The 56,256-nt window shown below is 61.9% G+C and carries 57 protein-coding genes and 1 pseudogene (1 of these 58 only partly in view); 28 read left to right on the top strand and 30 right to left on the bottom strand.

The window, feature by feature from the left end:
* The 3 genes from FJ958_RS26600 to FJ958_RS26590 all read right to left on the bottom strand — a co-directional run.
* Positions 1-435: the 5' portion of an amidase gene (locus FJ958_RS26600; protein WP_140747460.1), read on the bottom strand. It extends 993 nt beyond the left edge of the window; only the first 435 of its 1,428 coding nucleotides appear in the window; it begins with the start codon at positions 433-435; the stop codon falls past the left edge of the window.
* 96 nt (positions 436-531) lie between these two features.
* Positions 532-1,566 carry an extracellular solute-binding protein gene (locus FJ958_RS26595; RefSeq protein WP_140747457.1) on the bottom strand — a complete coding sequence of 345 codons (1,035 nt, stop codon included), beginning with the start codon at positions 1,564-1,566 and terminating at the stop codon, positions 532-534.
* A gap of 290 nt (positions 1,567-1,856) precedes the next feature.
* On the bottom strand, positions 1,857-2,783 hold the full coding sequence (locus FJ958_RS26590) for a hypothetical protein (RefSeq protein WP_140747454.1): 927 nt from the start codon (positions 2,781-2,783) through the stop codon (positions 1,857-1,859).
* 200 nt (positions 2,784-2,983) lie between these two features.
* Here FJ958_RS26590 and FJ958_RS26585 point away from each other — a divergent pair, with 200 nt between their 5' ends.
* The 5 genes from FJ958_RS26585 (at position 2,984) to FJ958_RS26565 (ending at position 8,474) form a co-directional block, all read left to right on the top strand.
* Positions 2,984-3,910 carry a DUF707 domain-containing protein gene (locus FJ958_RS26585; RefSeq protein ID WP_140747451.1) on the top strand — a complete coding sequence of 309 codons (927 nt, stop codon included), beginning with the start codon at positions 2,984-2,986 and terminating at the stop codon, positions 3,908-3,910.
* A gap of 17 nt (positions 3,911-3,927) precedes the next feature.
* Positions 3,928-5,112: a UDP-galactopyranose mutase gene (glf, locus tag FJ958_RS26580; RefSeq protein WP_140747448.1), complete on the top strand. Its 1,185-nt coding sequence runs from the start codon at positions 3,928-3,930 to the stop codon at positions 5,110-5,112.
* Between the two features lie 256 nt (positions 5,113-5,368).
* Positions 5,369-5,923, top strand: a complete 555-nt coding sequence (locus FJ958_RS31700; RefSeq protein WP_181176527.1) for a hypothetical protein — start codon at positions 5,369-5,371, stop codon at positions 5,921-5,923.
* The gene (locus FJ958_RS26570) at positions 5,920-6,693 is read left to right on the top strand and encodes an NAD kinase (RefSeq protein WP_140747441.1); all 774 of its coding nucleotides are present in this window, start codon (positions 5,920-5,922) and stop codon (positions 6,691-6,693) included. Before FJ958_RS31700 ends, FJ958_RS26570 begins: the two co-directional genes overlap by 4 nt.
* Before the next feature lie 191 nt (positions 6,694-6,884).
* A complete protein-coding gene (locus FJ958_RS26565) occupies positions 6,885-8,474 on the top strand; it encodes a DEAD/DEAH box helicase (RefSeq protein ID WP_181176526.1) in 1,590 nt (529 codons plus the stop codon).
* A 175-nt stretch (positions 8,475-8,649) separates the two neighbouring features.
* Here the strand turns inward: FJ958_RS26565 and FJ958_RS26560 are convergent, their stop codons facing one another.
* The 7 genes from FJ958_RS26560 to FJ958_RS26530 all read right to left on the bottom strand — a co-directional run bounded on the left by FJ958_RS26560 (position 8,650) and on the right by FJ958_RS26530 (position 16,841).
* Complete coding sequence (locus FJ958_RS26560) at positions 8,650-9,258, bottom strand: hypothetical protein (RefSeq protein ID WP_140699098.1); 609 nt, start codon at positions 9,256-9,258, stop codon at positions 8,650-8,652.
* Positions 9,259-9,485: 227 nt separating this feature from the next.
* Entirely contained in the window at positions 9,486-10,136 is a 651-nt protein-coding gene (locus FJ958_RS26555) for an OmpA family protein (protein ID WP_140609742.1), read from the bottom strand.
* Positions 10,137-10,279: 143 nt separating this feature from the next.
* Positions 10,280-10,648, bottom strand: coding sequence for a GFA family protein (locus FJ958_RS26550; RefSeq protein ID WP_140747438.1), 369 nt, complete (start codon positions 10,646-10,648; stop codon positions 10,280-10,282).
* Positions 10,649-10,853: 205 nt separating this feature from the next.
* A complete protein-coding gene (locus FJ958_RS26545) occupies positions 10,854-11,231 on the bottom strand; it encodes a hypothetical protein (protein ID WP_140747435.1) in 378 nt (125 codons plus the stop codon).
* Positions 11,232-11,545: 314 nt separating this feature from the next.
* Positions 11,546-12,677, bottom strand: a protein-coding gene (gene prfB / locus FJ958_RS26540; protein WP_140747432.1) for a peptide chain release factor 2 whose coding sequence is annotated in 2 segments (ribosomal slippage) — positions 11,546-12,610 and positions 12,612-12,677 — 1,131 coding nt in all. Because the reading frame shifts where the segments join, the coding sequence is not laid out codon by codon here.
* A 224-nt stretch (positions 12,678-12,901) separates the two neighbouring features.
* Positions 12,902-15,358, bottom strand: a complete 2,457-nt coding sequence (locus tag FJ958_RS26535) for a penicillin-binding protein 1A (protein WP_140747429.1) — start codon at positions 15,356-15,358, stop codon at positions 12,902-12,904.
* A gap of 214 nt (positions 15,359-15,572) precedes the next feature.
* On the bottom strand, positions 15,573-16,841 hold the full coding sequence (locus FJ958_RS26530; RefSeq protein WP_140747426.1) for an N-acetylmuramoyl-L-alanine amidase: 1,269 nt from the start codon (positions 16,839-16,841) through the stop codon (positions 15,573-15,575).
* A gap of 652 nt (positions 16,842-17,493) precedes the next feature.
* On the opposite strand from FJ958_RS26530, the gene FJ958_RS26525 reads away from it, so the two are divergent.
* Complete coding sequence (locus tag FJ958_RS26525) at positions 17,494-20,481, top strand: ribonuclease E/G (protein WP_140747423.1); 2,988 nt, start codon at positions 17,494-17,496, stop codon at positions 20,479-20,481.
* A gap of 104 nt (positions 20,482-20,585) precedes the next feature.
* Here the strand turns inward: FJ958_RS26525 and FJ958_RS26520 are convergent, their stop codons facing one another.
* Positions 20,586-21,515: a glutaminase gene (locus FJ958_RS26520; RefSeq protein WP_140747420.1), complete on the bottom strand. Its 930-nt coding sequence runs from the start codon at positions 21,513-21,515 to the stop codon at positions 20,586-20,588.
* 4 nt (positions 21,516-21,519) lie between these two features.
* A complete protein-coding gene (locus FJ958_RS26515; protein WP_140747417.1) occupies positions 21,520-22,668 on the bottom strand; it encodes an aminotransferase class I/II-fold pyridoxal phosphate-dependent enzyme in 1,149 nt (382 codons plus the stop codon).
* A 145-nt stretch (positions 22,669-22,813) separates the two neighbouring features.
* On the opposite strand from FJ958_RS26515, the gene FJ958_RS26510 reads away from it, so the two are divergent.
* The 6 genes from FJ958_RS26510 (at position 22,814) to aat (ending at position 28,136) form a co-directional block, all read left to right on the top strand.
* Complete coding sequence (locus tag FJ958_RS26510) at positions 22,814-24,205, top strand: M48 family metallopeptidase (RefSeq protein ID WP_140747414.1); 1,392 nt, start codon at positions 22,814-22,816, stop codon at positions 24,203-24,205.
* A gap of 72 nt (positions 24,206-24,277) precedes the next feature.
* Positions 24,278-25,081 (top strand): DsbA family protein, encoded by an 804-nt coding sequence (locus tag FJ958_RS26505; protein ID WP_140747411.1) that lies wholly within the window; start codon positions 24,278-24,280, stop codon positions 25,079-25,081.
* Positions 25,082-25,226: 145 nt separating this feature from the next.
* Positions 25,227-25,661 carry a type II 3-dehydroquinate dehydratase gene (aroQ, locus tag FJ958_RS26500; RefSeq protein ID WP_140747408.1) on the top strand — a complete coding sequence of 145 codons (435 nt, stop codon included), beginning with the start codon at positions 25,227-25,229 and terminating at the stop codon, positions 25,659-25,661.
* Positions 25,662-25,687: 26 nt separating this feature from the next.
* Positions 25,688-26,152 (top strand): acetyl-CoA carboxylase biotin carboxyl carrier protein, encoded by a 465-nt coding sequence (gene accB, locus FJ958_RS26495; RefSeq protein WP_140747405.1) that lies wholly within the window; start codon positions 25,688-25,690, stop codon positions 26,150-26,152.
* Between the two features lie 10 nt (positions 26,153-26,162).
* Positions 26,163-27,506, top strand: coding sequence for an acetyl-CoA carboxylase biotin carboxylase subunit (accC, locus tag FJ958_RS26490; protein ID WP_140607473.1), 1,344 nt, complete (start codon positions 26,163-26,165; stop codon positions 27,504-27,506).
* 12 nt (positions 27,507-27,518) lie between these two features.
* Positions 27,519-28,136: a leucyl/phenylalanyl-tRNA--protein transferase gene (aat, locus tag FJ958_RS26485; RefSeq protein WP_140747402.1), complete on the top strand. Its 618-nt coding sequence runs from the start codon at positions 27,519-27,521 to the stop codon at positions 28,134-28,136.
* A 10-nt stretch (positions 28,137-28,146) separates the two neighbouring features.
* Here the strand turns inward: aat and FJ958_RS26480 are convergent, their stop codons facing one another.
* The 3 genes from FJ958_RS26480 to FJ958_RS26470 form a co-directional block, all read right to left on the bottom strand.
* On the bottom strand, positions 28,147-28,533 hold the full coding sequence (locus tag FJ958_RS26480) for a hypothetical protein (RefSeq protein WP_140747399.1): 387 nt from the start codon (positions 28,531-28,533) through the stop codon (positions 28,147-28,149).
* Positions 28,534-28,607: 74 nt separating this feature from the next.
* Positions 28,608-29,216: a DUF2155 domain-containing protein gene (locus FJ958_RS26475; RefSeq protein WP_140747396.1), complete on the bottom strand. Its 609-nt coding sequence runs from the start codon at positions 29,214-29,216 to the stop codon at positions 28,608-28,610.
* Positions 29,217-29,358: 142 nt separating this feature from the next.
* On the bottom strand, positions 29,359-29,757 hold the full coding sequence (locus FJ958_RS26470) for an NADH:ubiquinone oxidoreductase subunit NDUFA12 (RefSeq protein WP_140747393.1): 399 nt from the start codon (positions 29,755-29,757) through the stop codon (positions 29,359-29,361).
* A 226-nt stretch (positions 29,758-29,983) separates the two neighbouring features.
* On the opposite strand from FJ958_RS26470, the gene panB reads away from it, so the two are divergent.
* A complete protein-coding gene (panB, locus tag FJ958_RS26465; protein ID WP_140747390.1) occupies positions 29,984-30,826 on the top strand; it encodes a 3-methyl-2-oxobutanoate hydroxymethyltransferase in 843 nt (280 codons plus the stop codon).
* Positions 30,823-31,680: a pantoate--beta-alanine ligase gene (panC, locus tag FJ958_RS26460; protein ID WP_140747387.1), complete on the top strand. Its 858-nt coding sequence runs from the start codon at positions 30,823-30,825 to the stop codon at positions 31,678-31,680. Before panB ends, panC begins: the two co-directional genes overlap by 4 nt.
* Positions 31,681-31,828: 148 nt before the next feature.
* On the opposite strand, the gene FJ958_RS26455 is transcribed toward panC, so the two are convergent.
* The 3 genes from FJ958_RS26455 to gatB form a co-directional block, all read right to left on the bottom strand.
* A complete protein-coding gene (locus FJ958_RS26455) occupies positions 31,829-32,527 on the bottom strand; it encodes an AIM24 family protein (RefSeq protein WP_140747384.1) in 699 nt (232 codons plus the stop codon).
* A gap of 153 nt (positions 32,528-32,680) precedes the next feature.
* Positions 32,681-33,172 carry a GNAT family N-acetyltransferase gene (locus FJ958_RS26450; protein WP_140747381.1) on the bottom strand — a complete coding sequence of 164 codons (492 nt, stop codon included), beginning with the start codon at positions 33,170-33,172 and terminating at the stop codon, positions 32,681-32,683.
* Between the two features lie 5 nt (positions 33,173-33,177).
* Positions 33,178-34,677 (bottom strand): Asp-tRNA(Asn)/Glu-tRNA(Gln) amidotransferase subunit GatB, encoded by a 1,500-nt coding sequence (gene gatB, locus FJ958_RS26445; RefSeq protein ID WP_140747378.1) that lies wholly within the window; start codon positions 34,675-34,677, stop codon positions 33,178-33,180.
* Positions 34,678-34,805: 128 nt separating this feature from the next.
* Here gatB and FJ958_RS32230 point away from each other — a divergent pair.
* Positions 34,806-34,983 (top strand): annotated as a pseudogene (locus FJ958_RS32230) (YjhX family toxin).
* 100 nt (positions 34,984-35,083) lie between these two features.
* On the opposite strand, the gene FJ958_RS26435 reads toward FJ958_RS32230, so the two are convergent.
* Together FJ958_RS26435 and FJ958_RS26430 are read right to left on the bottom strand one after the other, a co-directional pair.
* Entirely contained in the window at positions 35,084-35,515 is a 432-nt protein-coding gene (locus tag FJ958_RS26435) for a CBS domain-containing protein (protein WP_140607483.1), read from the bottom strand.
* 87 nt (positions 35,516-35,602) lie between these two features.
* Positions 35,603-36,358 carry a rhomboid family intramembrane serine protease gene (locus FJ958_RS26430; RefSeq protein WP_140747375.1) on the bottom strand — a complete coding sequence of 252 codons (756 nt, stop codon included), beginning with the start codon at positions 36,356-36,358 and terminating at the stop codon, positions 35,603-35,605.
* Between the two features lie 390 nt (positions 36,359-36,748).
* Between FJ958_RS26430 and FJ958_RS26425 the strand changes: the two genes are divergently transcribed.
* The 5 genes from FJ958_RS26425 (at position 36,749) to FJ958_RS26405 (ending at position 40,786) form a co-directional block, all read left to right on the top strand.
* Entirely contained in the window at positions 36,749-37,381 is a 633-nt protein-coding gene (locus FJ958_RS26425) for a PAS domain-containing protein (RefSeq protein ID WP_140747372.1), read from the top strand.
* A gap of 119 nt (positions 37,382-37,500) precedes the next feature.
* Positions 37,501-38,118 carry a PilZ domain-containing protein gene (locus tag FJ958_RS26420; protein ID WP_140747369.1) on the top strand — a complete coding sequence of 206 codons (618 nt, stop codon included), beginning with the start codon at positions 37,501-37,503 and terminating at the stop codon, positions 38,116-38,118.
* A 295-nt stretch (positions 38,119-38,413) separates the two neighbouring features.
* Positions 38,414-39,022, top strand: a complete 609-nt coding sequence (locus tag FJ958_RS26415) for a transglutaminase-like cysteine peptidase (protein WP_140747366.1) — start codon at positions 38,414-38,416, stop codon at positions 39,020-39,022.
* 357 nt (positions 39,023-39,379) lie between these two features.
* Positions 39,380-40,132, top strand: a complete 753-nt coding sequence (locus FJ958_RS26410; RefSeq protein ID WP_140747363.1) for an NYN domain-containing protein — start codon at positions 39,380-39,382, stop codon at positions 40,130-40,132.
* Between the two features lie 48 nt (positions 40,133-40,180).
* Complete coding sequence (locus tag FJ958_RS26405) at positions 40,181-40,786, top strand: ankyrin repeat domain-containing protein (RefSeq protein WP_246679769.1); 606 nt, start codon at positions 40,181-40,183, stop codon at positions 40,784-40,786.
* Positions 40,787-40,789: 3 nt separating this feature from the next.
* Here the strand turns inward: FJ958_RS26405 and FJ958_RS26400 are convergent, their stop codons facing one another.
* Together FJ958_RS26400 and FJ958_RS26395 are read right to left on the bottom strand one after the other, a co-directional pair.
* Positions 40,790-41,317, bottom strand: coding sequence for a gamma carbonic anhydrase family protein (locus FJ958_RS26400; RefSeq protein ID WP_140747360.1), 528 nt, complete (start codon positions 41,315-41,317; stop codon positions 40,790-40,792).
* A 19-nt stretch (positions 41,318-41,336) separates the two neighbouring features.
* Positions 41,337-41,678 carry a hypothetical protein gene (locus FJ958_RS26395; RefSeq protein ID WP_140747357.1) on the bottom strand — a complete coding sequence of 114 codons (342 nt, stop codon included), beginning with the start codon at positions 41,676-41,678 and terminating at the stop codon, positions 41,337-41,339.
* Between the two features lie 122 nt (positions 41,679-41,800).
* On the opposite strand from FJ958_RS26395, the gene FJ958_RS26390 reads away from it, so the two are divergent.
* Positions 41,801-42,532 (top strand): hypothetical protein, encoded by a 732-nt coding sequence (locus FJ958_RS26390; protein ID WP_140747354.1) that lies wholly within the window; start codon positions 41,801-41,803, stop codon positions 42,530-42,532.
* 52 nt (positions 42,533-42,584) lie between these two features.
* Here the strand turns inward: FJ958_RS26390 and FJ958_RS26385 are convergent, their stop codons facing one another.
* Both FJ958_RS26385 and cysE read right to left on the bottom strand, forming a co-directional pair.
* Positions 42,585-42,788 (bottom strand): DUF3126 family protein, encoded by a 204-nt coding sequence (locus FJ958_RS26385; protein ID WP_140607491.1) that lies wholly within the window; start codon positions 42,786-42,788, stop codon positions 42,585-42,587.
* A 157-nt stretch (positions 42,789-42,945) separates the two neighbouring features.
* Positions 42,946-43,794, bottom strand: coding sequence for a serine O-acetyltransferase (gene cysE / locus FJ958_RS26380; protein WP_140607492.1), 849 nt, complete (start codon positions 43,792-43,794; stop codon positions 42,946-42,948).
* Positions 43,795-43,930: 136 nt separating this feature from the next.
* Here cysE and FJ958_RS26375 point away from each other — a divergent pair, with 136 nt between their 5' ends.
* Both FJ958_RS26375 and speB read left to right on the top strand, forming a co-directional pair.
* Complete coding sequence (locus FJ958_RS26375; protein WP_140747351.1) at positions 43,931-44,536, top strand: hypothetical protein; 606 nt, start codon at positions 43,931-43,933, stop codon at positions 44,534-44,536.
* 137 nt (positions 44,537-44,673) lie between these two features.
* Entirely contained in the window at positions 44,674-45,639 is a 966-nt protein-coding gene (gene speB / locus FJ958_RS26370; protein WP_140747348.1) for an agmatinase, read from the top strand.
* Between the two features lie 22 nt (positions 45,640-45,661).
* On the opposite strand, the gene FJ958_RS26365 is transcribed toward speB, so the two are convergent.
* Genes FJ958_RS26365 through FJ958_RS26355 form a run of 3 tightly spaced genes read right to left on the bottom strand, consistent with a single transcriptional unit; the run spans position 45,662 to position 47,631 of the window.
* Positions 45,662-46,429, bottom strand: coding sequence for an alpha/beta hydrolase (locus FJ958_RS26365; RefSeq protein ID WP_181176525.1), 768 nt, complete (start codon positions 46,427-46,429; stop codon positions 45,662-45,664).
* A gap of 17 nt (positions 46,430-46,446) precedes the next feature.
* On the bottom strand, positions 46,447-47,010 hold the full coding sequence (locus FJ958_RS26360; protein WP_140747342.1) for a DUF192 domain-containing protein: 564 nt from the start codon (positions 47,008-47,010) through the stop codon (positions 46,447-46,449).
* Positions 47,011-47,034: 24 nt separating this feature from the next.
* On the bottom strand, positions 47,035-47,631 hold the full coding sequence (locus tag FJ958_RS26355; protein ID WP_140747339.1) for a cold-shock protein: 597 nt from the start codon (positions 47,629-47,631) through the stop codon (positions 47,035-47,037).
* Between the two features lie 217 nt (positions 47,632-47,848).
* On the opposite strand from FJ958_RS26355, the gene FJ958_RS26350 reads away from it, so the two are divergent.
* Together FJ958_RS26350 and FJ958_RS26345 are read left to right on the top strand one after the other, a co-directional pair.
* Entirely contained in the window at positions 47,849-48,289 is a 441-nt protein-coding gene (locus FJ958_RS26350) for a VOC family protein (RefSeq protein ID WP_140747336.1), read from the top strand.
* 139 nt (positions 48,290-48,428) lie between these two features.
* Positions 48,429-48,722, top strand: a complete 294-nt coding sequence (locus tag FJ958_RS26345) for a DUF2218 domain-containing protein (protein WP_140747334.1) — start codon at positions 48,429-48,431, stop codon at positions 48,720-48,722.
* Between the two features lie 12 nt (positions 48,723-48,734).
* Here FJ958_RS26345 and FJ958_RS26340 read toward each other — a convergent pair whose 3' ends face one another.
* Complete coding sequence (locus FJ958_RS26340) at positions 48,735-49,292, bottom strand: DUF1697 domain-containing protein (RefSeq protein ID WP_140747332.1); 558 nt, start codon at positions 49,290-49,292, stop codon at positions 48,735-48,737.
* Positions 49,289-50,545, bottom strand: a complete 1,257-nt coding sequence (ilvA, locus tag FJ958_RS26335) for a threonine ammonia-lyase IlvA (protein WP_140747329.1) — start codon at positions 50,543-50,545, stop codon at positions 49,289-49,291. The genes FJ958_RS26340 and ilvA overlap by 4 nt, the downstream gene beginning before the upstream one ends.
* A 345-nt stretch (positions 50,546-50,890) precedes the next feature.
* Here ilvA and FJ958_RS26330 point away from each other — a divergent pair, with 345 nt between their 5' ends.
* The gene (locus tag FJ958_RS26330; protein WP_181176524.1) at positions 50,891-52,015 is read left to right on the top strand and encodes an alpha/beta hydrolase; all 1,125 of its coding nucleotides are present in this window, start codon (positions 50,891-50,893) and stop codon (positions 52,013-52,015) included.
* A 137-nt stretch (positions 52,016-52,152) separates the two neighbouring features.
* Complete coding sequence (locus FJ958_RS26325; RefSeq protein ID WP_140747323.1) at positions 52,153-53,307, top strand: alpha/beta hydrolase; 1,155 nt, start codon at positions 52,153-52,155, stop codon at positions 53,305-53,307.
* 23 nt (positions 53,308-53,330) lie between these two features.
* Here the strand turns inward: FJ958_RS26325 and ade are convergent, their stop codons facing one another.
* Positions 53,331-55,148, bottom strand: a complete 1,818-nt coding sequence (gene ade / locus FJ958_RS26320) for an adenine deaminase (RefSeq protein ID WP_140747320.1) — start codon at positions 55,146-55,148, stop codon at positions 53,331-53,333.
* A 316-nt stretch (positions 55,149-55,464) separates the two neighbouring features.
* On the opposite strand from ade, the gene FJ958_RS26315 reads away from it, so the two are divergent.
* Complete coding sequence (locus FJ958_RS26315) at positions 55,465-56,127, top strand: outer membrane protein (RefSeq protein ID WP_140747317.1); 663 nt, start codon at positions 55,465-55,467, stop codon at positions 56,125-56,127.
* The last annotated feature ends 129 nt before the right edge of the window (positions 56,128-56,256 follow it).

Raw genomic sequence — 56,256 nt, 5'->3', positions numbered from 1 at the left:
TCGCGTGACACCCCATCGTTTCGACCAAGTATAACCGGCGCAGCTGAATTCCGGCGTCGCGGTACGCGCGTGGACAATGCCGCCGGCCTTGATGATGCGCTCATTCATGGTCGAGGTGTGGCCGCCAATGGCATCCTTCGACAGCAGCGAGCCGTGCGATGTCGGCTTGCCCTTGATGTAGCTCTCGTCCTTGATGCCGATCGGCAGGCCCTCGAGCGCACCGGTTCTGGCGCCTTTGGCGTATTTCGCCTCGGCCTTGGCGGCCAGTTCCATCGCCTCCTCGAAATGCGTGAACGTGAGGCAGTTGATCGCCGATTTGGTGGCTTCGGCGCGGCGAATGGTGGCCCGCATCAATTCGACGGGCGAGAGTTTCTTCGCCTTGAACAGCCGCAGCGCCTCATGGGCCGGCATGTAGCAAAGGTCGAGATCGGACATCGGACGTCTCCCGCGATCAAGAGACCGCACTTGGCATGAAGGTGGCCGGGCCGCGCGTTGCGGCCCGGTGGCTGTTCCCGGATTCGGTTGGCAGCGCTATTTCTGGAGGTCGGTCCAGATTTTCGTGTAGAGCGCCTGCACATTCGGCGGACAGGCCTGCATGAACTGGCCCTTGGCGGCAAATTCGGCCGGAATTGCCACTTCAGGCGCGGCCTTCATGTCGTCCGGCATGAAAGCGTCGGATCCCTTGATGCCATTGGCGTAGCGCGCGAAGGCCGAGATCATCGCGGCATTCTTCGGGTCCATGATGAAATTCTGGAAAAGCTTGGCGTTCTCGACATTCTTGGCGTCCTTGAGGACGGCGACATTGTCCATCCAGATCGGAAAGCCTTCCTTCGGATAGCCATAGACGATCTTGTCGTTCTGCACCCGCTCGCGCAGCGATATGCCATTCCAGTTGACGCCGGCGGCAATGTCGCCCCTGCCCAGGCCGTCGACGGCCGCGTAGTCGAGCGAAAGCCATTTCGCCTTCGCCGCGATCAGTCTGTCGTGCACCTTCTTCAGGACTTGCATGTCGTCGGTGCAGTATTTGCCGCCCTCATAGGCGATGGCGAGGAAAAGGATGTCGCCCATTTCGGGCACGACATTGATCTTACCGGCGAGTTCTGGTGGCGGGTCGAGGAAAATCGCAGATGTGTTCGGGTCGCCGGCATAGACTGACTTGTTCACCGAAATGCCGGTTGTCCCCCACTGCCATGGAACGGTGTATTTACGGCCCGGATCAAAGGGAACATCGACCCATCGCGGATCGACATTCTTGAAATTCTCCATCTTGTTGGGATCGGTCTCCAGCAACAGGCCTTCGCTGATCCAGATCGGCACGACGCTGGCCGAGGGCACGACGATGTCATAGCCGGACGCGCCCTGGCGGACCTTGGCCAAAGCGGTGTCGTTGGAGTCGTAGTCGGTGACGGTGACCTTGACCTTGTAGGTTTCCTCGAACTTCTTGATCAGGTCCGGGCTGGTGTAATTGCCCCAGTTGTAGATGTTGAGTTCGCCATCGGCGCGGGCAATGCCTGTTACGGCGAAAAGCGATAGCCCAACGGCCGCCGCTGTCAGTTTCCAGTTCATGCTAGTGCTCCCATTGTTGGGACCGGCCGCGTCGCCGCCTCAGGTCCATTTCCTGCCGATGAACAAGCCTGTTGACGCCTTTCGCCCCGATGATGGGCCAGACGGCTGTCGAGATATTCCCCTCTTCGCGACCATTCACCGGCAAATGCCGGCTGGCCAACTCGGTTATCCCTGAGGCTAAATTATAACTAACTATACAGTCAATATCTTTTCGGCGGCACTGCCGCGACCTGATCAAGCGCCCTGCACTTTCCAGGCAGCCAGCCGCTGACGGAATGGCGGCGCAGGCTTCAGCCGCGGTTGCTGGCGGGAAGCGAAATCCGATAGTCCGGTCCCCGATTCCTCGGTTTCCGCCAAGGCCGCAGGCGATCCTTCAATCTCGTTCTAACAACAGGCTTGTCGTAAGCCGGGGCCGGCAGTCCGGCGAGCGCGTAGTAATTGTCCAGGATGCCGGTCTGCAGCAGACGCTGCTCCTGCGTGAAGAAGCTGAAATGCGCCGCCACCAGATCGCCGAAAATCTTGCCCGGACGATCGAGCTTCGCCGGCAAGGTCGCTGACAGCCATTCTTCCTCGTCATTTCCCGGCGGGTAGAAGAGCTCGCCGAGTTCCAGCACCTCCGATCCGAAAAACCCGATCGCGTTGATCGAGAAGCGCCCTAGCCTGACTTCGCGGTCAGGCACGCGGAAGTCCCCCAGCCGGTTCGTCCTGACTGCCTCGATGAAGACCGGATGAAGCGCCTCGGGAAAGCTCGCATGGGCCCAGGAATACGGACACATCGCCTGACAGGTGAGTGGTCCCTCGATCAGCACCCTGGAAAAATTCTTGATCAAGGTGTTGCAGACCGCGTTGTTGATGATGAGCGGGGCATACCAGAGCGCCGAGCCCTTTTCCGACACGGCTCGCTCCTTGAATCTGGGAAGGAAGCCCTCCTCCAGAAAAACCACATCGTCGTCGAGGCGCAGGTAGAGTGCGTCGGCGTCGTCACAGAAGCGGAAGAACCTCCCGATGACATCGATGCTGCCGTCCGCGCTTGGAAGCGTCTTTATCTTGCAGCGCGGATCGCTGGCCGCCAGTCGCTGGAGATAGGCGCGGTCGGCCTCGTTGCGGCAATTGTCCCACAGATGCCATTCGTGAACCTCGGGGCTTTTCAGAACATGGTGGCTGAGCAGTCGGAGATATCTCTCGCGGCCGGCCGGGGTCACCACAATCAGCTTCATGAGAGGTCCGCCCCGCAGTGGTCGCGTGTTCTGCTCGACTCGGCAGTTCCATGGCGAGCGTAGAAGCGATCGCGCTACGAATCCAGATTCACGTTGTGTTGCAACGCGCGGCACGAGTTGTCGCCCGATCAATGCCAACGACCAATTCCCTTCCACCCATGCCCCTTCGCATTCATCCGGCTTTGGTGTAGGGGCTCGCCATGACCGCTTTGGACCAAGGCATGAATGCTGGAAGTAGCCCAGTAACCAGCGGCGCCAGCCGCAATCTTGTCATCGTCAGAGCTGGCGACAACTCTCTCCATCGCGGTTGGGGAGCGGACGATCCTGGATGCAAATTCGATTTGATCGTCAGTTACTACGGAGCCGACCCATCAGCCTTTCGGCAGGTCTATGAAAACCGGACAGACCACAAGGGTGGCAAATGGGACGGCATACACGCCCTGCTCAGCCGCCAGCCTGACCTGCTCGACCGCTACGAGTATATCTGGTTTCCGGACGATGATCTGGAAGCAGACCGTGCAACCATCGAAGCGATGTTCGCCAATATGCGCCGGCACGACCTCCACGTTGCCCAGCCGGCATTGACGCTGGACAGTTACTATACCCACCTGCCGTTTCTTCGCTGCAAGAGCTTCGAATTTCGCCTGGTCGACAAGATCGAGATCATGGCTCCCTGCATGAGAGCAGACGTCGCGGCCAAGATGCTGCCTCTTTTTCAACAGTCCATGAGCGGTTTCGGCCTGGACTCCTTGTGGACACGTCTTGCCGCGCAAAACCTTGGAGCATCGGCCATATTCGACGCCCTGCCTGTCCGCCATACGCGGCCAGTCGGAATTCATATGGTCAAAGCGATGGCCACGTCCGGCCGCACGGCAGAGTCGGAATACCGCCAACTGGCGTTGCAATATGGATTTGGTGAGTTCTTTCCCTTGTCCTACGGGGCCGTTGACCGCAAAGGCAGGCGGTGGAGATCGCGGCCGATTATCGGCCTGCGCATGGTCGCTGACTACGTCGTGGGTCGCGGCAACTTTCGTCAAACGCTTAAATGGAAAAGACGGCTCTGGCATGTTTTGCGCAGACAATGCTCCAAGCCCGTCGATCTGGCTCAGATCGTGCTCGAACCATGAGAGCGCCAGAACTGCCAATGAACAAGAACCTGCTTGGCGAAGTTGACATCCTCGTAGTCGGCGCGGGCTTTTACGGCGCGACGCTCGCCGAGCGCATCGCCACGCAACTCGGCCGGCGTGTGCTGGTGATCGACCGGCGCCGGCACATCGGCGGCAATGCCTACACCGAACAAGATCCCGTCACTGGCGTCGAGATCCATCGCTACGGACCGCATCTGTTTCATACATCCAACGAGGAAGTGTGGAATTATCTGCGGACCTTCACCGGTTTCACGTCCTATCGCCATCGTGCGTTCTCGACCTATCGCGACAAGGTCTATCCGCTACCGATCAACCTTGCCACGATCTGCCAGTTCTTCGGCAGGCGACTGAGCCCGGACGAGGCGCGCGGCATGATCGCCGAGCAGGCGGCCGAACTTGGCGATCGCCCACCGGCCAATCTCGAGGAGAAGGCGATCTCTCTGATCGGCCGTCCCCTCTACGAGGCCTTCATCAAGGGCTACACCGCCAAGCAGTGGCAGACGGACCCGCGCGAGCTGCCTGCGCAGATCATCGCGCGTCTGCCGGTCCGCTTCACATTCGACGATGGCTATTTCAACGACCGCTTCCAGGGCCAGCCCATGGATGGCTACACCGCGATCTTCGAAAAGATGCTCGCGCATAAGCTCATCGAAACACGGCTTGGCGTCGACTTCTTCGATATCAAGCCCTTGCTGCCGAAGGACTTGCCGGTCGTCTACACCGGCCCAATCGACCGTTATTTCGATTATTGCGAGGGCGAACTCGGCTGGCGAACCATCGATATCGATCTGGAGGTCATGGACACGCCGGATCATCAGGGCACGTCGATCATGAATTATGCCGACGAAGCCATACCTTACACCCGCGTCGTTGAATTCCGGCATTTCAATCCGGAACGTCAGCACAAGAGCGACAAGACACTGATCGGCCGCGAGTACTCCCGGTTTGCCGGCCGCACCGACGAGCCTTACTATCCGATCGACACACGCCGGGATCAGGCGGTCTACCGTCGTTATCTCGAACGGGCGGCCGCCGAGAAAAACCTGCATCTCGGGGGACGGCTGGGCACCTATCGTTATCTCGACATGCATCAGGCGATCGGCGCTGCCCTGAAGGCCTTCGAAACCGTGCTTGGGCCCTATTTCACCGGCAGGCTTGGTTCTCTTTCGCGGCCGCTATGAGGGACTGAGCCCAAATTTCGGATCATCAGGCGGTTGCCGCCGACCTGCCGCCAGACATGATCCGCCGCTGGAACCATTCGAAGGTGCGCGCCGGATCCGTTCTGGTACCGGTCGTTGCCTCCCACCCGGGAAGACCCGTCTTGCCAGGTCAGGTCCGGGCACCGGTTTGTCGGCTCCTACGGCACAGCCGCATGGTGTTCGATGCAGCTGCCAGCAGCAGGCAAGACATGCCGAGCATCGGCGGTGGTTCCATGACGTGGATGGCGAGCGTGTTTTCGCGACCTACAGCGCCCTTTGCGGGCAAGGCATTCCGGCGGCATCGCCGCAACGCGATGCCGTGGGTACCGATCTCGTGCTCATTTGTTCCGACTGGCGCACAAGCTCGGCGAAGACCAGCGCGAAGCTACCCAGCATGACAAAAACAACAATCAGGCGTGTTACCGGCAATGTGTCGGCCTCGTCTGGCTGGCGCATATCCCGGGATGAGGATTTTCCAGGGATCATGCGCACAAATCAAAAGTGCCGCAGCCTCCATTTGACATCCCGAAGGATACAGCGGTACCGCGGGCGCCCCACGCTGCCCATGCCGGCTAACATGATCGATCCGCGTTTACGAGAGTTTAAGCCCCGCCTTAACCATCACATTCGCTGGCGCTCTGACATGAAGCGCGACCTACCGGCCTGGCGACGCAGTCGCGGTGTGGTTTCGCAGGCCGATACAACGGCTCTCTTTGCAGATTCGCCCGCCCATGCTACCCCGGCGCTGGCGCGGCCGGAATCTCGCCAATCGGTCGCGATCGGGGAGCCATGAGCACAGCCGCCAACAGCATCGCCTTCGTTTCGTCCGACACAGCAGACGCCAAGGCGGCGCTGGAAAGCCTGACGGGGCGCTATGGTCAGTGTTCGGTCGCGGACGCGGGCGTTGTGGTGGCCTTGGGCGGCGATGGCTTCCTGCTGCAGACTTTGCGCGACACGATGGGAACGGGAAAGAAGGTCTACGGCATGAACCGTGGCACCATCGGCTTCTTGATGAATGAGTACCGGTCCGGAGGGCTCACCGAGCGCATCGCGGCCGCGGTCGCCGAAACGATCCGCCCGCTCGAAATGCAGGCCGTCACCTCGGAAGGCGAAACGATGTCGGCGCTGGCGATCAACGAAGTGGCGCTGTGGCGCCAATCCTATCAGACGGCCAAGATCCGCATCAGTGTCGACGACCAGATACGGCTCGAGGAACTGAGCTGCGATGGCGTGATGATCGCGACGCCGGCGGGATCGACCGCTTACAATCTTTCCGCGCACGGCCCGATCCTGCCGCTCGACGCTCCGCTTCTGGCGCTTACGCCGGTCAGCCCGTTTCGTCCGCGCCGCTGGCGTGGTGCATTGCTCTCCAACAAGGCGACCGTGCGCTTCGACATTCTGGAGCCTGAAAAGCGGCCGGTGAACGCTGCCGCCGACCACACGGAGGTCAAGGCGGTGACCTCGGTAACGGTGCGGGAATCGCCGACAGCCACGGCGACCTTGCTGTTCGATCCCAACCATTCCTGGAACGAACGCATCCTGGCTGAACAGTTCCGTTACTGAGCCGGCACAGAGAGAAGCGGCCGGATTAAGCATCGCGATTAAGGTTACGACTTCACAATCGCGCCAATCCCGCCTGTTTCTGTTGACAAATCGTGGACTTGCGCCTAATCGCATACCAACTTTGCAGGCGCGCGGCGCTTGCCGCGACGAATGACGTTGCGCCTCCCCGAACCAGCCAAAGACAGCAACACTTGTCCTCAGACACCACGATCGCTCAAGAAGCGTTGACCTTTTCAGACCTCGGCCTGTCGCCGAAGGTGCTTTCCGCAGTCACCGATGCCGGCTACATGCAGCCGACGCCGATCCAGGCTGGTGCCATCCCGCACGCCTTGCTCGGCAAGGACGTGCTGGGTATTGCCCAGACCGGCACCGGCAAGACGGCCTCCTTCGTGCTGCCGATGCTGACCCGGCTGGAAAAGGGCCGCGCCCGCGCCCGCATGCCGCGCACGCTGATCCTGGAGCCGACGCGCGAACTCGCCGCACAGGTCGAAGAAAACTTCGTCAAATACGGCAAGAACCACAAGCTCAACATTGCGCTGCTGATCGGCGGCGTGTCCTTCGATGAGCAGGACAAGAAGCTGGAGCGCGGCGCCGACGTGCTGATCGCGACGCCGGGCCGCCTGCTCGACCACCGCGAGCGTGGCAAGCTGCTGCTCAACGGTGTCGAGATCCTTGTCATCGACGAAGCCGACCGCATGCTCGACATGGGCTTCATTCCCGATATCGAGCGCATCTGCGAGATGATCCCGTTCACCCGGCAGACGCTGTTCTTCTCGGCGACCATGCCGCCCGAGATCACCAAGCTGACGGAGAAATTCCTGCATGCCCCGGTGCGTGTCGAGGTTTCCAAGGCAGCCTCCACCGCCACCAATATTACGCAACGGCTGGTGAAATCCGGCTCCAAGCCGTGGGACAAACGCGAGACGCTGCGCAACCTGATAAAGGCCGAAGACGCGGAACTGAAGAACGCCATCATCTTCTGCAACCGCAAGGTCGAGGTGTCGGAGCTGTTCCGCTCGCTGCTGAAGCATGATTTCGATGCCGGCGCACTGCATGGTGACATGGACCAGCGCGCCCGCATGCAGATGCTGGCCAATTTCCGAGACGGCAAATTGCGCTATCTCGTCGCTTCGGACGTCGCCGCGCGCGGCCTCGATATCCCCGACGTCAGCCACGTCTTCAACTACGACGTTCCGATCCATGCCGAGGATTATGTCCACCGTATCGGCCGCACCGGCCGCGCTGGTCGCTCAGGCAAGTCCTTCACCATCGCGACCAAGTCCGACACCAAGTATATCGACGCCATCGAACGCCTGATCGGCACCAAGATCGAGTGGCATGACGGCGACCTGTCGACGGTTGTTGCCAGCGAGAGCGAGGATGATGCTCCGCGCCGTGGCAAAGGCGCGCCGCGTCGTGCCGGCCGCAAGGACGAGGACCGCAAGGCCCATGATCGCAAGGACAATGGCGAGCGCAAGAGAGGCGGCGAACGTCGTGCCCGGCGCAGCGAGGAAGATACCCCGGCTGCGGTTGCCCAGCAAAGCGAACAGCCCGATGCACCCGAGTCGGCCGTGGCCGACATCGTCGAACGGCGCGCGCGCAAGGATGCGATCCGTTCGGAAAACTCCGAGCGCAAGACGTCCTCGGATCGCGCACCGGAGCGCGGTGACACCAGGCCGCAGCGCAACCGCCCTGCCCGCCAGCATCAGGAAGACAATGACACCACTGTCGGCTTCGGCGACGACATGCCGGCCTTCATGCGCATCGTCGCCAAGGTCTGATCGCCGAACGATTGAAAGCAAGCCAGCCATCCGGCTTGCCCTCCCGGCAGACGTCTAACCGCGTCGGGTGCGAACAGAGTCAGGCGACGCCCTTTGCTTTAGGCCTTTGTTTTCATCCGTGTCGTGCTCCCAAGACGGGGCCGCTTCCGGCACATGCGTTAGCCCTGGCTCACCCTTACATCGGTCCAGGCATCATCTTGGTCGGTTTTTCCAGCATCGGAAACTCGGCCTTGTTGCATTTCACGTTCGGGTTCGTCGGGCTGAACATGCCGTTCGGATTGTCCCTGAACAGCCAAGCGTGAAGATCGTAGTGGACGAACTCCCTCGGAATGAGCGGATAGTGTCCCTCCATCGGACCCTGGAAGGTTTGGCCGAGCAGCTTCGGCGGCTCCTTGATGTCCGGCGTCAGCGGCACCAGCCATTCCACCCCGACAAGTTGCAAGCCCTTTTTCGTCGGTTCGTAGATCAGCACATTGGGGCGCATCGGATCGAGTTTTTGGCCGACACTTTGAGCGTTGACGAAATGGATGCCCATGGCGCCTTTCGGATAGTCCATCGCGCCCGGTATCTTTTCTCCGCTGTAATAGACGCAGCCAACTGTCGACAGATAGAGGTCGCGAACGGCGACGGTGTAGTCCTGATATTTGGCCAGCGATTTTTTCAAGGCATCGATGTCGGCCTTGTTGGCGTCTTCGGCCACGGCCGAAGCGACGCCTAACCACGCGCCTACAATACTCGTCAAAGCGAGGACGCCGCAGCGCCCAAGGCAGGCTGTTCTTGTCATGCATTCCTCCCAGATTTTCTGATCTGGCCGTTCAAGACGGAGGCGGAAAATGCTGATTACGCGGCCAGTTGTACCGCCTCATCCCCTCTGGACAGCGACGATGCTATTCCTTTCCATGGCCGCAGGAAAGCAGCTATTTAGAGCTAGCTAATTCTCCAGCGCGCTAATTTCGCTCAAACAAAAACGGCCCCACATGGGGACCGTTTCGCATTCGCATGCCGTTCGGTTCAGGTGAGCGGAGAAAGCTGGATCTCGACGCGCCGGTTCTGGGCGCGGCCTTCGGCCGTTGCATTGGATGCGACGGGCCGCGTCTTGCCGAAGCCGGTGACGGCAAAGCGGCGCGAATCGACGCCCTGGCCAGACAGATAGTTGGCGACCGCCAGCGCACGCCGCTGCGACAGATCGAAATTGTGCTGGTCGCCGCCGGTCGAATCGGTATGGCCAAACACGTCGACGGTCGTCTGGCGGAACTTCTTCAGCACCAGCGCGACGGAATTGAGCACCGGATAGAAGCCTGGCTTCACCGCGTCCTGATCGACATTGAAGGTGATGTCGGACGGCATGTTGAGGATGATCTGGTCGCCGCTGCGTGTGACGCTTACGCCTGTGCCCTGGAGCTGGCGGCGCAGCTCGGCCTCGTTCTGATCCATGGTGGCGCCGATGGCGCCGCCGGCCAGTGCACCGATACCGGCACCAATCAGCGCGTTGCGGCGATCATTGCCACCGGCAAGCAGGCCAAGGCTGGCGCCAGCCAAAGCGCCGAGGCCGGCACCAGCGGCCGTGTTGGAAATCTTCTGGTCGCCGGTATACGGATCGGTCGTGGTGCAGGCGCTCACGAGCAAAGCCGTCGCCACGACGACGAGCACGGTCTTCTTCATAGGATGGTCCCTCTCCAAGTCACGCCATTGCGATGGCGCCAAATCAGCCCTTCCCGCGACTTGTACCATGAAATACGGCGAAAAGCGGAATGGCAAAAGCGCTTGCCGCAGCTTTTCCCCGGAGCTGACTGGCGCCTGGAAGGTTACCAGAGATTCTTGCCGTCAATGACCACCACTTCGACCTTGTCGAGATCGAAATCATCGAATAGCCGAGAATTGACGCTGATCTTCGGATTGTCGAAATCCGGCTCGCCAGTCGACCAATCCGGCGTTTCGGTGAAGGTGCCGCAGCCACAGTTCGGGCAAAAACCATGTTTTACAGTCTTCGAGCCCCATTGATAGAAGGTTACGTTTTTCATCGGGGTGATAAGCTTGAACTGCGATGGGGTGTAGTAGGCCCAGAGCGAGCCGCGTTTCGAGCAGAACGAACAGGTGCATCGCGTCACCGTTTCTGGCGCCTGCGAAACCTCGAACGTGGTGGCCTTGCAGTGGCAGCTTCCCTTGATGGCCATGAACATCACATTCCATTGTCCGCCCCCCGTGCGGCAAGGCACCATAAAGAAGCGATGCTGACAACTGTCCGTCAGCAGGCTTTTGCCCGCGAACAGCAGCCAGCGGCTCTAAAGCGTGTCACGTTCGAACGGATTGTGGCGACGCACTTTAGGTCTCTGTTTCATGCTTGTCGGGCTCCCGGAACCGGGACCCAGGCGACATGCATCAGTAAGACTGCGGCGGCACAAACAGGCAGATCGTCTTGCCTGCATCGAGACCGGCCACGTGAGCACACCAATGAAACTCACCGTCGGGCGAATCCTTGATCCGCCTGTCGCTGTAGGCCAGCACCTCCCCGGTATCCTTGATGACATAGCCTTCCGGGCGTTCGCTGATCGAGGTCTGCGATACCTCGCGGCAATCGTAGTTCGCGCAGCAGGCGAACGGATAGCTCCAGCCTTGCGGTTTGGCCGCGGTCGGCTTGGCGTCATGCGCCAGGGCTGGCGTCGTCAGGGCAGCTATCGCGCAGGCAGCACACAGAGGCAGGAGAGGCCGGCCAACCGATGGAACGGCAAAGGCCGATCTAAAACCGGCAGAAAACATGGCAACGCTCCTTTCAAACGAGATTCAAGCATTTCGCTTGCCCGTTCCCGGAACGTGTCTTCCCAGTGGCCGAACCGTCAGCAGATATGCCGCGACCGGCCATATATGCTTTGCCTCCTCCTGCCGCTGATGGTGAGCCGAAATGCGAGCCGGCGCAAGCAATAGCTGCGTAGCCGGCCCATGCTCTGCCGTCGCGGCAGCCACGGCGCGCTTTCACACAGCGCCAGCTCGTCGCGACAATGGTGAACGCGACAATCGTGAAAAAGGGTGCGCGACTGCCATTCGCTGGCCTGCGTCGCAGGACATCGGCTGACCTAATCCAGGTCCGCCACGACTTCGCCAGCGCCGCCCTCGATGCGCTGCGACAGCGACGCTTCCATGAAATCGTCGAGGTCGCCGTCGAGCACGCTCGACGGACTGGTGCTTTCGACGCCGGTACGCAGGTCCTTCACCAACTGATAGGGCTGCAGTACATAGGAGCGGATCTGGTGACCCCAGCCGATGTCGCTCTTCGACGCTTCGGTGGCGTTGGCGATGGCCTCACGCTTCTTCAGCTCTTCCTCATAGAGGCGCGAGCGCAGCATTTCCCAAGCCTTTGCCCGGTTCTTGTGCTGCGAACGCTCGGCCTGGCAGGCCACCGCGATGCCCGTGGCGATATGGGTGATGCGCACGGCCGAATCGGTGGTGTTGACGTGCTGGCCACCCGAGCCGGAGGAGCGGTAGGTGTCGATGCGCACATCCGATTCGGAAACGTCGATCTCGATCGTGTCGTCGACGACAGGATAGACCCAGATACTGGAAAAGGACGTATGCCGGCGCGCGTTGCTGTCATAGGGCGAAATACGCACCAGGCGGTGGACGCCCGATTCGGTCTTCAGCCAGCCATAGGCATTGTGGCCCTTGATCAGCAATGTCGCGGACTTGATGCCTGCTTCTTCGCCGTCATGCACTTCCAGCACCTCGACCTTGAACCGGCGGCGCTCGGCCCAGCGTGTGTACATGCGCAAAAGCATCGAGGCCCAGTCCTGGCTCTCGGTGCCGCCGGCGCCGGCGTGGATCTCGAGATAGGTGTCGTTGGCGTCAGCCTCGCCCGACAGCAGCGTTTCGACCTGGCGGGCCTTCGCTTCGCCCTGCATCGATCGGATCGCGGCTTCCGCCTCGGCTATGACCCCTTGGTCGCCCTCTTCCTCGCCGAGCTCGATCAGGCCGATATTGTCTTCCAGTGACTGGGTCAGACCCTTGACCGCCGCTATGCCTTCCTCGAGGCCCTGGCGTTCGCGCATCAGCTTCTGCGCTTCCAGCGGTTCGTTCCAGAGGCTGGCGTCCTCGGCACGGACATTCAGGTATTCAAGCCGTTTAATGGCCTGATCCCAGTCAAAGATGCCTCCTCAGCAGGGTTATCGCCTGCCTGATCTCGTCGACAATATTCTGCGTTTCCGCGCGCATGGCCTGGTATTTTGTCCTGTTGCTGAAAGTGACGGTTGGAGCGGATCGGTGTTTGAAGGAAACGCCGAACCGCTCCAACTTTTCTGTTTGACGCAACTCCGGACGGAAAACCGCTAGGCACTTTCCTGGAATTGCTCTGGTCGGCGCGATACATAGGGACGGTGCTGCCGCGTGTAAAGCGAAATGGGCCAGCCCCGGGCTGGCCCATTTCGGGATTTGAACCGTCAGTAGAGGCCGCCGCCACCGTCCTGAATGGCCTGGTTGGCCTGCGGCGATAGCGCGCCGCCGGAGGCGTTGGAGCCGTCGGCGCCCATGCCGATCACCCAATAGCTGTCGGCGGGGCCGGTACCTGGCTTGAAGGCCTCGATGATGGTGCCCGGGTCACCCGGTGTCGCGCGCATGCCGGTCTTGCGGTTGATGGCGATCAGGTTCATGCCATCGGGAACCTTGAAGTCGACATTGGGCGTGCCGTCCAGCGCCACACGCATGAAATCCTTGAAGATCGGAGCGGCGAGACCGCCGCCGGTGGCGCCATGGCCAAGGCCGCGCGGCGTGTCGTAGCCCATATAGAGACCGACGACGAGGTTGGGCGTAAAACCGATGAACCAGGCGTCCTTCTCGTCATTGGTCGTTCCGGTCTTGCCGGCGATGTGGCGCCCGAGCTCGCCGATGGTGGCGCCGGTGCCGCGCTGCACGACGCCCTCCATCATCGAGGTGATCTGGTATGCGGTCATCGGATCGAGCACCTGCTCGGAATTGTCGACCAGTTCCGGCTCCGGCTGATTCTTCCATTCAGGCGCGTTGCAGCCCTCGCAGCCACGCTCATCCTGCTTGAACACTGTCTTGCCGTAGCGATCCTGGATGCGGTCGATCAGCGACGGCTTGATCGACTTGCCGCCATTGGCCATGATCGAATAGGCCGAAACCATGCGCATGACGGTCGTCTCGCCGGAGCCCAGCGCCATCGGCAAATACGGGGCCAGATGATCGTAGACGCCGAAGCGCTCGGCGTATTCGACGACCAGCTTCATGCCCATGTCGTTGGCAAGCCGCACCGTCATGAGGTTGCGCGACTTCTCGATGCCGGAGCGCAGGGTTGCCGGGCCGGCGACGGTGCCGTCATAGTTCTTCGGTGTCCAGGTCGTGTTGCCGCTCTGGATGGTGATCGGTCCATCCATGATCACCGAGGCCGGCGTATAGCCGTTGTCGAGCGCGGCCGAATAGACGATCGGCTTGAACGAAGAGCCCGGCTGGCGCATCGCCTGAGTGGCACGGTTGAATTCGGACTGGGCGTAGGAGAAACCGCCGACCATGGCCAGCACGCGGCCGGTATGCGGATCCATGGCGATCAGGCCTCCTTCCACTTCGGGAACCTGACGCAGGCTGTAGGCATTGTCGGAGCCTTGGTTCTTCTGCACGAAGATGACGTCGCCCGGTTTGAGCACTTCGGCCGGCGACTTGGCCTTGACGGTCTTGCCGCCGACCACATGGCGCATGGCGAAGCCCATGTCGTCCTTGCTGACGGTGCCTTCGACACGTTCCTTGACGATGTCGCCAGACGCCTGGCGCGCGGGCTGCAGGCCGATCGACAGGCCGGTCGCGGAACTGTCGAGCACGACGGCGAGCGACCATTCGGGAACATCCTCGAGGCCCTTGACGTTGCCCAGAGGCACGCCCCAGTCACCGGAGACGTCGATCGATTTCACCGGCCCGCGATAACCGCGCAGCGTATCGTACTTCAACAAGCCGTTCTGCATCGCCTTGCGAGCAATGAGCTGAATCTTCGGATCAAGCGTCGTGCGAACGGACAGGCCGCCTTCGTAAAGCGCGTTCTCGCCATAGCGGGCGATGATCTGGCGGCGAACCTCCTCGGTGAAATACTCGCCGGCGAAAAGATAGGTGCCGGTGCGGCGTGGCGTCACGCCGAGCGGCTCGGCCTTGGCCTTGTTGCCTTCCTCACGCGTGACGTAGCCATTCTCGACCATCTGGTCGATGACCCAGTTCCGGCGCTCAATCGCGCGATCGGCATGCTTGAAGGGGTGGTAATTGTTCGGTCCCTTCGGCAGGGAGGCCAGATAAGCGGCCTCGGCGACGGTCAGCTCGTTCACCGACTTGTCGAAATAGGTGAGCGCCGCGCCGGCGACACCATAGGCGCCGAAGCCGAAGAAGATTTCGTTGAGGTAGAGCTCGAGAATGCGATCCTTGGGATAGGCCTGCTCGATGCGGAAGGCCAGGATCATTTCCTTGATCTTGCGCTCGTAGGTCTGGTCCGCGGTCAGCAGGAAGTTCTTGGCCACCTGCTGGGTGATCGTGGAGGCACCGACCTGACGCCTGCCCGAGCCGAGATTCTGAAAGTTGACGATGATGGCACGGCCAAGGCCGGTCACGTCGATGCCGGGGTGGTTGTAGAAGTTCTTGTCCTCAGCCGACAGGAACGCCGCCTTGACGCGATCCGGGATCGCCTGGATTGGCAGGTACAGGCGTCGCTCGCGCGCATATTCGGCCATCAGCGAGCCGTCCGAGGCATGGATGCGGGTGGTCACCGGCGGCTCATACTTGGCCAGCACCTCGTAGTCGGGCAGATCCTTGGACAGGTGGCTGATGTAAATCGCAACGCCCGCCGCGACCAGAAGGGCCAGCGTCGTGCCGATGCCGAAGAAATAGCCAATGAGACGAATCATACCCGCTCCAGTCCTTGGTTCGGGAATTTCCTAAACGAAGCCGCCTTCCACGCAAGCTTTCGAGCCGGTCCCAAACCGTAATCGAAAACCCATGTCGCCACCATGTGGACAAAATACGGCAAGCCCTGATTTCGTGACCACGCGCCCGAAATAAAGGCACCTTGTGTTGTCGTTGCGCAACGCCGCCTCCGGCTGCAGGCGCCCGTGAGGCATGTCAGCCTCCGGTTCCGGTTCCGGTTCCGGCTCGGGCGGAGGCGAACAGCGCAACAGCGTTGGTGATGCTTTGCGCGGCCTTGCCGCGCCACTCGGCGTTGAGGAGCTGCGCCTCGTCCTTGGCATTCGAGAGATAGCCAAGCTCGACCAGCACGGATGGCACGTCTGGCGCCTTCAGCACCTTGAATCCCGCGGAACGTTGCGGATTGTTGATGAGGCCCACGCTGGTCGACAGCTCGCCGACCAATGTGTGGGCAAAACTCATCGAGAAGGTATGCGTCTCGCGGCGGATCAGATCGATCAGGATGTCGGTCACCTCCTTGTTGTCGTCCTTGATAACCATGCCGGCGAACTGGTCGGAGAGATTTTCGCGGTCGGCAAGCGCCTGCGCCTGGGGGTCCGACGCTTTGTCGGAGACGGTGTAGACGGTGGCGCCGCGGATGCCCTTGACGCTGATCGTGTCGGCATGGATCGAGATCAGCAGGTCTGCCTCATGCTGGCGGGCGATGCGCACGCGGTCGTCCAGGCGCAGATATTCATCGGTGTCACGCGTCATGAAGACATCGTATTTGCCGATGGCCGCGAGCTTGTCGCGCAACTCCGTGGCAAAAGCCAGCGTGACGTTCTTCTCTATGGTGCCGTTCAGGCCCTCGGCGCCGCCGTCGATACCGCCATGGCCGGGATCGATGACGACGGTGAAGCGGTGGCCCGGATTGGAGACCGGGCCGGTGCCGACCCGCCCACCCTTGTCGGTCGAAACCGTGGAGCCGGTGGTCAACGCCTGGTTGGCGAGCGCGGTGTCGAACTCACGTTCGGAGGCCGCCGACATGTCGATGGCGATGCGATAGCCGGATCCGTCCTCGTTCTTGAGCACATCGAGCTTATCGACGGCGAACGGTCCCCTGCCGGTGAGGATCAGCCGCGAAACGCCGTCGCCGATCTCGCCCAGCCGCACACCCTTGACCAGGCCGCGCGGCTTCAGATCCTTGGCGTCGATGGCCAGCCTGCTATTCGCAAGGTCGATGACCAGACGATTGGGCCCACGCAGCAGGAACCATTTGATGTCCGGTTCGCGATCGAAATCCATGACGATGCGCATCTTGGTGGCATCGCCCGCCATCTTGTAACCCTTCGCCACGAGCGGCGCATCGGCGGCATTGGCAACAGAGGAGCAGCCAAAGAAAATCGCCATCAGCAGCAGGAGATGGAAGGCGCCGAGAATCTGGCCGCCAACACGACATCCCTTGTCTGTGAAGTCTGCCAGTCCCATCTCTCTTCCAGTCGCTCACGGTTTGGCGCCAGGCGCCTGCTCGTTTCACCGAAGTGCCGGTTAGGCCGCGAATTCGATTAACGATTGGTATCCAGAGAAGGTTAACCAAGCCTTTTCATGCAAGGTTGGAACCCAGGGTTACGCTGCGGAACTGCTTTTTGCCGGCATCGGAAATCGGGGTTGCCTTCCAACCCGCCAAATCATAAAAGCGATAGTGGATCACTGCAATCCTGGAACCGCCCTCCTCCGCAGCTTCCTGCTACAGGGTCAGATGAAAGGCGGCTCCTTTCGCTTCACGCGAGAAGGCTACAGGTGATCGCGACGAATTTCGCAGGTGTGCGCCCGTGGCGGGGGAATCGCCTGCGTGAGGAAAACGGCCGGGTTTGTTCCCGTGCCGGCTCTATATGAGCAAACAAGCTGGTCCGGTTTCCGGGCTTTGGTTCAAAAGTTCTGCTGGTGACGATGGCTTCAAGCGCAATCATGGAAAGGTCCGCATCAAACCGCGCCAATATGGCTGCGGGCGGCACCGCCATGACACGCGGGCAGCGTCCGGCGGACGTTCAATTATCCGGCACCCACATTCATCCAGACACACAGCAGCGGGCTTTGCCCCGCCAGCTGCGGCTGACGGCTGCCGGGGGGAAACGAAATAATGCCCAACAAAATGCTGATAGACGCCTCCCACCCGGAGGAAACACGCGTTGTCGTCGTACGCGGTAACCGTATCGAAGAATTCGACTTTGAATCCCAGGACAAGAAGCAGCTCAAAGGAAATATCTATCTCGCCCGCGTAACGCGCGTCGAACCCTCCCTTCAGGCAGCTTTTGTCGAATATGGCGGCAACCGTCACGGTTTTCTCGCCTTCAGTGAAATACACCCCGACTACTACCAGATTCCGGTCGCCGATCGTCAGGCACTGCTGCGCGCGGAAGCGCAGGAGGCCGAAGACGAGGAGGACGAGGATGGCGATGGCGACGACCGCCAGAACCGTGACCGCGGACGGCGCGGACGCCGGCGCGGCGGCAAGAGCCGCGACCGTGCCGAGCACAAGCGCGATGCCGGTTCAGCCGATTCCGACGAGGCAAACGAAGCCGCCGGCGAGACAGGTGAGGACAACGGCCATGGCGCTGACGTCGTCGCCGAGGACACCTCCCACGTTTCGGAAACCATCGAACATGCGGCGGATACCTCCGAACATGCCGATGCATCCGAACACGCCGACGAATCCCACCATGATGAAGGTCCTTCCGAACAGGGCGACTCTTCTTCCGAAGAGGGCGAAAACGAGACCCGCGACGGCGGCCCTACTTCGATCGCCGCCTCCGTCGAAGCCGATGTGATTTCCGAGCCCGCCCCGCAGGCGGAACAGGGCAGCGAAGCCACCTCCACCGACAATGATCGTGGCATGCTGGAGGAGGTCCAGTCCTCGCATCCCGACGATCATGAGATCGAATCGGTCGGTGCGGAGGATGCGCTGGAAGAAGTGCGCAACCGCCGCAAACCGGTGCGTCGCCAGTACAAGATCCAGGAAGTCATCAAGCGTCGGCAGATCCTGCTGGTGCAGGTCGTCAAGGAAGAGCGCGGCAACAAGGGCGCCGCACTCACCACCTATCTGTCGCTTGCCGGCCGCTATTCGGTGCTGATGCCGAACACGGCGCGCGGTGGCGGCATTTCACGCAAGATCACCAGCGCGGTCGACCGCAAGCGCCTCAAGGAAGTCGTTGCCGATCTCGAAGTGCCGCAAGGCATGGGCGTCATCCTGCGCACCGCCGGCGAGAGCCGCACGAAGGCCGAGATCAAGCGCGACTATGAATATCTGATGCGGCTTTGGGAGAACGTGCGCAATCTCACGCTTCAATCCACCGCCCCTGCCCTCGTCTATGAGGAAGGCAGCCTGATCAAGCGTTCGGTGCGCGACCTCTACAACAAGGATATCGACGAGATCCTTGTCTCGGGTGAGGAAGGCTATCGCGAGGCCAAGGACTTCATGCGCATGCTGATGCCGAGCCACGCCAAGGTGGTTCAGCCATTCCGCGACACGACACCGATCTTCGTGCGCAACGGCATCGAGGCGCAGCTCGACCGCATGCTGCAACCGCAGGTGACGCTGAAGAGCGGCGGCTACATCATCATCAACCAGACCGAGGCGCTGGTCGCCATCGACGTCAATTCGGGCCGCTCCACCAAGGAACACTCGATCGAGGACACCGCCCTCCACACCAATCTGGAAGCGGCCGAAGAGGTAGCCCGCCAGCTCAGGCTGCGCGACCTTGCCGGCCTGATCGTCATCGACTTCATCGACATGGAGGAGAACCGCAACAACCGATCCGTCGAGAAGCGGCTGAAGGATCACCTCAAGAACGATCGTGCCCGCATCCAGGTCGGGCGCATCTCGCATTTCGGCCTGATGGAGATGTCGCGCCAGCGCATCCGCGCCAGCGTGCTGGAATCGACCATGAAGCCATGCCCGCATTGCGGCGGCACGGGCCATGTGCGCTCCGATTCGTCGGTGGCGCTGATGGTGGTCAGGGCGATCGAGGAATTCCTTCTCAAGGATTCGCGCAGCCACATCACGGTTCGCACGCCGGCGGCAACGGCACTCTACGTGCTCAACCACAAGCGCGGCACGCTGGTGGAACTGGAAAGCCGCTTCGGCCTGACCATCACCATCGAGGCCGACGATGCGGTAGGCGCGCAGCACTACGCGATCTTCCGCGGCGCTCTGGCCGAAAAGCCCGAAGGCTTCGTCGAGGTGCGCAGCCTGCCAGCCTATACCGAGCCGGAAGAGCCCGAGGACGAGATTGTCGTCATCGACGAAGAGGATGAGGCATCGGCGCAGGCCGAGCAGCCGCGCCAACAGCCGCAGCAGCATCAGCAGCCGCGGCCTGCCGGCGAGGACGGCGAAGGTCGCGACCGCAAGCGTCGCAAGCGCCGCAGACGTCGTGGCGGCAGGGACCGCGACCGCGAACATGGCGCGCCGACTGACGGAGCCTCCATTTCCGCTCCGGCCGGCGACTTCGCCGAATCGGCAAACGCGGCGGACAGTGACGACACGGAAACAGACGATACTGCTCCGATCAGCACCGCCGAGCCCGACGAAACGGTGCAGGCTTCGGAGGAAGGCGCGGGCAAGAAGCGCCGGCGCGGCAAGCGCGGCGGCAAACGCAACCGCCGTGAGGATGGCGAAGGCGAGGCCGAGGCAAGTGCGGACGAAACGACCGAGCCGTCCGAGGCTGATGCTTCGGAAAGCGAGCCCGCGTCGATCGAACCGGTGGCTGTCGCTGCGGTGGAAGAACCTGTGGCTTCCGTGAGCGACGAGGTGCCGACCACCGAGAAGCCGAAGCGGGCGCGTCGCGCAGCCAAGCCGAAGAAGGCAGCCGCCGAGACCGTCGCCGAATCAACGGGTGCCGAGGCGGCCGCGGAAACGCCGGTCGAAGCTCCGGTGACCGTAGCCGAGGAAACAGTGATAGCCGCCGTCGAGGAAGAGCCTTCGAAAGCCCGGCCATCGCGGCGTAAGCCGGCGGCCATCGATGCACCGGTCGCGCCGGTGGTTTCGTCAACCGTGGCCGATGAGCCGGAAGCCAAGACCGAAGAAAAGCCGAAACGTGCCGGCTGGTGGCAGAGGAAAGGTTTTTTCTAAGCCTTTCCAAAGGCTTGGAATGATTTTTTGATAACAAAATCCCGCGCCAATCGACATATGGCGCGGGATTTTTCATATCTGGCGGCCAATAGAGCGCGAGGCTTTTAAGGCGCGAAGATCGACCAGTTCATCGTCCTGGCCAGCTTTTCCAGCGCGATCGAACCCAGCTTGGAATTGCCGTTGGCATTGAGACCCGGCGACCAGACGGCAAGCGAGGCGATGCCCGGCACGATGCCCAGTATGCCGCCGCCGACACCGCTTTTGCCGGGAATGCCGACGCGAAAGGCGAAGTCGCCTGAGCCATCATAGTGGCCGCAGGTCAGCATCATGGCGCCGATGCGCCGTGCCCGCTCCGCCGACACCACGGAATGCCCGGTCGCCGGGTTCTTGCCGCCATTGGCGAGGAAGCGGCCGGCCATGGCCAGTTGCCGGCAGCTCATGGCTATGGCGCAGTGGTGGAAATAGACGCCCAGCGCCAGTTCCGGCGCATGATGAATATTGCCGAAGGATTTCATGTAGTTGGCGAGCGCGAAGTTGCGATAGCCGGTGGCGCGCTCAGACGCGGCGACCTCGCGGTCGATAATGATCGTCTCGTCGTCGGCGAGGAACTGGATGAAGCGCAGGATCTCGCCGATCGCCTCGCGCGGCTGGTGGCCGGCAAGCAGGATGTCGGAAACGACGATGGCACCGGCATTGATGAACGGGTTGCGCGGAATGCCGTTCTCGTGCTCGAGCTGGACGATTGAGTTGAAGGGATTGCCCGAGGGTTCGCGCCCTACCCGCTTCCACAATGCGTCGCCGACATTGCCGAGCGCCAGCGTCAAGGTGAACACTTTCGAGATGCTCTGGATGGAAAATGCCTGGTCGGCGTCACCCGCCATCAGCACGCGGCCGTCATTGGTGACGGCGGCGATGCCGAATTTCCTTGGATCGACCTTGCTCAACTGCGGGATATAGGAAGCAACCTCGCCGCGATCAGCGCGTTCGGCCATTTCGGCGGCGACTTCGGCCAGCGCCTGTTCGAGTTCCGGCATGACGCTACCTCAACCAGCGTTCGATGCGCGCCAGCGCCTCGACCATGTCGTCGTTGCTGCCGGCATAGGAAAACCGCATCGTGCGGTGCCCCGCCTGGGTGTCGAAGTCACGGCCCGGCGTCGCCGCCACATGCGCCTCGGCCAGCATCCTGCGCGCGAAGGCCATGCTGTCATTGGTGTGCCGGGTGACATCGCAAAAAGCGTAGAAGGCGCCGTCCATGGGCGCGGCCAGCGGGAAACCGAGTTCGGGCAGACGTTTCATCAGGAGCTCGCGATTCCAGGCGTAGCGGCCCTTCACCGCTTCCAGTTCCTCGGTTGCGGCAAAAGCCTCGATCGCCGCGATCTGCGACAGTTCCGGCGGCGAGATGTAGAGACTCTGGGCGATGCGCTCGACGGGCCGCACCAACTCTTCCGGCAAGACCATCCAACCGATGCGCCAGCCGGTCATGCAATAGTATTTCGAGAAGGAATTGATCACCGTCACGCTGTTGCTGTAGCGAAGCGCCGTCGTGTCAGGCGCGGCGTAGGCCAGCCGATGGTAGATTTCATCGGAGATGACAGCGATCCCCAGGGCCTCCGCCGTCCTGATCAGCGCCGACAGCTCGTCGGCCGGTATGACCGCGCCGGTCGGATTGGCAGGACTTGCAAACAGCACGCCCTTCAGTGGCCTTTCGCGGTGCGCGGCCTCCAGATGACCGGCATGCAAGTAAGCCTCATCGCCGAGTTCGATCTCGACCACGTCGATGCCGAGCGCCGCCATGATGTTACGATAGGCGGGGTAGCCGGGCGCGGCGATGGCGACGCGGTCGCCCGGATCGAACATCGCCAGGAAGGCGAGATTGAAGGCCGCCGACGATCCCGTCGTCACCGCGATCCGGCCAGGATCGACATCAAGCCCATAATGATCGGCGTAGTGCCCCGCGATCGCTTTGCGCAGACCGGCCAGACCCAAAGTGTCGGTGTAGCCTATGCGGCCATCCTCCAGGGCCTTGGCCGCTGCGGCGCGAACGCGTGCGGGCGCCGGGTCGGACGGCTGGCCGACCGCCATGGAAATCACCGGCACGCCTTGGGCCTTCAGCCGGTTCGCTTCGGCCAGCACATCCATGGCGTGGAATGGCTCGACATTGCCGCGGCGTGAGAGTGAAACGACCATTTTATCCCTGCCCCGATGATTGAGGATGCCATGCCCCTGACGCATGCGCCGCACAAATGCCCGATTGATGTGAGGATCACAAGTTGAGGAAGTTTCCGGTGCCGACTTTTCATCTTTCGCCCGCTCGTCTACCAGTGGACACGTTATGTTGAGCCGACCCAGACCGACGATAGCCCAGGCAGCGCGTGTCTTTGCCACGCTTTCGCTCGGCTTCGCCGTTGCCGTGGCGAGTTCGGTCACCGCCTTTGCCCAGGGCGTACCTGTGATACGTGATGCCGAGATCGAGGCTCTGGTGCGCGATTACGCACGGCCGATCTTCAGGGCTGCCGGATTGGCGAATGATGGCATAGACATCGTGCTGGTCAACGATTCCAGCTTCAACGCCTTCGTCACCGGACGCCGGATGTTCATCAACACCGGCGCGCTGATGATGGCTGAGACGCCCAACGAAATCATTGGCGTCATCGCGCACGAAGCCGGCCATTTGGCCGGCGGTCACCAGCAGAAATTGCGTGACCAGCTCGAGCGCGCCAAGACGATGGCCGTCATCGCGACGTTGCTTGGTGCCGGCGCGATCGTCGCCGGTGCGACCACGAATAGCCGCGGTCTTGCCGGCGCCGGCATGGGCGTCGCCGCCGGCGGCGGCGAGATGGCCCAGCGCAGCATCCTTGCCTACCAGCGCACCGAGGAGATCACGGCCGACCGCTCCGCGATCACCTATCTCAATGCCACCGGTCAGTCCGGCATGGGCATGCTGAAGACCTTTGCCCGCTTCCAGACGGCCTTGTCGTTGTCGGGCGCCCAGATCGATCCCTACCGGATCAGCCATCCGATGCCGCAAGAGCGAATCGCCAACCTCCAAGTGCTGGTCAAACAGAGCCCTAACGTCGACAAGCTCGATCCGCCGGCGCTGCAGCAGCGCCACGACATGATACGGGTGAAGATCGCCGTCTACATGGGTGGCCAGGCCGCCGCGGCGCGGCTGATGCAAAAGATGCGGGGCAGCCTGGCCGCGCAATATGGCGATGCCCAGTCGACCTACCTTTACGGCAACCTTCCCGCAGCGCTCGTCAAGACCAACGCCCTGATCAAGGCGCAGCCCAAGAATGCCTACTTCCAGGAATTGCGCGGCGACATACTGATGAAGGCGAACAAGCCCGGGGAAGCGGCGGACGCCTACGCCAAGGCGGTCAGCCTCGATCCGGCGCGGTCCGGCCTGCTGCCTGTCTCGCTTGGCCAGGCGCTGATGGCCGTCGGTACACCTGACTCGCTCAAGAAGGCTGTCGTGCAGATCAACAATGGTCTGGGTCGCGACAAGGAAAATTCCGAGGGGTACCGTTATCTGGCGCAGGCGTACGGCGAATTGGGAGACATACCGGGCGCCGAGCTTGCCACGGCCGAAGGTCATTTCTATTCCGGCAACTACAAGGACGCGAAGATCTTCGCCATGCGGGCGCAGCAGCGGATGAAGCGCGGCGAGCCGCGCTGGATACGCGCCCAGGACATCATAAATTACAAATCGTCAGGCAAGATCTAGTAATCTCATGAACCTTCCGGCCATGCGCTGCGACACAGCCGGACCGGGAAACAGGCAAAAGGAACGAAAACGATGAAAAAGGCACTGCTGCTGGGCACCACGGGGATCGCTGTAGCCCTTGCCATGCTGGCTTTCGGTTTCGTGGCCGGCAGCCCGCAGATCGCGAAGGCCGGCACGGCACAGCCTGTCCAGGCGACTGTGGCCGATACCAAGATCGACCGCACCGAGGTCGAAGGAATCATCCGCGACTACCTCTTGAAGAACCCGGAAGTACTGCTCGAGGTGCAGGACGCGCTGGAGGCCAAACAGAAGGAAGAGCAGCGCATCGCTCATCTTGGCGTCATCAAGGACGCCAAGGACCAGATCTTCAACTCCGCCTTCGACGGCGTCGTCGGCAATCCGAACGGCAAAGTAACGATCGTCGAGTTCTACGACTACAATTGCGGTTTCTGCAAACGCGCCATCGAGGACATGCGGGCGCTGACCAAAACCGATCCGGATCTGCGCTTCGTGCTCAAGGAATTCCCGATCCTCGGCCCGGATTCGCAGAAGGCGAGCTTCGTTTCGATGGCGTTTCACCTGATGATGCCGGAAAAGTACGGCGAGTTCCACAACGCGCTGCTTGGCGGCCAGGGACGCGCCACCGAGGCGACCGCGATCAAGATCGCGCTTTCGCTCGGCGCCGACGAGGCGACATTGCGCGAGAAGATGAAGGACCCGTCGATCCCCGAGGCCTTCTCCAAGACCTATGATCTCGCCAACAAACTGTCGATCACCGGAACGCCGTCCTATGTCGTCGGCAACGAGGTCGTGTTCGGAGCTCTTGGTCAGCAAGTGCTTGCGGAAAAGATCGAGGCGGCGAAAGCCGCGCTTTGATCCGCCGCGGGTTTTGCTCACGGTCGCATTTCCGCCTGTTGTGGACAGTGAAAGAACGCACTTGCGCTCTTTTCGCGGGCGGCTATGCCCATTATAGAGAGCCAGCGCGGCGGTTTGATACCGGCGCCGGAAAAGGTCGGCTTTTTTGAAAACGGTTTTCGTCCTGAACGGTCCCAATCTCAACGCGCTCGGCAAGCGCGAGCCGGGCATCTATGGCGGCAAGACGCTTGCCGCGATCGCCGATGACTGCAAGCAGGCGGGCGTATCGCTCGGGCTTGAGATCGATTTCCGCCAGTCGAACCACGAGGGCGACCTTGTCGACTGGATCCAGGAAGCCGGCGACAAGGCTGCCGGCATCGTCATCAACCCGGGCGCCTACAGCCATACATCGATCGCGATCCACGACGCCATTCGTTCGGTGGCGCCATTGCCGGTCGCCGAAGTTCATCTTTCCAACATCCACGCGCGGGAATCATTCCGCCATGTCTCCATGGTCGCGCCGGTCGCCGTCGGCATGATCTGTGGTTTTGGGCCGCTCGGCTACACGCTGGCGCTGCAGGCGCTGGCCGCACGCCTATGACCGGCCAACAAACAGAAGGCTCGAAAATGTCGATAAAGAAGACCGGTGTTGACCAGCAGCTTATCCGCGATCTTGCGGGTATACTGAACGACACCAACCTGACCGAGATCGAGGTTGAACTGGGCGACCTGAAGGTGCGCGTGTCACGGCAGGCACCTGCCGTCCACGCGATTGCCGCACCCCAGCCCACCTATGCGCCGGCGGCCGCCGGCCAGCCTGCCACCGCGGCCGCCCCGGCGGCAGCGGTCGACGTATCGAAGAACGCGGTGGCCTCGCCGATGGTCGGCACCGCCTACCTGGCGCCATCGCCGGACGCCAAGGCGTTCATCGAGATCGGCCAGAAGGTCAAGGAAGGCCAGACGCTGCTCATCATCGAAGCGATGAAGACGATGAACCAGATCCCCTCGCCGCGCGCCGGCACGGTGACGGCGATCCTGTTCGAGGACGCGCAGCCGGTCGAATACGGCATGCCGCTCGTCGTGATCGAGTAGAGCAGGTCGGATGTTCCAGAAGATCCTCATCGCCAATCGCGGCGAAATCGCGCTTCGGGTTCTGCGCGCTTGCAAGGAACTCGGCATCCAGACGGTGGTCGTGCATTCGACCGCCGACGCCGACGCCATGCATGTGCGGCTCGCCGACGAGAGCGTGTGCATCGGCCCGCCGCCATCGCGCGACAGCTATCTCAACATCCATCAGATCGTCGCGGCCTGCGAGATCACCGGCGCCGACGCCGTGCATCCAGGCTACGGATTCCTGTCGGAGAACGCCAAGTTCGCCGACATCCTGGCCGCGCACAACATCACCTTCATCGGCCCGTCCGGCGACCATATCCGCATCATGGGCGACAAGATCGAGGCCAAACGTACCGCCAAGCGCCTCGGCATTCCGGTCGTGCCCGGTTCCGATGGCGCGGTGAGCGAGGAGAAGGAAGCCAAGCGGATCGCCGCCGAGATCGGCTACCCCGTGATCATCAAGGCATCGGCCGGTGGCGGCGGACGCGGCATGAAGGTGGCCCACAGCGAGGCCGACCTCGAAGTCGCCTTGCAGACTGCGCGCTCGGAAGCGGGCGCCGCCTTCGGCGACGACGCCGTCTATATCGAGAAATACCTGCAGAAGCCGCGCCACATCGAAGTGCAGGTGTTCGGCGACGGCTTTGGCCGCGGCGTGCATTTCGGCGAGCGCGATTGTTCGCTGCAACGGCGTCACCAGAAAGTCTGGGAAGAGGCCAATTCGCCAGCGCTCAATGCTGAGGAGCGGTCCCGAATCGGCGGCATCTGCGCCAAGGCCATCGCCGATCTCGGCTATTCCGGTGCCGGCACGATCGAATTCCTCTACGAGAACGGCGAGTTCTATTTCATCGAGATGAACACACGCCTGCAGGTCGAGCATCCGGTGACGGAAGCGATCACCGGCATCGATCTCGTGCACGAGCAGATCCGCGTTGCTTCCGGCGGCGGACTTTCGGTCAAGCAGGAAGACATCAAGTTCAATGGCCACGCCATCGAATGCCGCATCAATGCCGAGGATCCGCGCACCTTCACCCCCTCGCCCGGCACCATCACCCATTTCCATACACCTGGGGGTCTCGGCATCCGCGTCGATTCCGGCGTGTATTCCGGCTACAAAATCCCGCCTTACTACGACAGCCTGATCGGCAAGCTGATCGTGCATGGGCGCAATCGCGTCGAGTGCATGATGCGCCTGCGCCGGGCGCTCGATGAATTCGTCGTCGACGGCATCAAGACGACGTTGCCGCTGTTTCGCGATCTGGTCGGCAATGCCGACATCGCCAATGGCGACTATGACATCCATTGGCTGGAAAAATATCTGGCCAAGGAAGAATAGTTCGGGGACGCGATGACCCGTCCTTACGCGCCTGGCTATCGCATACCCACCGACCTTCTGCTCAAGGCCTACGCCTCGGGCGTCTTCCCGATGGCCGAAAGTGCCGGTGATCCGGAGGTGTTCTGGGTGCGGCCGGAGACGCGCGGTATCATACCGCTCGACGATTTTCATATACCCAAAAGCCTGAAGAAGGCGATTCGCAGGAATCCGTTCGACATTCGCTTCGACTTCGATTTCGAGGCGACGATCGACGGCTGCGCCGAAAAGCGCGAGGAGCGCCGCTCGACCTGGATCAATGCGCCGATCCGCGAGGCCTATGTGCAACTGCACCGCATGGGTCATTGCCACTCGGTCGAGGCCTGGCGCGATGAGCGGCTGGTCGGCGGCCTCTATGGCGTCTCGCTCGGACGGGTGTTCTTCGGCGAAAGCATGTTTTCCAAGGAGACAGATGCGTCGAAGATCTGCCTCGTGCACCTTGTCGAACGCCTGAAGTCACGCGATTTCGCGCTGCTTGACACGCAATTCACCACCGAGCACCTCAAGCGCTTCGGCGCGGTCGACGTGCCGCGCGGCAAGTATGAGAAGATGCTGGCGGAGGCTCTGAAGGGCGAAGCGGTCTTTTTCCCGTAAAGGATCTGCCTTACTTCACTGCGGCGGATTCCAGCGGCGTTTGCGAATGGAACATCATCTTCCAGCCGTTGACGCGATGGACGTAGCCGGTGCTGACCAGCGCTGCGTAGGGCTCGCCATTCTCGCGCGTCGCATGGGCCTCATAAGTCAGCATGACGATGTCGCTGCCGGGTTCGATTATTCCTTTGAGCTCGATGTCCAGATTGCGCCACCGGTTGGGCTTCGACGCGGTCTTGGCCAGATCGGCGTTATCCATGGCCTGCGCCATCTGCGGGAACGCCACAAGGCACTCGGTGTCGGCATTGGCCGCGTAGTAGGCCGCATCGCCTGTCCAGAACCCCTTTTCGAGTTCCAGCAATTCCGCCTTGTTGGCCGTAAGCCGCTTGCTGTCTGACATCGGAATATCCTCCACGCGCACCGATGCGCGGTCGTCGTGGTCCAACGCGTGGTGGCCGCGACGGTTCCGGAGGATCAGTTGGTCGTGGTCGTATCCGGTTCCATGGGGTCGGACTGTTCCACGTCCGGAGTGGCCACCGGCTTCGGCTTGGCCGAAGCGGGTTTGGGCTTGGCCGCGGCCGGCTTCGAAGCGTCGGCCTTGGTGGCGTCAGCCTTGGTGGCGTCTGGCGCCGGCACATCCGACTTCTGCTTGCATTCCTTCAACCAGACGTCATAGACGGCATGTTCGACGGCATTGAGACCCGGGCTTTCGGCAAACATCCAGCCGGTGAAGATGCGGCGGATCTTGCGGTCGAGCGTGATCTCGTCGACCTCGACGAAGGAATCGGTCTTCGGCTCCTCGTTCTGCGGCCGGGAATAGCAGACGCGCGGCGTCACCTGCAAAGCGCCGAACTGCACCGTCTCATTGATGTAGACATCGAAGGTGATGATGCGGCCGGTGATCTTGTCGATGCCGGCGAACTCGGCGACGGGATTGGTGATGCGATCGGATCCCGCGGGCGGCGCCGGCGCGGGTGCAGCGGGTGCAACCGGCGCGGGCGATGCCGCAAAGGCCGCGGTGCTGACGGCAAGGCTGGCGGCTAGCGTGAGACCGCCCGTCGATATCAGGTTGAAAAAACTCATACAGGGGTACCGGAGGTTCGCGCCCAGGTGATTTCGTCGATCGCCAAGGCTAATCGCCGTTTTCTGATCAGCAAGCAGCTAAACACCAATTGTGGCGATAAAGGACCGGCCTGAATCTTTGCGCCGTCACAAGCCGGGGCCGTTACGACCCGGGCGTCCAGGCGTCGTAGTCGCCCGTGACCTGCGGGCGATGTTGGTTGGTCAGCACCGAGCCCTTCGGGCGATAGGCCGCCGGCGTACCGGTCAGATTGGGCTCATGCGGCTTCTGCCAGTCGCGCGGCTTATAATTGTCGCTCGGGGGTGCCGTATCGACCCGGTGATGGATCCAGCCGTGCCAGCCGGGCGGGATCGCCGAGGCTTCCGAATAGTTGCGGTAGATGACCCAGCGGCGCGTGCGGCCTTCCGAATCGATGCCGCCCTCGTAATAGACATTGCCGACCTCGTCCTGGCCGACTTTCTTGCCAAATCGCCAGGTGTGCAGGCGCGTCCCCAGCGTCTGGCTGTTCCACCAGGTGAAAAACTGCGTCAGGAAAGTCTTCATTTCGGAACCCTTCGCGCTGGCGGCGCCTATTTCCTGCTTATGGCGTCAGGCCTTCGCGAAGGCAAGGGTTTTGCCGCCGGGAGTGCGCAAATGGCGCGCCAGAGGCCCGACACGAGCCTGTGATCCATGCAAGCGGCAGGATGCCCGCTTGCCAAGCCTTTCCGCTCTTTCTAAAGCTCAGCGCCATGCGGGTATTCATCCGGCCACCGGCCGAAGGAGGTGACGATTGGCCACGCAATTGCCGACCACCGACGTTCGCATCGGCGCGGAGCTGATTCGTCGCCGCAAGGGCGGCACACCCTTGGTCTGCCTCACAGCCTATACCTACCCCGTCGCTCGCCTGCTCGACCCCCACGTCGACCTGCTTCTGGTCGGTGACAGCGTCGCCATGGTTCTGCATGGCCATGAGACGACACTGGGCGCCTCGCTCGAGATGATGATCGCGCACGGTCAAGCCGTGATGCGGGGCTCTGCCAGGGCTTGCGTGGTTGTCGACATGCCGGCCGGGACCTATGAGGATTCGCCGGCGCGGGCGGTCGTCTCGGCGCGGCGCATCGTTGGCGAGACCGGCTGCCAGGCGGTGAAGCTCGAAGGTGGCGTCGGCATGGCCGGGCAGATCGCGGCGATCGTCGCCGCCGGCATTCCCGTGATGGGTCATATCGGCCTGCTGCCGCAATCGGTGGAAAAGGATGGCGGCTACAAGATCAAGGGCCGCACGGATGAGAATGTCGCGGCACTGATCGCCGACGCGCTCGCGGTCGAAAAGGCCGGAGCGTTCTCCGTGGTCATCGAAGGCACGATCGAGGCCGTCGCCGCCGATATCACACGCCGCATCGCCATACCGACCATCGGCATCGGCGCCAGCAGCGACTGCGACGGCCAGATCCTGGTGATCGACGACATGGTCGGGCTGACGGTCGACCGCGTGCCGAAATTCGTCAAGGAATACGCCGATCTGCGTAGCGTGATCGCGCAAGCCGCGCAGCGCTACGCATCGGAGGTGCGAAGCCGGACATTCCCCGGCCCCTCCCACATCTTTTCGAGCACGAACGGCGGAGATGAGGCATGAACCGGCCTGACGTCGTCGACAGCGTCGCCGCGCTTCGCGCGCGGGTCCGCGACTGGCGGCGCGATGGCCTGCGCGTCGCCATGGTGCCAACCATGGGCGCGTTGCATGACGGACATCTCTCCTTGATCCGGATCGCAAGGGAAAAAGCCGAGCGTTGCGTGGTGTCGATCTTCGTCAACCCGGCGCAGTTCGCGCCGAGCGAGGATCTCGACAAATACCCGCGCCAGCTCGCCCGCGATCTGGACCTGCTGGCTATGGTCAAGGCCGATCTTGCCTTCACACCGACGGTTGACGCGATGTATCCCGCCGGTTTTGCCACCAGGATCTCGGTCGGCGGCCCATCCGCCGGGCTCGAATCAGACTTTCGCCCCACCTTTTTCGAGGGCGTCGCCACCGTGGTGGCCAAACTCTTCCTGCAGGCAACGCCCGACTATGCGGTCTTTGGCGAAAAGGATTACCAGCAGCTCTGCGTCGTCAGGCAGCTCTGCCGCGACCTTGACCTGCCTGTCGAGATCATCGGCGCGCCGACCATACGCGACACGCATGGCCTCGCCATGTCGTCACGCAATGCCTATCTCGGCGAGGACGAACTCCAGACCGCCCGGGAGTTCAACGTGATCCTACGCAAGGCCGCAGCGGCGCTGGCGACAGGTGCCGGTAAGGAAGACGCGATCGCCGAAGCCATCCACGCCTTGATCGCCACCGGTTTCCGGAAGGTCGACTATGTCGAGGCCCGCGAAAGCCTTACACTCGCGCCATGGCGGCACGACCGCGCGGGCCGCGTTCTCGCCGCCGCCTGGTTGGGAAAAACCAGGCTGATCGACAATGTGGCAGTTCCCGCCGCCCGAGTGTGAATTTCAGCCTCTCGATCCGGTTCGCGAATCGGCATGCGCAAAATGAACCCCGAATTTGCCGATACGCGAACTGTCGCCGCCGCGTTGCGCTCACGCTGACCTCGGCCTTTCCCTTTCCCTTCCCTATCCCTACCCTGCTCCCCTCGATCTATTCCTCGGTCGGCATATGCAGGTACATCGACTGGATGCCGACGCGGCCCGGGCCGGTGAAGCGATTGACGATGAAGTTCATGTTGGCGCCGAAGAAGCCGCTCGACAGGCGGTCCATCTTGGTTTCCATCCTGACCGAGGCATCCTTGAACAGCCAGCCGCCCGGCTCGATGTCGATGGTCTCGCCCGGTGCGAGCGTCTTTTCAAAGACGTTGCCGTAACCGTGCAGCCAGACGATGCCGTCGCCGGTATCGCCGCGAAACCGGTCGATGAAGAAGCCGCTCTGGCCGAACAACATCGTCGCCAGGCCTCGTACACGCTCGAATGTATAGTCGATGTTGCCGGTGGCGGCGAGAAACTGATGTTCGCGCACCTGGATTTCCTCGCCGCGCCTGAGATGGATCGGCACGATGTGACCTGGCCCGTCGCGGCTGAAGGCGATGATGCCCGGCCCCGACGCTTCGGTGACGAAAATCTGCATGCCGGCCATCATGCGCTTCAGTGCGCCCTTAAGCGATTTCAGGCCGATGGTGATGCTGGAGTTCTTCCACAACAGGATGTGGTGCTCGAAATAGACCGGCATGCGCGTCACATCGACCGAAAGCACGGGCACAAGTTCGCCCGCTATGTGATAGGTGACGCCGCCAAAGGTTTCGTCCGACACCTGTGTCGGCATCAGTTCCGGCAAGCTTGGCATGATTCCCCCCGCTGGCCAGGGCCGGTTTATTCCGGCTTCCGCATGGTCAGTTGGGTCAGCTTTGGTGCCGGATGCTTGGGCCGTCAAACGAAAACAGGGTCTCGGGCGCACCGCTCTCGCGAAGGTGATCCGGCCGCGGGCAAACAAATGAAATCAAACGGCAAGAGCCCTGCGGTAGACAAGCGTCGGCTTTCCGGACGAACCGCCCTGCTCACCGGCCTGCGCTGAGCGCACAAAGCCATTGGCTTCATAGAAGGCGATCGCTCGCGCGTTCTGCTCCTCGACCTCGAGGCTGACGGCGCTGGCTTCAGGGAAGCTCTCGATAATCTCGTCCAGCAGCATCCCGCCGATGCCGCGCCCCTGCAGGCTTGGCAGCACGTAAAGCTGCTTCAGGGTTACCAATTTGCCGCCGTCCGTACTTTCGGCAAAAGCCATGCCGCCGATGCGCTTGCCATCGTCAGCAACGAGGAACTCCGCATTGGGCTTTGCCAGCCGGGACCTTAGCACCTCGATGGAATGCCATTTACCGGTGATCTCGGTAACCCGTTCTGAACCGTAGATCGCATCGTAGGTCGCATGCCAGGTTTCGACCAGCAGCGCGCGGATGGCACCGAGGTCGCGCTCTCCGGCGGTGCGCACGAACATGGCGGCTACTCTATGCCGAGCTTGGCCTTGACGAGGTCGTTGACCGCCTGCGGGTTGGCCTTGCCGCCGGTTGCCTTCATCACCTGACCGACGAACCAGCCGGCCATGGTCGGCTTGGCGCGCGCCTGTTCGACCTTGTCCGGATTGGCCGCGATCACCTCGTCGACCGCCTTCTCGATGGCGCCGGTGTCGGTGACCTGCTTCATGCCACGGCTTTCGACCAGTTGGCGCGGATCGCCGCCCTCGTTCCAGACGATCTCGAACAGGTCCTTGGCGATCTTGCCGGAAATCGTGCCATCCTTGATCAGGTCGATGACGGCACCAAGCTGATCTGGCGAAACCGGAGCGCTTTCAATGTCCTTGCCGGCCTTGTTCAATTGTCCGAGCAGATCGTTGATAACCCAGTTGGCGGCTAACTTGCCGTCGCGGCCGGCAGCCACCTTCTCGAAATAGTCGGCGATCGACTTCTCCGACACCAGGATCGAGGCATCATAGGTCGACAGGCCGAGCGAGGAGACCAACCGCGCCTTCTTGTCGTCGGGCAGTTCCGGCAGTTCCCTGGCCAGCGCATCGACATAGGCCTGGTCGAACTCCAGCGGCAGAAGATCGGGATCGGGGAAATAGCGGTAGTCGTGCGCCTCTTCCTTGGAGCGCATCGAGCGGGTCTCGCCTTTGACGGCGTCGAACAGCCGTGTCTCCTGCTCGATCTTGCCGCCGTCCTCCAGAATGGCGATCTGGCGGCGCGCCTCATAATCGATGGCCTGGCCGATGAAGCGGATCGAGTTCATGTTCTTGATCTCGCAGCGCGTGCCGAAGGCACCCCCTGGCCGGCGTACCGAGACGTTGACGTCGGCACGAAGCGAGCCTTCGTCCATGTTGCCGTCGCAGGTGCCGAGATAGCGCATGATGGTGCGCAACTTCGTCACATAGGCCTTGGCTTCGTCGCCTGAGCGCATGTCGGGCTTCGACACGATCTCCATCAGCGCGACGCCGGAGCGATTGAGGTCGACATAGGACATGGTCGGGTGCTGGTCGTGCATCGACTTGCCGGCATCCTGTTCCAGATGCAGCCGCTCGATGCCGACCTCTATATCCTCGAATTCGCCCTGGCGGTCAGGGCCGACAGAGACGATCACCGTGCCCTCGCCCACGATCGGCTGCTTGAACTGCGAGATCTGGTAGCCCTGCGGCAGGTCGGGGTAAAAATAGTTCTTCCGGTCGAAGACCGACTTGTGGTTGATCTGCGCCTTCAGGCCGAGGCCGGTGCGGATCGCCTGGTTGACGCATTCCTCGTTGATCACGGGCAGCATGCCCGGCATCGCCGCATCGACCAGGCTGACATTGGCATTGGGTGCCGCACCGAAAGCGGTCGAAGCGCCAGAGAAAAGTTTTGCCTCCGAAATGACCTGCGCGTGCACCTCGAGGCCGATGATGATCTCCCAGTCGCCGGTGGCGCCTGATATCAGGCGTTTTGCGTCGGGTGTGCGGGTATCGATGATGCTCATAGCCTGCCGTCAAATTTCGGATGAATGCCGAATGCGCTGCACATTCAGCAGGTACAAATCGTACCCGCTTCGCTAGTGCAAACCGCCAAAAGAGACAAGCGCAAACCCTCGGCGCTGTTGGACAGCGCATCCTCCACCTGCTCGCACAGGGCGGACGCATCGAATTCGAAAAGAACCAGGAGAAAACGGATCACCTCCGTCAAATGCCTGACCCGCGACGGCTGGCATTATGCCGGCGTCGATCTCGACCTGTTTCGGAAGCTGAAACGCAACAAGGCGGTTCCGTCGTCGGACGGCACTCCCTAGCGCATCAAGGCGCGGGCTGGAACTCGTCCGCTCCGAACTCGACAAGCGTAGACCATCGGTTCCGCCGGTCAGCCCTCCGACCGGCGGTTTCTTTCGCCGCTCAGGCGGTGGCGATGTAGGCGCGTATTTCCTCGGCCTCGCGCTCGACATCCTCGATGCGACGCTTGACCACGTCGCCGATGGATATGATGCCATCCAGCAGGCCGTCCTTCTCCACGGGCAGATGGCGGAAGCGGCCCCTGGTCATGATCTCCATCACCTCGTTGACGGTGTGGTTCTCATTGCAGATCTTCACCTTCGGCGTCATGGCCGAGCGCACCGCAATGTCGAGCGCGGCGGCTCCTTCCTTGGCGATCACCCGCACGATGTCACGCTCGGAGAGAATGCCGACGATCTTTCGATCGCCATTGGTGATAACCAGTGCGCCGATCTTGTGTTCTGTAAGGATGCGGATGGCTTCGCTGAGTTTTTCGTTTGGCCCGAGCGTCAACACGTCATGGCCTTTTTGCTCGAGAATGGCCTTAACCGTCATGGCGTCCTCCTCTACTTTGCCAACCGGTTCCTGCCCTGGCCGGCTTTCACTTGAGAGTGAACATCGTGCGCCGTGATCGGTTGCATTTCAAGTGTGGTCGGGGGCTTCCCACTCGAGCGCCTGCCATCGGCGGTCGAACCAGCGCAGGCCGAAGAAGCCGGCGACAAAACCGCCAATGTGGGCCTCCCAGGCGATCTGGCCGTCTACCCCGGGGGCAAAGCCAAGCAGGCCAGTGGCGAGATTGATGATCATCCACATGGCGAGGAAGATCACGACGCCGCGCGAGCGCAAAACAACCGCGATCGGCAGCACGGGACCGGCGAAGGCCGCCTTGCCGGCCGAACGGTCGGTGCGGAAGCCGAAACGCGCCGCCGCACCCATCATGCCCGATATGGCGCCTGATGCACCCACCAGCGGCGCCTCGCCATAGGGGTGCATGGCCCAGAACAGCGCCACGGAAGCCAGGCCGGTGACAGCGAAGAACAGGGCGAACCGGAACCCGCCAAGGCGATTGGCCAGTGGCGAGCCAAAGGCGGCGAGCCAGACCATGTTGATGGCGATATGGGCAAAGCCGCCATGCATGAAGGCATAGGTGAAGGGGCGGGTGAACAGGAACCAGTCGAAGCCGTATTGCCCGGTGTAAAGGACAGGGATGAAGGCCCCGTCGTACAGCAGCGTCATTTGCTGCGCATCGCTGAGCACGTACTGCTGCAGCAGATAGACGACCGCGCAAATGCCGATCACCGCCAGCACGATCGGCGGCAGGTTGAATACCGGCTCGCGCGCCGGCGGAGGCGCGCTCTCGACCTGTTCGGTCTCGGAAGGATTTACCGGTTCGCTCATCTGCAATCGCACTCGGTGCTGGTTCGATCTTGGCGAGCATCTAGATCACCGCCAATGGAACCGCAAACGGCGAATCGTCCCGGTGCGAATCAAAAAAGAGCCGTCCAAGGTTTCCCTTGAACGGCTGGTCGAGTCCCCTGCTCCCCTGAAACTCTTGACTGAAGTGCTGCCGATCGTCGCGAAACGACCGCTTTTGGAGTGGTTTTGGTGTGCCACAGGGCTCGCTCAAGCGCAACGTAAACCACTTGTTAACCTTAACGGCCCCGACCCGTGAACAAGTGTTAACGACGCTGGCACGCTTCCTGCTCCGCAACGCATGTAGGTCATCGGAGGGCGCCCTTCTGTTCACCGATGGGACATCAGACGACAGAATGCGCGGAGCAGCATACCATGAACCAAAACGGATCGATCACGCTGTTCCATTATTGGAACCGACTGCGTGACGGGCGCCCTGCTCCGAAGCGATCGGAAGTCGAGCCGGCCGATATCAAGTCGCTGTTGGCCGATACGTTCATCCTGGAAAGGGACACCCGCGGGCAAGCCGTATTCCGCCTCGCCGGCACCAGGCTCTGCGCCTGCTATGGCCGCGAACTCAAGGGGTTCTCCTTCCCGTCATTGTGGCGCGAGAAGGATCAGCGGCTGGTCTCGCGGCTGATTCATGGGGTTTTCGAACAGAAATCCGCCGTGCTGATCATGTTCGAGGGCTTCAGCCGCAACGACCGTTCCAACAAGTTCGAATTGCTTGCCTTGCCGCTTGACGGCGGCGTCGAAAACCCGCGCTGCCTCGGCGTGGTCAGCGCTGCTGAGAAGCCATTCTGGCTGGGCGCCGACCCGATCACGGACGCACTGATCGATTCTATCCGCGTCATCGACCCGGAGAAGGAGCTCCTGAACAACCGTCCGGCGATCAGCGTTCCCTCGCTCGTTCCCGACGACATCGAGGCGCCCGAAACGATCTCGGCACTCGGCCGCGCGCGCCGCATTCGCCATCTCGTCGTCTTCGATGGCGGGCGCGAGGAATAGTTGACGATCCTACCGTCCCGCCAGCCCGCTTTTCCCCTTTGTTAACCCGCTTTGTTGTACTTCTCTGCTGAAGTTCCTCGCATCCACGCGCGGGAATGCCAACCGGGGTGTAGGCAGTCATGAGGTCAGCGGCGGTCGACTATGCGCCGTCCCAAGCTGAAAGGCGTAACTTTCAGCGCGTCCGGGTCAAGATATACGGGCGATTCATGCTGGAAGACCGAACCGAGCATCCTTGCCAGGTCGTCGACATGTCGCCCGGCAACGTTGCGCTTCGCACCGACCGCGTCGGCATGCCCGGCGAAAAGGTCATCGCCTATATCGACCATATCGGCCGCATCGAGGGCGTCGTCACCCGTACGCTGCAGGACGGCTTCGCGATGACCGTCATTGCGTCCGACCGCAAGAAGGACAAGCTTGCCGCGCAATTGACCTGGCTTGCCAACAAGCACGAGCTTGACCTGCCAGAAGACCGCCGCCACGAGCGCGTGGCGCCGCGCAACCCGACCAGCGTGCTGCAGCTCACCGATGGCCGTCAATACCAGTGCCGGATCATCGACCTGTCTTTGTCCGGCGCCGCGATCGAGATCGACGTCAAGCCGGCGATCGGCGTCCAGGTCATGCTGGGCACCATGCGTGGCCAGGTCGTTCGTCATTTCGAAGATGGCGTCGCCATCGAGTTCGCCGTGATCCAGCGCCCCGAGACGCTTGATTCCGAGTTCAATACGCCGCGCGCCTGACCGGATCGGACAGCACGCCTCAATCAAACCGGCCTTCGCGGCCGGTTTTTTGTTGTGGCGACGCCATTGAATTTCTCGCAAGCGCCAGAACCGCTCGGACAGCCCAAGCCCGTCATCTGTGGCGCATGGCGCAAGCCTCATATCTAAAGGGCCGGACGGGATCCAAACAAATCAATACTCAAATGATTCAAATTTTATGTTTATTCTACAGGCGTTTTACTTAAAATCTACTTCGCACCTTTGCGTCAAATAAATCCGCCTGTGGCAATGTCTCCTTCGAACGGGGAGACTAGAAATGAAAAGAACGAGGGGCAAGCTGTTGCTGATGGCAATGGCGATACAGCTTTCCGCTTGGGGATCAGCATATGCCGCGGGACCGGCCTATATGCACACCGGCGGCCGCACCACACAGCCCGTTGGCCATTATGAATTCTGCCAGCGCATCCCTGGCGAATGCAACGAAAAGACGCCAAAGGGAGCGCCGGTCGAGCTGACCCGCAAACTCTGGGCGACGATCGTCGATATCAACAATTCAGTCAACACCCGCATCAAGCCGCGCACCGACATGGAAAACTACGGTGTCGAGGAGTACTGGGCCTATCCGGATAATGGCTATGGCGATTGCGAGGATTACGCGCTGGAAAAGCGCCGCGAACTCATGGATGTTGGCGTGGCCGCCGGCGACCTGCTGATGACGGTCGCGCGCCAGCCCAATGGCGACGGCCACGCCGTGCTGACCGTGCGCACCAGCCTTGGTGAGTTCATTCTCGACAATCTTGAAACCAAGGTGCTGTCCTGGACGGACACCGACTACACCTATCTCAAGCGTCAATCGACGGAGAATTCCGGCGTTTGGGTGACGATCAACGACGGCCGCTCCGACGCGGTCGCCAGCGTCCGCTAAGGATGCCGATGCAGTCCGCGGCTTTGGGACGGCGGCGTGCATGAACCGAGATCAAGCGCGTCGCGTTGACGCGACGCGCTTAAGGAGAAACCCGGTCGAGTCCCCACCCTCCCCGTCCCCAACGACCGGGTCAAAGGAGCCGGCCCCGTCCCCGGGCCGGCTCCGCCATTTCTGGACCAGACCCTACTATGGCAAGTTTCCCCCGGTTTAGACCTTGTTAGCTGAAAGATCTGGCTGACAACCGTCTTCCTCCTGCTATTCCGGTCAACTCGACGGTCGCATCGGCGGCGGCTATGTTTTGCCGGAAGGCCCGGCCAGAGCCAAACTCTGGGGGACGTCAGTCAAAGAAAGCGCCGCATGCCGACAGAAGCCAGATCTCCACGCCTTGCGGTTCTCATCGATGCAGACAATGCTTCCGCCAAGATTGCGGATGGCTTGTTCGAAGAGATCGCGAGGATCGGCGAGGCCAGTGTCCGCCGCATCTACGGCGATTTCTCAAGCGCTCGATCCAAGGGGTGGGCCGACGTTCTGGCGAAGCACGCGATCATACCCCAACAACAGTTCGCCTATACGACGGGAAAGAATGCGTCTGATATTACCCTGGTGATCGATGCCATGGACCTGCTCCACAGCGGTCACCTTGATGGCTTCTGCCTGGTTTCGTCCGACAGTGACTTCACGAGACTTGCCGCCCGAATCCGCGAACAAGGCGTCGATGTGTTCGGCTTTGGAGAACAGAAAACCCCGGAGAGTTTCCGGCAGGCATGTCGACGTTTCGTTTACACCGAAAACCTTCTCCCTGGCGTGGCAAGCGTTCAAGACGCGGCGCCGGCAAAAAGGCCACTTCAGTCGCCAAGCGCAGCAACCCCAATGTTGAAGAAAGCCATCGGCCAGATGGATAGCGAGGATGGGTGGGTGCTTCTCGGCACCTTCGGTAAGCAACTCGCAAATCTCTTTTCCGATTTCGACCCTCGCACCTATGGCTTCAGCAAGCTAAGCGATCTGGTGAGAGAAACCGCTGCATTCGAAATCGAAAACCCTAAAGGCGGGGCTATGCGAATACGCCTCCAACCTGCTGCCCCGAAAAAAGCGAAAAACAAAATCGGATAAGTGTGCCGGAGTTCTGATCCTGTCCGGCTTCCCAGGGACAGTCAATCAATGCACTATCGGCTGTCCATCCCGCTTCGGATCATAGCGATGCTGGAAATCCCGGAAGATCGGTGCGAACGCCATCGGCTGTTCAGGGCCATCGACGATGCCTTCAAGGTCGGAGATTTCGGGACTTTGGGCGCACTTCTGGGCGGCTCGCGATGTTGGTTTGATGAACAGATGCCGTCCGAGCTCGGCCTCGGGCATCCTCTGGAATACGCGATCTATTGGAGTCCCCTCGCCTTCATTTCCACCCTGCTGAGCGCGGGTTCGAATCCGAACTACAGCCATCACGGCGGATTTCCGTCTATCATTGCGGTGCTGTCCACGGAGCGCGCCGACAAATTGGAAATCATCCGGATCTTGATTGATGCTGGCGCGGATCTCGACATGCGGGGCTTGAACGACTGGACGCCGCTTCACTATGCGGTGGCGGTCCGCGACGCCGATGCGATCCGCCTGCTTCTGTCGGCCGGCGCCGACCCCTCGCTCAGAACGCGCGTCGATGACCATGCAACAGCCCTGGAAGGAGCGGAGCACGCCGGCTTCGATGCTGGCGCTACGCTGCTGCGCGAGGCGATGACCAGGCGCGGCTCCGACGACACCTGTCGATAGGCCTCAAAGCTTTTTCAGCCCCGCCTTGAAGCGCTTGCCGTTGGCGACGTAGTGCGCGGCCGAGCCGCGCAGCCTGGCGACGGCCGCGTCGTCCAGCACCCTGATCGCCTTGGCCGGCGAGCCGACGATCAGCGAATTGTCCGGAAATTCCTTGCCTTCGGTGACCAGCGCGCCGGCGCCGACCAGCGAATTCCTGCCGATCCTGGCGCCGTTCAGCACGATGGCGCCCATGCCGATCAGGCTGTTGTCGCCGATCGTACAGCCATGCAACATGGCCCGGTGGCCAATCGTACAGCCCCGCCCGATCGTGATCGGAAAGCCGGGGTCGGTGTGCATGACCGTGTGTTCCTGCACATTGGTATCGGCGCCGATGACGATCGGTTCGTTATCGCCGCGAATGACGACGCCGAACCAGAAGCCGGCGTTGCGGCCAACGCGCACATCGCCAATCAGCGTCGCATCGGGCGCGACCCAGTTCGATTCTGCGTCGGCGAAGCTGGGTTCTGTTCCATCGATCGCATAAAGCGGCATTGTCGGTCTCCGAATCGTCTCAGGCTGGAATGCCGGACCCTAGGAGACGGATCGTCCATGAGGCAATGGCAAGCACGATGATGCCCAGCGCCAGGGCCCATGCAATCGCGGTACAGCCGCATGATAAGAGCGCCATTGTCGAAATGCGGTTCTCGCGGCGGGCATCGAGGGCATCGTTCACCAGCATGAAGGGCCCGGCGCCGGCGGTGACCGCCAGCGAGCGCAGCACATGCGAGGGCGACACATAGGGCTCCGCGAAGGCGACCTTGCGGCCGGACACCAGTTCGATTGCCGAGCCCGTCAGACCGCACGCCGTCAGCCCGACGACAAAAGCGAACAGAGTAAGGTCGATCTGGCCCATCTTTACCATCCATTTACCACGAAACTGCACAGTCGCTCTACCAAGGCTGCAAGAGCCATGCCCAGCGATGTGTGCCGCCGAGGGACACCCAGGGCGCAGGCAAGCCGGATCCGAGGACCGAGATGAACCAGGCAGCGATCGCCGACGGCCCTGAACTCACCGTGGTCGATTCCATGCTGATGAAGCGGGTGTTCTACGCCTTCGCGGCGCTGGCGCTGCTGTCGGTGGCGATCAGTCTTGGCGGCAAATGGTTCGGCCGTTCCATCGCCATGGCCGGATACACCGACGACACGACGGTGCGCGAGGTGGTGATCGGCAACAATGTGATTTCCGTGCCGGCCAATTTCATCCGTTTCGAACAGGCCCGCCGCAACGGTATTGCCTCACGTCTCGACCTTTATCTGCGTTATCCCCAGATGGACGGCTACAGCGAGGCGGCCCGCGACGATTTCAACCATTCCGGGACCAACAGGAACATCATTTTCCTATCCTTCGAACCGCGGATGATGTCGCGCGACATGAGCGGCCGGTTCGCGCCGATCTACAGTGCGCTGATCGTCATGCCCGGCATTCCGGGACCTGGCGGCACGACGGTCTACGGCTTCAATGAAAAATCAGGCTATCTGAACGAGGTACTGGTGGTCGGCAAGCGCGGGGGCAAGGACCCCTTCGTGGCCCGCTGCCTGAGCGGACCGAGTGCCGGCGAATCGCTGGCGCCCTGCGAGCGCGACATCCATGTCGGCGACGATCTCAGCCTCACCTACCGTTTTCCCAGGGAATTCCTTGGTGACTGGCAGACGCTCGACGCTGCGATCACGGCCGAGGCAGGACGTATCCTGAAAACCGGACATTGACGGACCGGTGGGGCAGGCCGCGCTCGGCGTGGCCCGCCCTCGGATTGCTGGCTCAGCCCAGATCGATGTCGAGGATCGCCATCGAGAAATTATAGTCGCCGTCGTCCTCGTCCTTGAAGACGATGCCGAGGAACTCCTCACCGACATAGACTTCGGCCGAATCTTCCTTGCGCGGCCGTGCCTTGACCATAAGCTTGGGGTTCTGGAAGACGCGCTTGAAATAGGCGTCCAGCTTTCTGATTTCGTCCGGCTTCAACAGTCTTCTCCGATCATCGGGCTTGCTGGTTTGAACGGCGCTTCTGGCACGCCGACAATGGCGATGTAAAGGCAAGCCGACCGTATTGCACCGGAAGCGCCAGCGCCGCCGGGCAAAAATCGCGATCACTCCGGGGGTTTGCGCCGGTGCGGAAAAATCAGATGTCGAAGCTCACGACCTGGTCCATCGACTGCGACGGCAGGAGCTGGTCCATCTGGCGCGAAGGCTGATCGCAACCGGTTTCGCCGACCACGCGGGCCGGCACGCCGGCGACCGTCTTGTTGTGCGGCACGGGCGATAGCACCACCGATCCGGCGGCGATCTTGGAGCAATGGCCGACTTCGATATTGCCGAGAATCTTGGCTCCGGCGCCGATCAGCACGCCACGGCGAATCTTGGGATGACGGTCCCCGCCGGCCTTGCCGGTACCGCCCAGCGTCACGCCGTGCAGGATCGACACGTCGTCCTCGATGACCGCGGTCTCGCCGACGACAAGACCGGTGGCGTGATCGATGAAGATGCCCTTGCCGATGCGCGCCGCCGGGTTGATATCGGTCTGGAAGACCGACGATGAGCGGCTTTGAAGGTAGAGCGCGAAATCCTTGCGGCCCTGGTTCCACAGCCAGTGCGCCAGCCGATGGGTCTGGATGGCGTGAAAGCCTTTGAAATAGAGCACCGGCATGATGAACCGGTCGCAGGCCGGGTCGCGGTCATAATAGGCCTGGATGTCGACGCGCACCGTCGTCGGCCAGTCCTTGTCATCGGCCAGCATCGACTTGAAGGTCTGACGGATGAGGTCGGAACCGATATCCTGATGGGCAAGCCGCTCCGCGATCCTGTGAATGACCGCTTCCTCCAGGCTCTCCTGGTTGAGGATCGTCGAATAGAGGAACGCGGCCAACAACGGATCGCGGTTGACCGCTTCCATGGCTTCGTCACGGATGGAGCGCCAGATTGGATCGACCGGCTGCAATGCGCCGTGGCGGGAAATGCTGATGCTGTTCATCGACGTCTTCTTATCCTGCGTCCTGCGGGCTTGCCTGTTGTGCGGCCGCACATATAAGCCAGATCATAGCACGGTTGAACTCAATTTTCCTTAGTGCTTTGTCAAATGGATTTGGTTCGCAGGAATTCAAGCCGCGATGGAAAACGAACCCTTGATCGACAAGGCCCTGAAAACCGAGCTTTCAGCGCTCTACCGCGCCGGGGATCGCCACTACCACAATCTTACCCATATCGAGGCGATGCTTGCGCTGGCCGGCGACTACCGAGGGCTGCTAAGCGACCCGGAAGCCGTCGAAGCGGCGATCTGGTTCCACGACGCCATCTACGACAGCAAGGCCAAGGACAATGAGGCGCAAAGTGCCGCCCTTGCCGAGACACGGCTCGCGGGCCGCGGCGATGCCGGACGCCTGGACCGCATCAGCGCGATGATCCTCGCCACAGCCACGCATCAGTTGCCCCGCTTCGAAGACGCGGCGGCAATGCGCGACGCCAGTCTTTTCCTCGACATGGATCTTTCGATCCTGGGTGCCGCGCCGGCCGCGTTCGACGCTTATGAACGCGCGGTCCGCCGCGAATATGACTGGGTGGAGGAGCCGATGTGGCGCGCCGGACGCGCCGCCGTGCTGAAGGCTTTCCTTGCGCGCCCGCACATTTTCCACACCGAAGAATTTCGCCGGCGTTTCGAGCCTCAAGCCAGGCTGAACATGGCGCGGTCGCTGGAGGCCCTGGAAAGCTCCACATGATTTTTGTCAGGAGATATCATAGCGCTTGCATGTGGCCCTGTATCGGCCTTGCCGCGGGGGCACAGTATCGAAGCGGGCTGCGAAAAACGCTTTCCGAGGGTATCGTCCAACATGAATTCTTCTGAGGTGCCGACATCATGAGCAGCAATTTCTTCCAGCCGGTCGACGCCTCGGCCGTTCCCCGCTTTGCCGGGCTCTCGACCTTCATGCGGTTGCCAGCGGTAACGACCGCCGAGGGGCTCGACATCGCGCTGGTCGGCATACCCTGGGACGGCGGCACGACCAACCGCGCCGGCGCGCGGCATGGCCCGCGCGAGATCCGCAACCAATCGAGCCTAATGCGGCGCGCCCATCATGTCTCGGGCATCGAGCCGTTCAGCATCGCCAACGTCGCCGATGTCGGCGATCTCTCCGTCAACCCAATCAACCTGCTGGATGGATTGAAGCGCATCGAGGAGGGCATCGCGGCTATCGTGGCGGCGGGTGCCATTCCGCTGGCGGCAGGCGGCGATCATCTGACGACGCTGCCGGCGTTGCGCGCCGTCGCCAAGAATCGGCCTGTCGGCATGATCCATTTCGACGCCCATTCCGATACCAATGACCGCTATTTCGGCGACAATCCCTACACGCATGGCACGCCGTTCCGACGCGCGATCGAAGAGGGCCTGCTCGATCCCAAACGGGTCGTGCAGATCGGCATTCGCGGCTCGATCTATGAACCCGGCGAGCATGATTGGGCGGTCGCCCAAGGTATACGCATCGTCTACATGGAGGAGTTCGTCCGGCGCGGCGCGGCCAGTGTTATGGAAGAGGCACGTGCCATCGCCGGAACCGGACCGACCTATGTGACTTTCGATATCGACTGCATCGATCCGTCGATGGCACCGGGCACCGGCACGCCCGAGCTCGGCGGCTTCACCACCCGCGAGGCGCAGGAAATGGTGCGCCTGCTTGACGGGTTGAACATTGTCGGCGCCGATGTGGTGGAAGTGGCGCCACCCTTCGATCTTGGCGGCATGACGGCACTGGCGGGTGCAACGATGATGTTCGAACTGCTGTGCGTGCTGGCGAAGTCGGTTCAAGAAGCGAGAGTGCCGGACTGACCCCAAGCACGTCTGCGCAGGATCAAAGCGGATATTCGGCGTAGAACTCCAGCACGCGCTGCTTGAAGGTCTTGTCGCCAACCGCCAGCATGTGGTCGCGGCCCTCGATGTGAAAGGCCCTGGCGTTCGGCATCAGAGCGGCAAGCTCGTCCGGCGATCCGCCAATATCGTCGGTGGTGCCGACCGCGATCAGCGTCGGCTGGGCGATGCGGGCAATATCCTGCTCGCTCAGCAATTCGCGCGACGTGGCGATGCAGGCGGCAAGCGCCCTGCGATCGCTGCGGGTCTGGTCGGCGAAGGCGCGGAACGAGCGGCCGCGCGGATGGGTGGTCGCGGCCGGATCGTCGGCAAGAAGGGCCGCCGCGATCGGATCCCAATCGCCGACCCCGTCGATCATGCCGATGCCGAGACCGCCAAAGACCAGCGTCGCCACCTTGTCGGGATCTGACAGTGCCATGAACGCCGCAACGCGCGCGCCCATTGAATAGCCCATGACATGGGCCCTTTCGATGCCGAGATGGTCAAGCAGGACGGCGGCATCCGAAGCCATTTTCGCTGGTGTATAGTCGGCCTCGTCATAGCTCTTCGACGACGAGCCGTGGCCGCGATTGTCGAAGGCGATGGCGCGATAGCCGGCATCGTTCAGCGTCTTGAACCAGCCTGGCGATACCCAGTTGACGTAGTGGCTCGAGGCGAAGCCGTGGATCATGAGCACGGGATCGCCCTTGCCCGATGCCGGCTGGCGGTCGAGGAAGGCGAGATCGAACCCATCATGGGAGAAAAACTGCATTGAGCGATCCTCCGCGCTCAGTCGGAATCGACGTTCGGAGAATCGCTCTTGTTCGCTGGCGACATGCCGGGATCCGGTGCCGTGCCGATCACGGGATGACGCAGCAGATCGCCGTCCGCGATGCCATCCCTAGCGGCGGTGCCGGCCTTGAGCTCGAGCACGAAGCGGACCGGCTCGCCCGGCGACACGATCGCCTCGGATTGCGGCTCGCCATGCTTGATCGCACGGATCCTGCCGTCCTGGCCGACAAAGATCAGGTCGAGGGGCATCGGCGTGTTCTTCATCCAGAAATTGACCTCGCGTGTCTCGTTGAAGACGAACAACATGCCATGATCGGCGGCCATGTCCTCGCGGAACATCAGGCCGGCTTCCCGCTCGGCATCGGTATCGGCGACTTCGATAGAGAAGGAGCGTTCCCCATTTTTCGTCACCGCGATCAGCGGCGCCGGATCGACGGGAAGGATCATCGCCCGGCCATCGGCCGCGCTGGGTACCTGGAAATAGAAGAAGGCGCCCGCGGCGATGATGACGGCGGCAACGGCGCACATCACGCCCGCCGTCAGCCTGTTCATGTGAGTCATGCGAAATCCTCGGCCGGGGTCGCCCTAGTGCGAAACCGGCAAGGTGCCCATATCGGGGTGAATTTCGGCGGCCATAAGGCCTTTGTCACCGCGTCCGAAACGCACAAGCACCACCTGCCCCGGCCGAAGCTCGGTGATGCCGTAGCGGCGCAAGGTCTCCATATGGACGAAAATGTCCTCGGTACCCTCGCCGCGCGTCAGGAAGCCGAAGCCCTTGGTGCGGTTGAACCACTTGACCAGCGCGCGTTCGAGCCCGCTGTCCGGCGTCACCGAGACATGGGTGCGCTGCTCCTGCATTTCCGCGGGATGGACGGCAGTGGTGATGTCCATGGAAAGCACACGGAAGGCCTGCAGTCCGCGCTCGCCCTGTTTGACGAGACAGACCACGCGCGCGCCTTCCAGAGCTGTCTGGAAACCGTCCCGTCGAAGACATGTCACATGGAGGAGGATATCGCCCGAAACACCATCGTCCGGAAGGATGAACCCGTAGCCCTTGGCCACATCGAACCATTTGATGGCGCCGGCAATTTCGGTCAGGTCGGCGGCCTCGCCGCCTTCGTCGCGCTTCACAGCGTCGCCAAGGGTTCCGGCCCGCCCCGTCAAAGAGGCCTTTTCCCCCATAAGAATGCCCCCTTTTATCAAGAACACTGCAACTGATTCTTGATACCAGATTAACACCGCGGCTTCCGGTGAGTGCAAGACCTGACGTGCCTTTTTTCACGGTTCATTACGGGAATACCGGATTTGTTCTTTGCCGGCACTGCCTGCCGCCGGACGATTGCCCTTTGACCGGGCCGACCCTATGTTGCGCCGCAACCCCACAGATCGAGGAAAGCACATGCGCTATCTGCACACCATGGTCCGCATCGCCGATGTCGATGCCTCGCTCGATTTCTACTGCAACAAGCTCGGGTTGAAGGAAGTCCGCCGCTACGAGAACGAGCAAGGCCGCTACACGCTGATCTTCCTCGCCGCGCCGGAGGACGAGCAAAGCGGCATCAGCGAGAAGGCGCCGCTTGTCGAACTCACCTACAATTGGGATCCCGAAGACTACAAGGGCGGGCGTAATTTCGGCCACCTCGCCTATGAGGTCGACGATATCTATGCGACCTGCCAGAACCTGATGGACAAGGGCGTGACCATCAACCGGCCGCCTCGCGACGGCAATATGGCCTTTATCAGGTCTCCGGACGGCATCTCCATCGAGCTTTTGCAGAAAGGCCCTGCCAAGGCCAAGGCCGAACCCTGGGCATCGATGGCGAACACCGGAGGCTGGTAAGGCTTCGACCCGATACCGGGCGGATATCGCCCGGCGACCTTTGGCGTTCGGCGAGACAACGCCTACCTGTCTGACTCGCGCCGCGCTGCAAGCCGGCGCGTTGTCAGACGAATGGGCGCCCCCGGTGGAGAATTCAATCATGCATTCCAGCCATGCCGATGTCGCCACCGAACATGCCAGCCGCTACCTACAGCAATTGTGCAAGCACTGGGCGCACAAATTCCCGGTCGAGTTCGATCCGCACCATGGCACGATCGAACTGTCGCTTGGCCGCACGGTCATGGATGCCGATGCGACCGCGCTGCACATCACGGTGTCGACCGGCGAGGCAGGATCGCTCGAGCGCCTGGAGGGCGTCGTTGCCGATCACATAAAGCGCTTTGCTTTCCGCGAAGAGCTGGTGTTCGACTGGAAGCAGGCTCCGGCAGCGTAAAAACATCCGAAGTCAGCCGCCGCTGCCGGCTTTACAGACCATCTCCAACAATGCCTGCACCGAACGCCAATTGCGCGCGGTGCCTGGTACTTTCAGCGTGCGCCCGATCAGTCCGGCGAACACAGACTTTCCAAGTCCATCGGGGGCATGCAGGTAAAGCACGTCGCCCTTGATCTCGAATTTTTCCGGACCTGTGCATCTTTCCGACAACCTGGCCGCCTCCTCTTTGGTCGGTTCCCGCTCCAGCGCATAGGCGTGGAGCTTGGTCGGCTCGCCGGCAACTTCCGGATAGGGATTTTGCGCGACCAGCCGCTCGAACCAATCCACGTCGCGCACCATGATGCGCGAATGAAAACCCCATTTCTTCTCGAAGGCTGCTTCGATCTGTTTCGTCAGCGTGGCGGCATCGCCCTTGTCGGCCCGAAACACGGCATTGCCGCTCTGCACATAGGTGGCGACGTCGGAAAAGCCGAGATCCTCGAAGAACGAACGCAGTTCCGCCATTTTGACGATGCGATTGCCGCCGACATTGATGCCCGAAAACAGGGCGATGAAGACCTTCCCGCTCATATGATGAACCCCGCCAATGTCTCGTTGTCGGTGATGTCCTGATATTGAACGCCCTCGGCCTCGAAATTCGCCTTCAGCAGGTCGAAATTGCGGCGGTCCTTGGTTTCGATGCCGATCAGCACCGAGCCGAAATTGCGCGCCGACTTCTTCAGATATTCGAAGCGCGCGATGTCATCGTCGGGACCCAGCATCTCGAGGAAGTCGCGCAACGCGCCCGGCCGCTGCGGGAAGCGGATGATGAAGTATTTCTTCAGGCCTTCGAAGCGCAGCGCACGTTCCTTGACGTCAGGCAGCCGCTCGAAATCGAAATTGCCGCCCGATACCACGGCGACGATGGTCTTGCCCCGGATCTCCTTCCTGGAAAAATCCTTCAACGCATCGATGGCCAATGCCCCCGCGGGCTCGAGCACGACGCCTTCGACGTTGAGCATCTCGATCATGGTCGCGCAGAGCCGGTTTTCCGGGATTAGCCGCACCGTGTCGGCGGCGAATTCCTTGAGGTACCGCAAGGGTTCGCGGCCGATTTCGGCCACCGCCGCGCCATCGACGAAATTGTCGACCTTGGCGAGCTTCAGCCGCTTTCCCGCCGCGAGACTGTCATGCAGGCTCGGCGCCCCAGCAGGCTCGCAGAAGACGAAACGCGCTTCCCGGCCCTTGTCGGCGAAATAGTGGGTGACGCCGGCGGCGAGCCCGCCACCGCCGACCGGCAGCATGACGATGTCGGGCATGCGTGCGCCCGGCATCTGGTCGGCGATCTCATAGGCGACCGTGGCCTGCCCCTCGATGATGTCCTTGTGGTCGAAAGGCGGCACCATGTGCACACCGGAGCTTTCGGTGAATTCGAAGGCGGCGCGATAGCAGTCGTCGAAAAAGTCGCCGACCAGCCTGATTTCGACGAAATCGCCGCCAAAAAGCCGGGTCTTGTCGATCTTCTGCTGCGGCGTCGTCACCGGCATGAAGACCACGCCCTTTTTACCGAAATGTCGGCAGACGAACGCGAAGCCCTGCGCATGGTTGCCAGCGGACGCGCAGACGAACATTTCGGCCTGATTGCCGGCGGCAAGCGCCTTGCGGAAGAAGTTGAAGGCGCCGCGGATCTTGTAGGAGCGCACCGGGCTCAGGTCCTCGCGCTTCAACAAAACCCGGGCGCCGGTTTTCTTCGACAGATAGTCGTTTTCCTGCAGCGGCGTCTCCGGAAAGATCTGGCGGATCGCGGAGGCAGCGATGGCGACGCGCGAGGCAAAACTGGTCATGGCAAGATCATCCCGGTCCGCCCGCAGGCGCGTTAGACAGAAGGCTATCGCACATCCGGCCCCGCAAGACCATTGCCAGGTTGGGCTTGCGCCTGCAACGGGCATTCCCGCCATGCTTGCAGGCGCTTGGAGGCGTTTGTTCATGCCAGCCGCATCGAGGTGTCCACACCTTCACGGGCATTGTGCGGCATCTCCGGCGTCGACCCAAAGCGCTGACCTTCTCCTGTTGTGGCCGCTCCCGCCGACATTTTGGCTTTCGCGCAACAGTGCGATGGCCGCTGCCGGACGCCAACCACATTTCGGCGGGAGACGACTTACTTCCGCCGCACTTCGCCTGCTGGGGAGATGTCGTGGAGGGTGGAAGGCCCTTTTGGGCTCGAGTGGAATTTTGACGTGCATTTGAAGACGATTTGCATTCTTGCACTTGCCTCGCTGGTGGCAGGCTGTGGTGGCGGCCGCAAAACCGAGGAACTGCTCGGCAGCGCGGTCATGTCCGTGCCGGTGACGGAAATTGCCGGCAACCACTCGATCTTCATTGCCACGACGCGCAAGCCTTCCGATGACCCCAACAAGGTTTTCGACGGCGAACGCTCGGCGACGCTGAACTACGCGCGCGTCAATGTCACTGTTCCCGGCACCCACACAACCGGCCAGATCGAGCGGCGCTCACGCGGCAAGTCGAATGATCCGACGAAGTATTTCATGGCTTCCGAAGTCGTCGGCTACGACACGCAGCCGAAATTCGCCAGCGCGCTGAGCACCGACATCGCGGCGCGCGGCGACCGCGTCATGGTCTTTGTCCACGGCTACAACACCGGCTTTGACGACGCCGTCTATCGCTTGACCCAGATCGTTCACGATTCCGGTTATCCCGGCACGCCGGTGCTGTTCTCCTGGGCCTCGGGCGCCAAGACGACGGACTATGTCTATGACAAGGAAAGCGCCAGTGCCGCGCGTGACCAGCTTGAAGTGACGTTGCGGATGCTGGCACAGACCGGCGCGCGGCGCATCGACATCGTCGCCCACTCGATGGGAACCTGGGTGACGATGGAGACGCTGCGCCAGCTCGCCATCACCGGCGACCGCGATCTCGGCGGCAAGCTCGGCGACGTGGTGCTCGCCTCGCCCGATATCGACGTCGATGTGTTCAAGAGTCAGATGCGACGCTATGGCAAGCCCAACAAGCCGTTCATCCTGCTGTTGTCCGACGACGATCGTGCGCTCCGGCTCTCCGGCCTGATCGCCGGTGCGCGGCCGCGCGTCGGCGACTACAAGGATGCCGCCGATCTTGCCTCCTATGGTGTTACGGTCGTCGATCTCTCCAAGGTCAAGGGTAGCGACAGTTTCAACCATACGAAATTCGCCGACAATCCCGCTTTGGTGAAGATGATCGGCCAGCGGCTGCGCGAGGATGACGGCTTTGCCAGCGATCGAGACGTGACCGACCGCATCAGCCTGCTCGGACAGTAGATTCGGTGCGATGGCGTTCGGTGGTCACATCCACGATTGCCGCACCACCGGTCCACTTTGAACTGGACCGGGCCGGACTCTGTCTTTATCGACATGTGCATTGACGTCACGAGCCTGGCGTTGCTTGCGGGGACTGTCTGGCCGTGCCTTCGAAGCGCTTCCTCATAATCGCCTTCGCGTTGCTTGTCGCAGGTTGCGCCGGCCAGAACACGCATGATCTTCTGAACAGGACGATGGTCGCGGTGCCTGCCTCGGACATCGCCGCCACTCACGAGATTTTCGTGGCCACGACCCGGCAAAGGGCCGCAAAGGAGCCGCGGCAGGTGTTCGATGGTGATCGCTCGCTCACCACCAGCTACGCCCGTGTCGATGTCACGGTTCCTAAGAGCCACAAGGTCGGCGCCATCGAGCGCGCCAAGGGGTCCGCGAACAGCAACCCGGCCAAGGACTTCACCGCGAAGGACGTGATCTACTACAAGGATGCACCGCAATTCGCCAAGGCGGTTGGTGCCGACATCGCCATGCGCGGCGACCGCGCGCTGGTCTTCGTGCACGGCTTCAACAATGGTTTCGACGACGGCATCTACCGCCTGACGCAGATCGCCCACGATACGAAATATCCCGGCACACCGGTGCTGTTCTCGTGGGCCTCAAGCGCCAAGACAACCGGCTATCTCTACGACAAGGACAGCGCCAATGCCGCGCGCGACGACCTCGAGGCGACGCTGCGGATGCTGGCCAAGACCCGCGTCAAGAGCATCGACATCATCGCCCACTCGATGGGAACCTGGTTGACCATGGAAGCGCTGCGCCAGCTCGCCATCACAGGCGACCGCGATCTTGGCGGCAAGCTCGGCTATGTCATCCTGGCCTCCCCGGACATCGATGTCGATGTGTTCAAGAAGCAGATGATCCGCTACGGCAAACCGACCAAGCCTTTCGCCATCCTGCTTTCGGGCGACGACCGGGCACTGAAGCTCTCGTCGTTCATTTCTGGCGACAAGCCGCGCGTCGGCGACTACGGCAATGCGGCGGACCTTGCCAGCTATGGTGTGGCGGTCGTCGATCTGACCAAAACCAAGGGCGGCGACCAACTGAATCACGCCAAATTCGCCGACAACCCGTTCCTGGTGCAATTGCTTGGCGACCGCCTGCGGGCGCCAGCCGGCCTGGCTTCGGACGAGGCTCAACTCGACGATCTCGGCCAGGGCCTCGGCAAGGCTGTCGGCTCGGTCGCCGAGGTCGTCATCACAACGCCGTTCAAGGTGCTGACCATTGCCACCGGCGGCTGAGAGCGAAGCGCCGGCGGCTGATCTCAGACGAACAGGTCGACCTTCTGGAAGGTCGTCACGTCGATCAGCCCGACGTCTGAAATCCTGAGCTCCGGAATGACCACCAGCGCCAGCAGCGAGTGCTGCATGTAGGCGTTGTTCAGCGAACAGCCCATCTTGCGCATGGCCTCGGTCAGTTTCTCCGCCTTCGCGGCGACGATCTCGGCGCGCTCGTCAGACATCAGCCCGGCGATCGGCATTTCGACCAGCGCCAGTTCCTTGCCCTTGGAGAACAGCACGACGCCGCCGCCGACCTCGCCCAGTCGGTTGACCGCCAGCGCCATGTCCTGCTTGTTGGTGCCGACGCAGATGATGTGGTGGGCGTCATGCGCCACGCTGGAGGCCATGGCGCAATCGCTCATATAGCCGAAGCCGGAAACAAAGGCGTTGGTGACGCCGCCGGTACCTCGGTGACGCTCGACCAGCGCGATCTGGCAGATGTCGTTGCGGCGATCCATGGCGACCAGCCCGTCCTCGACGGCAAGGTCGGCCTCCAGCGCGCGCGTCGGCGCCTGATTCTCGATGACGCCGATCACCCGCACCCGCACTTCGTTGGCGCCCTTGGGGGCCACGATGTCGAAATCGGCTGCCTTCAGCTTCTTGCCGAGCTTGACGGTGTTTTTCGCGGTCTTCGGGTAGTCATAGGCCGGAATGTCGATGTCGAGCTTGCCGCCCTTGGCCAGTCTCACGCCGCGCGCATAGACCTCGTCGATGGTCATTGCGGCGAGATCGGACACAATCAGCAGGTCGCCCAACCGGCCCGGCGCGATCGAACCGATCTCGCGCTCCAGCCTGAAATGCTGGGCCGTGTTGATCGTCGCCATCTGGATCGCCGTCACCGGCTTCAGCCCCTGTTGGATGGCGTGACGGACCACCCGGTCCATGTGCCCTTCGTGGACAAGCGTGCCGGAATGGCTGTCGTCGGTGCACAGGATGAAATTGCGCGGACCGATGCCGCCTTCCGTCACCGCCTTGATTTGCGAGGCAACGTCGTACCAGGCCGAGCCCAGCCGCAGCATCGCCTTCATGCCCTGGCGCACGCGGGCGATGGCGTCCTCGGCGCGCGTGCCTTCGTGATCATCCTCGGGTCCGCCGGCGACATAGCCGTGGAAGGGCAGGCCAAGATCGCGCGAGGCATAGTGGCCGCCAACCGTCTTGCCCGCATGAACCGTCGCGGCGATCTCACCCGACATGACAGGATCGTTGGCGGCGACGCCGGGAAAATTCATCACTTCGCCGAGCCCGATGATGTTTTCCCAGGTCATCGCCTCCGCCACATCGGCGACCGTCAGCTCGGCGCCGGCATGTTCTAGCCCGGGTGCCGAGGGCACGCAGGACGGCATCTGCACATGCACGTTGATGGGCATCGCCACCGCCTCGTCATGCATCAGCCGCACGCCAGGCAGGCCCAGCACATTGGCGATCTCATGCGGATCGATGAACATTGACGTGGTGCCGTGCGGGATGACGGCGCGGCAAAATTCGGTCACCGTCACCATGCCGCTCTCGACATGCATATGCGCGTCGCACAGGCCAGGCACCAGATAGCGCCCGCCGGCATCGACCACCTTGGTGCCCTGGCCGATGGCGTGGCTGGCGTTCGGTCCGCAATAGGCGAAACGGCCGCCGGCAATGGCGATGTCGGTCCCGGCGATGATCTCGCCCGAGTGAACGTTCACCCAGCGGCCATTGCGGATGACGAGATCAGCCGGCTTGCGACCCATGGCGACGTCGACCAGATGCGTCGCCATCTCGGTCCAGGGCTTGGGTTTCGTCGCATGCGCCGCCGGCTTCCTTGCCATGAAGAGACTCCTGTTTGCGCGACTGTGCCAAGCCTGCCCGGTTTTGGCCAGCGCCAAACAGCGGATAGGGAACCTACTGCGTCTTCACGTCGGTCACTTTCGCATTCCCGACCGAAATCCGTTTCGTTGGTGATGACAGGACTTTCTCTCCGCGAACCGCCGATCTGCATGCTGGCGCTCCTATGGCAATGCCACGCCCACGGCTTGCCGACGCGGCAGGCCGCATCGGTCGCGGTGAGAAATCTGATTCCGTTTTGCGGCAAACCGGGTTACGCTACCCGCAAGGATTGTGCTGACTCTTCCCTTGAGGAGTTCGATGTATCGCCTGGTGATCGCAAGTGCCGGTCTTCTTGCCGCTTTGTCCGTGCCGGCTTTCGCAGCCGACCAGACGGTCGACGTGCCAATGACCGCGCCCGGCTTCGACTGGACCGGCTACTACGCCGGCCTGCAGGCCGGATATGGCTGGGGGCAATCGGACATCACCGGGACAGGCGGCGGCGCGTTGTCCTCGCCCGACATCGATGGCGGTTTCGTCGGCGGCCACATCGCCGGCCTGTGGCAGTTCGACCAGGCAGTGATCGGTGCCGAGGCCGAACTCAACTATTCCTCGATCGATGGCACGGCCGAACCCGAACCGGGGAATGTGTTCGGCACAGACATCAAGTGGTTCGGATCGATGAATGCCAAGGCGGGTTATGCCATGGACCGCGTGCTTGTCTATGGCATAGGCGGCGTCGCCTTCGCCGGAGTCGATACCTCGCAGGCCGCCGGTCCAGCATTCTCCAACACACGTACGAATGTCGGCTGGACCGTGGGCGCCGGCGTCGACTACGCGCTGACGGACAAGTTCGTCGTCGGCGCGCAGTATCGTTACTACGATTTCGGCTCCGAGCACTATGACGGGTCGAACGGCTTCACCGACCGTGATCAGGACGTGAAGTTGAACACCGTCGGCATCAATCTGAGCTACAAGTTCTGAGCGTGGCTCTTCCGCGCCATTGCGAAGGGAAAACTGTTACACACCTTTGCTGGAATTGCTCTGACAGCGCCACTTCTGGATCGATCCTGCCGGATGCGGCCGACGCCCGCAGGGGGCGGGGGAATGGGG

It is taken from the genome of Mesorhizobium sp. B2-3-5 (genome assembly GCF_006442395.1).
In the GTDB taxonomy this organism is placed as follows: domain Bacteria; phylum Pseudomonadota; class Alphaproteobacteria; order Rhizobiales; family Rhizobiaceae; genus Mesorhizobium.
This window is presented reverse-complemented; position numbering and strand designations above follow the sequence as displayed.

Coding starts and splice junctions, on each gene's coding strand:
- FJ958_RS26595 (WP_140747457.1), bottom strand. CDS start 1,566: ATGAACTGGAAACTGACAGCGGCGGCCGTTGGGCTATCGCTTTTCGCC.
- FJ958_RS26590 (WP_140747454.1), bottom strand. CDS start 2,783: ATGAAGCTGATTGTGGTGACCCCGGCCGGCCGCGAGAGATATCTCCGA.
- FJ958_RS26585 (WP_140747451.1), top strand. CDS start 2,984: ATGACCGCTTTGGACCAAGGCATGAATGCTGGAAGTAGCCCAGTAACC.
- glf (WP_140747448.1), top strand. CDS start 3,928: ATGAACAAGAACCTGCTTGGCGAAGTTGACATCCTCGTAGTCGGCGCG.
- FJ958_RS26570 (WP_140747441.1), top strand. CDS start 5,920: ATGAGCACAGCCGCCAACAGCATCGCCTTCGTTTCGTCCGACACAGCA.
- FJ958_RS26560 (WP_140699098.1), bottom strand. CDS start 9,258: ATGACAAGAACAGCCTGCCTTGGGCGCTGCGGCGTCCTCGCTTTGACG.
- FJ958_RS26555 (WP_140609742.1), bottom strand. CDS start 10,136: ATGAAGAAGACCGTGCTCGTCGTCGTGGCGACGGCTTTGCTCGTGAGC.
- FJ958_RS26550 (WP_140747438.1), bottom strand. CDS start 10,648: ATGGCCATCAAGGGAAGCTGCCACTGCAAGGCCACCACGTTCGAGGTT.
- FJ958_RS26545 (WP_140747435.1), bottom strand. CDS start 11,231: ATGTTTTCTGCCGGTTTTAGATCGGCCTTTGCCGTTCCATCGGTTGGC.
- FJ958_RS26535 (WP_140747429.1), bottom strand. CDS start 15,358: ATGATTCGTCTCATTGGCTATTTCTTCGGCATCGGCACGACGCTGGCC.
- FJ958_RS26530 (WP_140747426.1), bottom strand. CDS start 16,841: ATGGGACTGGCAGACTTCACAGACAAGGGATGTCGTGTTGGCGGCCAG.
- FJ958_RS26525 (WP_140747423.1), top strand. CDS start 17,494: ATGCCCAACAAAATGCTGATAGACGCCTCCCACCCGGAGGAAACACGC.
- FJ958_RS26520 (WP_140747420.1), bottom strand. CDS start 21,515: ATGCCGGAACTCGAACAGGCGCTGGCCGAAGTCGCCGCCGAAATGGCC.
- FJ958_RS26515 (WP_140747417.1), bottom strand. CDS start 22,668: ATGGTCGTTTCACTCTCACGCCGCGGCAATGTCGAGCCATTCCACGCC.
- FJ958_RS26510 (WP_140747414.1), top strand. CDS start 22,814: ATGTTGAGCCGACCCAGACCGACGATAGCCCAGGCAGCGCGTGTCTTT.
- FJ958_RS26505 (WP_140747411.1), top strand. CDS start 24,278: ATGAAAAAGGCACTGCTGCTGGGCACCACGGGGATCGCTGTAGCCCTT.
- accB (WP_140747405.1), top strand. CDS start 25,688: ATGTCGATAAAGAAGACCGGTGTTGACCAGCAGCTTATCCGCGATCTT.
- accC (WP_140607473.1), top strand. CDS start 26,163: ATGTTCCAGAAGATCCTCATCGCCAATCGCGGCGAAATCGCGCTTCGG.
- aat (WP_140747402.1), top strand. CDS start 27,519: ATGACCCGTCCTTACGCGCCTGGCTATCGCATACCCACCGACCTTCTG.
- FJ958_RS26480 (WP_140747399.1), bottom strand. CDS start 28,533: ATGTCAGACAGCAAGCGGCTTACGGCCAACAAGGCGGAATTGCTGGAA.
- FJ958_RS26475 (WP_140747396.1), bottom strand. CDS start 29,216: ATGAGTTTTTTCAACCTGATATCGACGGGCGGTCTCACGCTAGCCGCC.
- FJ958_RS26470 (WP_140747393.1), bottom strand. CDS start 29,757: ATGAAGACTTTCCTGACGCAGTTTTTCACCTGGTGGAACAGCCAGACG.
- panC (WP_140747387.1), top strand. CDS start 30,823: ATGAACCGGCCTGACGTCGTCGACAGCGTCGCCGCGCTTCGCGCGCGG.
- FJ958_RS26455 (WP_140747384.1), bottom strand. CDS start 32,527: ATGCCAAGCTTGCCGGAACTGATGCCGACACAGGTGTCGGACGAAACC.
- FJ958_RS26450 (WP_140747381.1), bottom strand. CDS start 33,172: ATGTTCGTGCGCACCGCCGGAGAGCGCGACCTCGGTGCCATCCGCGCG.
- gatB (WP_140747378.1), bottom strand. CDS start 34,677: ATGAGCATCATCGATACCCGCACACCCGACGCAAAACGCCTGATATCA.
- FJ958_RS26435 (WP_140607483.1), bottom strand. CDS start 35,515: ATGACGGTTAAGGCCATTCTCGAGCAAAAAGGCCATGACGTGTTGACG.
- FJ958_RS26430 (WP_140747375.1), bottom strand. CDS start 36,358: ATGAGCGAACCGGTAAATCCTTCCGAGACCGAACAGGTCGAGAGCGCG.
- FJ958_RS26425 (WP_140747372.1), top strand. CDS start 36,749: ATGAACCAAAACGGATCGATCACGCTGTTCCATTATTGGAACCGACTG.
- FJ958_RS26420 (WP_140747369.1), top strand. CDS start 37,501: ATGAGGTCAGCGGCGGTCGACTATGCGCCGTCCCAAGCTGAAAGGCGT.
- FJ958_RS26415 (WP_140747366.1), top strand. CDS start 38,414: ATGAAAAGAACGAGGGGCAAGCTGTTGCTGATGGCAATGGCGATACAG.
- FJ958_RS26410 (WP_140747363.1), top strand. CDS start 39,380: ATGCCGACAGAAGCCAGATCTCCACGCCTTGCGGTTCTCATCGATGCA.
- FJ958_RS26405 (WP_246679769.1), top strand. CDS start 40,181: ATGCACTATCGGCTGTCCATCCCGCTTCGGATCATAGCGATGCTGGAA.
- FJ958_RS26400 (WP_140747360.1), bottom strand. CDS start 41,317: ATGCCGCTTTATGCGATCGATGGAACAGAACCCAGCTTCGCCGACGCA.
- FJ958_RS26395 (WP_140747357.1), bottom strand. CDS start 41,678: ATGGGCCAGATCGACCTTACTCTGTTCGCTTTTGTCGTCGGGCTGACG.
- FJ958_RS26390 (WP_140747354.1), top strand. CDS start 41,801: ATGAACCAGGCAGCGATCGCCGACGGCCCTGAACTCACCGTGGTCGAT.
- cysE (WP_140607492.1), bottom strand. CDS start 43,794: ATGAACAGCATCAGCATTTCCCGCCACGGCGCATTGCAGCCGGTCGAT.
- FJ958_RS26375 (WP_140747351.1), top strand. CDS start 43,931: ATGGAAAACGAACCCTTGATCGACAAGGCCCTGAAAACCGAGCTTTCA.
- speB (WP_140747348.1), top strand. CDS start 44,674: ATGAGCAGCAATTTCTTCCAGCCGGTCGACGCCTCGGCCGTTCCCCGC.
- FJ958_RS26365 (WP_181176525.1), bottom strand. CDS start 46,429: ATGCAGTTTTTCTCCCATGATGGGTTCGATCTCGCCTTCCTCGACCGC.
- FJ958_RS26360 (WP_140747342.1), bottom strand. CDS start 47,010: ATGACTCACATGAACAGGCTGACGGCGGGCGTGATGTGCGCCGTTGCC.
- FJ958_RS26355 (WP_140747339.1), bottom strand. CDS start 47,631: ATGGGGGAAAAGGCCTCTTTGACGGGGCGGGCCGGAACCCTTGGCGAC.
- FJ958_RS26350 (WP_140747336.1), top strand. CDS start 47,849: ATGCGCTATCTGCACACCATGGTCCGCATCGCCGATGTCGATGCCTCG.
- FJ958_RS26345 (WP_140747334.1), top strand. CDS start 48,429: ATGCATTCCAGCCATGCCGATGTCGCCACCGAACATGCCAGCCGCTAC.
- FJ958_RS26340 (WP_140747332.1), bottom strand. CDS start 49,292: ATGAGCGGGAAGGTCTTCATCGCCCTGTTTTCGGGCATCAATGTCGGC.
- ilvA (WP_140747329.1), bottom strand. CDS start 50,545: ATGACCAGTTTTGCCTCGCGCGTCGCCATCGCTGCCTCCGCGATCCGC.
- FJ958_RS26330 (WP_181176524.1), top strand. CDS start 50,891: ATGTCGTGGAGGGTGGAAGGCCCTTTTGGGCTCGAGTGGAATTTTGAC.
- ade (WP_140747320.1), bottom strand. CDS start 55,148: ATGGCAAGGAAGCCGGCGGCGCATGCGACGAAACCCAAGCCCTGGACC.
- FJ958_RS26315 (WP_140747317.1), top strand. CDS start 55,465: ATGTATCGCCTGGTGATCGCAAGTGCCGGTCTTCTTGCCGCTTTGTCC.